At 67.8% G+C, this 56,473-nt stretch carries 53 protein-coding genes and 2 riboswitches (2 of these 55 cut by a window edge); of the genes, 36 read left to right on the forward strand and 17 right to left on the reverse strand.

Translation table 11 applies throughout. The features are described 5' to 3' along the window. From CXQ96_RS08420 to CXQ96_RS08435, 4 genes are all read left to right on the forward strand, one after another. A protein-coding gene (locus CXQ96_RS08420) for a DUF3151 domain-containing protein (RefSeq protein WP_104117600.1) crosses the window boundary here: on the forward strand, positions 1 to 205 show its 3' portion. It extends 215 nt beyond the left edge of the window; the window shows 205 of its 420 coding nt (coding positions 216–420); its start codon lies off the left edge, out of view; the stop codon is at positions 203 to 205. A 147-nt stretch (positions 206 to 352) separates the two neighbouring features. Then, the gene (locus tag CXQ96_RS08425) at positions 353 to 850 is read left to right on the forward strand and encodes a DUF2975 domain-containing protein (RefSeq protein WP_104117601.1); all 498 of its coding nucleotides are present in this window, start codon (positions 353 to 355) and stop codon (positions 848 to 850) included. After that, a complete protein-coding gene (locus CXQ96_RS08430; RefSeq protein ID WP_104117602.1) occupies positions 850 to 1,116 on the forward strand; it encodes a helix-turn-helix transcriptional regulator in 267 nt (88 codons plus the stop codon). Before CXQ96_RS08425 ends, CXQ96_RS08430 begins: the two co-directional genes overlap by 1 nt. Continuing rightward, a complete protein-coding gene (locus tag CXQ96_RS08435) occupies positions 1,113 to 1,988 on the forward strand; it encodes an oxygenase MpaB family protein (RefSeq protein ID WP_181036402.1) in 876 nt (291 codons plus the stop codon). The genes CXQ96_RS08430 and CXQ96_RS08435 overlap by 4 nt, the downstream gene beginning before the upstream one ends. A gap of 50 nt (positions 1,989 to 2,038) precedes the next feature. On the opposite strand, the gene CXQ96_RS08440 is transcribed toward CXQ96_RS08435, so the two are convergent. After that, positions 2,039 to 2,638 carry a hypothetical protein gene (locus CXQ96_RS08440; protein WP_104117604.1) on the reverse strand — a complete coding sequence of 200 codons (600 nt, stop codon included), beginning with the start codon at positions 2,636 to 2,638 and terminating at the stop codon, positions 2,039 to 2,041. Positions 2,639 to 2,850: 212 nt separating this feature from the next. On the opposite strand from CXQ96_RS08440, the gene CXQ96_RS08445 reads away from it, so the two are divergent. Further along, on the forward strand, positions 2,851 to 4,140 hold the full coding sequence (locus tag CXQ96_RS08445; protein ID WP_104117605.1) for an adenylosuccinate synthase: 1,290 nt from the start codon (positions 2,851 to 2,853) through the stop codon (positions 4,138 to 4,140). A gap of 101 nt (positions 4,141 to 4,241) precedes the next feature. On the opposite strand, the gene CXQ96_RS08450 is transcribed toward CXQ96_RS08445, so the two are convergent. Together CXQ96_RS08450 and CXQ96_RS08455 are read right to left on the reverse strand one after the other, a co-directional pair. Next, positions 4,242 to 5,015 (reverse strand): SurA N-terminal domain-containing protein, encoded by a 774-nt coding sequence (locus CXQ96_RS08450; RefSeq protein ID WP_181036403.1) that lies wholly within the window; start codon positions 5,013 to 5,015, stop codon positions 4,242 to 4,244. Between the two features lie 111 nt (positions 5,016 to 5,126). Then, complete coding sequence (locus CXQ96_RS08455) at positions 5,127 to 5,633, reverse strand: DUF427 domain-containing protein (RefSeq protein ID WP_104117607.1); 507 nt, start codon at positions 5,631 to 5,633, stop codon at positions 5,127 to 5,129. Between the two features lie 80 nt (positions 5,634 to 5,713). Between CXQ96_RS08455 and CXQ96_RS08460 the strand changes: the two genes are divergently transcribed. The 10 genes from CXQ96_RS08460 to CXQ96_RS08505 all read left to right on the forward strand — a co-directional run bounded on the left by CXQ96_RS08460 (position 5,714) and on the right by CXQ96_RS08505 (position 17,875). Then, positions 5,714 to 6,520 (forward strand): carbon-nitrogen hydrolase family protein, encoded by an 807-nt coding sequence (locus tag CXQ96_RS08460; protein WP_104117608.1) that lies wholly within the window; start codon positions 5,714 to 5,716, stop codon positions 6,518 to 6,520. Positions 6,521 to 6,614: 94 nt separating this feature from the next. Beyond that, on the forward strand, positions 6,615 to 7,646 hold the full coding sequence (locus CXQ96_RS08465) for a LacI family DNA-binding transcriptional regulator (protein ID WP_104117750.1): 1,032 nt from the start codon (positions 6,615 to 6,617) through the stop codon (positions 7,644 to 7,646). A 239-nt stretch (positions 7,647 to 7,885) separates the two neighbouring features. Next, positions 7,886 to 9,637, forward strand: coding sequence for a ribulokinase (gene araB / locus CXQ96_RS08470; RefSeq protein WP_104117609.1), 1,752 nt, complete (start codon positions 7,886 to 7,888; stop codon positions 9,635 to 9,637). Beyond that, the gene (locus tag CXQ96_RS08475; protein WP_104117610.1) at positions 9,634 to 10,347 is read left to right on the forward strand and encodes an L-ribulose-5-phosphate 4-epimerase; all 714 of its coding nucleotides are present in this window, start codon (positions 9,634 to 9,636) and stop codon (positions 10,345 to 10,347) included. Before araB ends, CXQ96_RS08475 begins: the two co-directional genes overlap by 4 nt. Beyond that, entirely contained in the window at positions 10,344 to 11,858 is a 1,515-nt protein-coding gene (araA, locus tag CXQ96_RS08480; RefSeq protein ID WP_104117611.1) for an L-arabinose isomerase, read from the forward strand. The genes CXQ96_RS08475 and araA overlap by 4 nt, the downstream gene beginning before the upstream one ends. A gap of 59 nt (positions 11,859 to 11,917) precedes the next feature. Continuing rightward, positions 11,918 to 13,036, forward strand: coding sequence for a multiple monosaccharide ABC transporter substrate-binding protein (gene chvE / locus CXQ96_RS08485; RefSeq protein WP_104117612.1), 1,119 nt, complete (start codon positions 11,918 to 11,920; stop codon positions 13,034 to 13,036). Positions 13,037 to 13,152: 116 nt separating this feature from the next. Then, entirely contained in the window at positions 13,153 to 14,682 is a 1,530-nt protein-coding gene (gene mmsA, locus CXQ96_RS08490; protein WP_104117613.1) for a multiple monosaccharide ABC transporter ATP-binding protein, read from the forward strand. A 4-nt stretch (positions 14,683 to 14,686) separates the two neighbouring features. Then, complete coding sequence (gene mmsB / locus CXQ96_RS08495) at positions 14,687 to 15,922, forward strand: multiple monosaccharide ABC transporter permease (RefSeq protein ID WP_104117614.1); 1,236 nt, start codon at positions 14,687 to 14,689, stop codon at positions 15,920 to 15,922. Positions 15,923 to 16,130: 208 nt separating this feature from the next. Further along, positions 16,131 to 16,685 carry an RNA polymerase sigma factor gene (locus CXQ96_RS08500; protein ID WP_104117615.1) on the forward strand — a complete coding sequence of 185 codons (555 nt, stop codon included), beginning with the start codon at positions 16,131 to 16,133 and terminating at the stop codon, positions 16,683 to 16,685. Further along, a complete protein-coding gene (locus tag CXQ96_RS08505) occupies positions 16,682 to 17,875 on the forward strand; it encodes a hypothetical protein (protein WP_104117616.1) in 1,194 nt (397 codons plus the stop codon). Before CXQ96_RS08500 ends, CXQ96_RS08505 begins: the two co-directional genes overlap by 4 nt. A gap of 22 nt (positions 17,876 to 17,897) precedes the next feature. Here CXQ96_RS08505 and CXQ96_RS08510 read toward each other — a convergent pair whose 3' ends face one another. The 3 genes from CXQ96_RS08510 to sfnG all read right to left on the reverse strand — a co-directional run bounded on the left by CXQ96_RS08510 (position 17,898) and on the right by sfnG (position 20,949). After that, positions 17,898 to 18,398: a CoA-binding protein gene (locus tag CXQ96_RS08510; protein WP_104117617.1), complete on the reverse strand. Its 501-nt coding sequence runs from the start codon at positions 18,396 to 18,398 to the stop codon at positions 17,898 to 17,900. Beyond that, on the reverse strand, positions 18,395 to 19,771 hold the full coding sequence (locus CXQ96_RS08515) for an O-acetylhomoserine aminocarboxypropyltransferase/cysteine synthase family protein (RefSeq protein WP_104117618.1): 1,377 nt from the start codon (positions 19,769 to 19,771) through the stop codon (positions 18,395 to 18,397). The genes CXQ96_RS08510 and CXQ96_RS08515 overlap by 4 nt, the downstream gene beginning before the upstream one ends. Next, positions 19,771 to 20,949 (reverse strand): dimethylsulfone monooxygenase SfnG, encoded by a 1,179-nt coding sequence (gene sfnG, locus CXQ96_RS08520; RefSeq protein WP_104117619.1) that lies wholly within the window; start codon positions 20,947 to 20,949, stop codon positions 19,771 to 19,773. The genes CXQ96_RS08515 and sfnG overlap by 1 nt, the downstream gene beginning before the upstream one ends. Then, a riboswitch (SAM riboswitch) is annotated at positions 20,943 to 21,047 on the reverse strand. It overlaps the preceding gene by 7 nt. Positions 21,048 to 21,299: 252 nt before the next feature. On the opposite strand from sfnG, the gene CXQ96_RS08525 reads away from it, so the two are divergent. The 3 genes from CXQ96_RS08525 (at position 21,300) to CXQ96_RS08535 (ending at position 24,094) form a co-directional block, all read left to right on the forward strand. Beyond that, a complete protein-coding gene (locus CXQ96_RS08525) occupies positions 21,300 to 22,556 on the forward strand; it encodes a glycoside hydrolase family 6 protein (protein ID WP_104117620.1) in 1,257 nt (418 codons plus the stop codon). A gap of 61 nt (positions 22,557 to 22,617) precedes the next feature. Then, positions 22,618 to 22,854 (forward strand): hypothetical protein, encoded by a 237-nt coding sequence (locus CXQ96_RS08530; RefSeq protein ID WP_104117621.1) that lies wholly within the window; start codon positions 22,618 to 22,620, stop codon positions 22,852 to 22,854. Positions 22,855 to 22,937: 83 nt separating this feature from the next. Then, positions 22,938 to 23,147, forward strand: a riboswitch (cyclic di-AMP (ydaO/yuaA leader). A gap of 5 nt (positions 23,148 to 23,152) precedes the next feature. Then, the gene (locus CXQ96_RS08535; RefSeq protein WP_104117622.1) at positions 23,153 to 24,094 is read left to right on the forward strand and encodes a LysM peptidoglycan-binding domain-containing protein; all 942 of its coding nucleotides are present in this window, start codon (positions 23,153 to 23,155) and stop codon (positions 24,092 to 24,094) included. Between the two features lie 91 nt (positions 24,095 to 24,185). Here CXQ96_RS08535 and acs read toward each other — a convergent pair whose 3' ends face one another. The 4 genes from acs to CXQ96_RS08555 all read right to left on the reverse strand — a co-directional run bounded on the left by acs (position 24,186) and on the right by CXQ96_RS08555 (position 28,936). Continuing rightward, the gene (acs, locus tag CXQ96_RS08540) at positions 24,186 to 26,120 is read right to left on the reverse strand and encodes an acetate--CoA ligase (protein WP_104117623.1); all 1,935 of its coding nucleotides are present in this window, start codon (positions 26,118 to 26,120) and stop codon (positions 24,186 to 24,188) included. Then, positions 26,111 to 26,989: an ABC transporter permease gene (locus CXQ96_RS08545; RefSeq protein WP_104117624.1), complete on the reverse strand. Its 879-nt coding sequence runs from the start codon at positions 26,987 to 26,989 to the stop codon at positions 26,111 to 26,113. The genes acs and CXQ96_RS08545 overlap by 10 nt, the downstream gene beginning before the upstream one ends. Continuing rightward, the gene (locus CXQ96_RS08550; RefSeq protein WP_104117625.1) at positions 26,986 to 28,035 is read right to left on the reverse strand and encodes an aliphatic sulfonate ABC transporter substrate-binding protein; all 1,050 of its coding nucleotides are present in this window, start codon (positions 28,033 to 28,035) and stop codon (positions 26,986 to 26,988) included. Before CXQ96_RS08550 ends, CXQ96_RS08545 begins: the two co-directional genes overlap by 4 nt. Positions 28,036 to 28,123: 88 nt before the next feature. Then, positions 28,124 to 28,936 carry an ABC transporter ATP-binding protein gene (locus CXQ96_RS08555; RefSeq protein WP_104117626.1) on the reverse strand — a complete coding sequence of 271 codons (813 nt, stop codon included), beginning with the start codon at positions 28,934 to 28,936 and terminating at the stop codon, positions 28,124 to 28,126. Between the two features lie 247 nt (positions 28,937 to 29,183). Here CXQ96_RS08555 and CXQ96_RS08560 point away from each other — a divergent pair, with 247 nt between their 5' ends. Beyond that, complete coding sequence (locus CXQ96_RS08560) at positions 29,184 to 29,600, forward strand: CoA-binding protein (RefSeq protein ID WP_104117627.1); 417 nt, start codon at positions 29,184 to 29,186, stop codon at positions 29,598 to 29,600. A gap of 4 nt (positions 29,601 to 29,604) precedes the next feature. On the opposite strand, the gene CXQ96_RS08565 is transcribed toward CXQ96_RS08560, so the two are convergent. Continuing rightward, positions 29,605 to 30,501, reverse strand: a complete 897-nt coding sequence (locus tag CXQ96_RS08565; protein WP_258058972.1) for a DUF1206 domain-containing protein — start codon at positions 30,499 to 30,501, stop codon at positions 29,605 to 29,607. 141 nt (positions 30,502 to 30,642) lie between these two features. Between CXQ96_RS08565 and CXQ96_RS08570 the strand changes: the two genes are divergently transcribed. From CXQ96_RS08570 to CXQ96_RS08640, 15 genes are all read left to right on the forward strand, one after another. After that, positions 30,643 to 31,209 carry a DUF1990 family protein gene (locus CXQ96_RS08570; RefSeq protein ID WP_104117628.1) on the forward strand — a complete coding sequence of 189 codons (567 nt, stop codon included), beginning with the start codon at positions 30,643 to 30,645 and terminating at the stop codon, positions 31,207 to 31,209. A 235-nt stretch (positions 31,210 to 31,444) separates the two neighbouring features. After that, positions 31,445 to 31,771, forward strand: coding sequence for an L-rhamnose mutarotase (locus CXQ96_RS08575; protein WP_104117629.1), 327 nt, complete (start codon positions 31,445 to 31,447; stop codon positions 31,769 to 31,771). After that, positions 31,768 to 32,688, forward strand: coding sequence for an amidohydrolase (locus CXQ96_RS08580; protein ID WP_104117630.1), 921 nt, complete (start codon positions 31,768 to 31,770; stop codon positions 32,686 to 32,688). The genes CXQ96_RS08575 and CXQ96_RS08580 overlap by 4 nt, the downstream gene beginning before the upstream one ends. A gap of 369 nt (positions 32,689 to 33,057) precedes the next feature. Continuing rightward, positions 33,058 to 34,410 (forward strand): ABC transporter substrate-binding protein, encoded by a 1,353-nt coding sequence (locus CXQ96_RS08585; protein ID WP_104117631.1) that lies wholly within the window; start codon positions 33,058 to 33,060, stop codon positions 34,408 to 34,410. Between the two features lie 89 nt (positions 34,411 to 34,499). Continuing rightward, positions 34,500 to 35,480 (forward strand): carbohydrate ABC transporter permease, encoded by a 981-nt coding sequence (locus CXQ96_RS08590; protein WP_258058973.1) that lies wholly within the window; start codon positions 34,500 to 34,502, stop codon positions 35,478 to 35,480. A gap of 1 nt (position 35,481) precedes the next feature. Beyond that, complete coding sequence (locus tag CXQ96_RS08595; protein WP_258058974.1) at positions 35,482 to 36,429, forward strand: carbohydrate ABC transporter permease; 948 nt, start codon at positions 35,482 to 35,484, stop codon at positions 36,427 to 36,429. Between the two features lie 7 nt (positions 36,430 to 36,436). After that, entirely contained in the window at positions 36,437 to 37,525 is a 1,089-nt protein-coding gene (locus CXQ96_RS08600; protein ID WP_104117634.1) for a Gfo/Idh/MocA family protein, read from the forward strand. A gap of 123 nt (positions 37,526 to 37,648) precedes the next feature. Beyond that, positions 37,649 to 38,851, forward strand: a complete 1,203-nt coding sequence (locus tag CXQ96_RS08605) for a CaiB/BaiF CoA-transferase family protein (protein WP_104117635.1) — start codon at positions 37,649 to 37,651, stop codon at positions 38,849 to 38,851. Then, complete coding sequence (locus tag CXQ96_RS08610; protein WP_104117636.1) at positions 38,848 to 39,978, forward strand: extracellular solute-binding protein; 1,131 nt, start codon at positions 38,848 to 38,850, stop codon at positions 39,976 to 39,978. The genes CXQ96_RS08605 and CXQ96_RS08610 overlap by 4 nt, the downstream gene beginning before the upstream one ends. Next, on the forward strand, positions 39,978 to 40,430 hold the full coding sequence (locus tag CXQ96_RS08615; RefSeq protein WP_104117637.1) for a MaoC/PaaZ C-terminal domain-containing protein: 453 nt from the start codon (positions 39,978 to 39,980) through the stop codon (positions 40,428 to 40,430). The genes CXQ96_RS08610 and CXQ96_RS08615 overlap by 1 nt, the downstream gene beginning before the upstream one ends. 18 nt (positions 40,431 to 40,448) lie before the next feature. Continuing rightward, on the forward strand, positions 40,449 to 41,549 hold the full coding sequence (locus CXQ96_RS08620; protein ID WP_104117638.1) for a LacI family DNA-binding transcriptional regulator: 1,101 nt from the start codon (positions 40,449 to 40,451) through the stop codon (positions 41,547 to 41,549). Positions 41,550 to 41,581: 32 nt separating this feature from the next. Continuing rightward, positions 41,582 to 42,553, forward strand: a complete 972-nt coding sequence (locus CXQ96_RS08625) for an aldo/keto reductase (RefSeq protein WP_104117639.1) — start codon at positions 41,582 to 41,584, stop codon at positions 42,551 to 42,553. Positions 42,554 to 42,590: 37 nt separating this feature from the next. Next, positions 42,591 to 43,892 carry an L-fuconate dehydratase gene (locus CXQ96_RS08630; protein ID WP_104117640.1) on the forward strand — a complete coding sequence of 434 codons (1,302 nt, stop codon included), beginning with the start codon at positions 42,591 to 42,593 and terminating at the stop codon, positions 43,890 to 43,892. Positions 43,893 to 44,019: 127 nt separating this feature from the next. Next, positions 44,020 to 44,880, forward strand: coding sequence for a fumarylacetoacetate hydrolase family protein (locus tag CXQ96_RS08635; RefSeq protein ID WP_104117641.1), 861 nt, complete (start codon positions 44,020 to 44,022; stop codon positions 44,878 to 44,880). Between the two features lie 9 nt (positions 44,881 to 44,889). After that, entirely contained in the window at positions 44,890 to 45,657 is a 768-nt protein-coding gene (locus CXQ96_RS08640) for an SDR family NAD(P)-dependent oxidoreductase (protein ID WP_219816114.1), read from the forward strand. Positions 45,658 to 45,722: 65 nt separating this feature from the next. On the opposite strand, the gene purL is transcribed toward CXQ96_RS08640, so the two are convergent. The 5 genes from purL to CXQ96_RS08665 form a co-directional block, all read right to left on the reverse strand. Further along, positions 45,723 to 48,011: a phosphoribosylformylglycinamidine synthase subunit PurL gene (purL, locus tag CXQ96_RS08645; protein ID WP_104117642.1), complete on the reverse strand. Its 2,289-nt coding sequence runs from the start codon at positions 48,009 to 48,011 to the stop codon at positions 45,723 to 45,725. Continuing rightward, the gene (purQ, locus tag CXQ96_RS08650; RefSeq protein ID WP_104117753.1) at positions 48,012 to 48,779 is read right to left on the reverse strand and encodes a phosphoribosylformylglycinamidine synthase subunit PurQ; all 768 of its coding nucleotides are present in this window, start codon (positions 48,777 to 48,779) and stop codon (positions 48,012 to 48,014) included. 26 nt (positions 48,780 to 48,805) lie between these two features. Next, positions 48,806 to 49,066, reverse strand: a complete 261-nt coding sequence (gene purS / locus CXQ96_RS08655; protein WP_104117643.1) for a phosphoribosylformylglycinamidine synthase subunit PurS — start codon at positions 49,064 to 49,066, stop codon at positions 48,806 to 48,808. Positions 49,067 to 49,240: 174 nt separating this feature from the next. Further along, the gene (locus CXQ96_RS18380) at positions 49,241 to 49,849 is read right to left on the reverse strand and encodes an SSI family serine proteinase inhibitor (RefSeq protein ID WP_181036404.1); all 609 of its coding nucleotides are present in this window, start codon (positions 49,847 to 49,849) and stop codon (positions 49,241 to 49,243) included. 97 nt (positions 49,850 to 49,946) lie between these two features. Next, on the reverse strand, positions 49,947 to 50,831 hold the full coding sequence (locus CXQ96_RS08665) for a 3-methyladenine DNA glycosylase (protein ID WP_104117644.1): 885 nt from the start codon (positions 50,829 to 50,831) through the stop codon (positions 49,947 to 49,949). A gap of 219 nt (positions 50,832 to 51,050) precedes the next feature. Between CXQ96_RS08665 and CXQ96_RS08670 the strand changes: the two genes are divergently transcribed. Next, complete coding sequence (locus tag CXQ96_RS08670) at positions 51,051 to 54,209, forward strand: S8 family peptidase (protein WP_104117645.1); 3,159 nt, start codon at positions 51,051 to 51,053, stop codon at positions 54,207 to 54,209. Positions 54,210 to 54,294: 85 nt separating this feature from the next. Here the strand turns inward: CXQ96_RS08670 and CXQ96_RS08675 are convergent, their stop codons facing one another. Then, positions 54,295 to 55,584: an aspartate kinase gene (locus tag CXQ96_RS08675; RefSeq protein WP_104117646.1), complete on the reverse strand. Its 1,290-nt coding sequence runs from the start codon at positions 55,582 to 55,584 to the stop codon at positions 54,295 to 54,297. A gap of 230 nt (positions 55,585 to 55,814) precedes the next feature. Between CXQ96_RS08675 and CXQ96_RS08680 the strand changes: the two genes are divergently transcribed. Then, a protein-coding gene (locus CXQ96_RS08680) for an ABC transporter ATP-binding protein (protein WP_104117755.1) crosses the window boundary here: on the forward strand, positions 55,815 to 56,473 show its 5' portion. 274 nt of this gene lie beyond the right edge of the window; only the first 659 of its 933 coding nucleotides appear in the window; its start codon is at positions 55,815 to 55,817; its stop codon lies beyond the right edge, outside the window.

Raw genomic sequence — 56,473 nt, forward strand, 5'->3', positions numbered from 1 at the left:
CCGGGGCCTGGATGCCCTTCGCCGCAGCGGCTGGCGGGGCGCCGGTCCCATTCCGTACTCCCACGAACCGAACCGGGGCTTCCTCCGGGCGCTCTACGCGCTCGGCCGTGCCGCCGCGTCGATCGGCGAGATCGAGGAGGCCGAGCGCATCGCGGTCTTCCTGAGGGAGTCCGATCCGGAGGCCAGCGCGCAGCTCGCAGGCTGACGCAGGATCCCGAAGGGCGGGGCGGCTCCGGCCGTCCCGCCCCGAGTGCTTCTGGGGCCGGTCAGAAGTGTCAGCCAGACCCTGACACTGGCATTTCTTATCGATTAACGATAGCTTTGTGCTGACAATCAGCACAAAGGAGCTCCAATGGGAAGAATCACCGTCCTGGCATTGAGGGTCGTGCTCTGCATGATGTTCGTCGGTGCCGTCGTCATCCAGTCGGTCATGGTCCCGCTGCTGGGGATTGACATCGCGGAGGCGGACCCCGACGTCGCGCTCATCCGCACACCCCTCGTCATCCTCACGGTGCTCGCCATCCTCGCCCTCCAGGTCGCGATGGTCTGCGTGTGGGGATTGCTGACGATGGTGCGACATGGCACCGTCTTCTCCACGGACGCCTTCCGGCTCGTGAACATCGTCATCGGGGCGTTCGCCGCCGCCAGTGCCCTCACCTTCGGACTCGGCGTGGCACTTGCGCCGGGAGAGGCCGTTGCCCCCGGGGTCGTCCTGCTCATCGGAGGCGCGGCCGTGTCGATCGCGGCAGTCGCGCTGATCGTGCTGGTCCTCAGGGCGCTCCTCGCACAGGCCGTCGACCGCGACACGGAAGCGCGCACCCTGCGCACCGAACTCGACGAGGTGATCTGATGCCCATCATCGTGCGCATCGACGTCGAACTGGCGCGGCGGAAGATGAGTGTAGGGGAGTTCGCGGACCGCATCGGCCTGACCCCGGCCAACGTCGCCGTGCTCAAGAACGGGCGTGCGAAGGCCGTCCGGTTCAGCACGCTGGAGGCGATGTGCAGGGTACTCGGCTGCCAGCCCGGGGACCTGCTCGAATGGGTCGACGACGACGACGAACGACGGCCCGAGCGCGGCGCCGCAGCCGCTGCGGTCCCGGGGGACGGCGCGTGAGCAGTTCCGGTCGGTTCTTCCCCCCGGCTCCTGCGCCGGGGATCGCCGGTGATCCCGGCATCTTCGGGCCGGATTCGGCAGCGTGGCGGGTCGCGCGCGAGCGGGTCATCCTGGCGGGCGGTCCGGCGGCTCTCCTGCTACAGGTGGCGCATCCCCTCGTAGCAGAAGGGGTGCGGGCACACAGCGGGTTCGCCACCGACCCGCTGCAGCGCCTGCGCGGAACGCTCGACGCGGTGCTCACCGTCTCGTTCGGGGACCAGGCGCAGGTCCGGGGCACAGCGGGCCTCGTCGCCCGGAAGCATCGTCCGGTGCAGGGCACCCTGCCGGCGCCCGTCGGCTCTCTGCCCGCCGGCACCCCCTATCGGGCGAACGATCCCGGGCTCTCCCTCTGGGTGTTCGCCACCCTGGTCTGGAGCGCCGTCGAGGTCACGGAGGGCTTCCTCCGTCATGTGCCGCCGGAGGAGCGGGACGCCTACTACCGCGACATGACCCGGATGGCCCACCTGTTCAACGTGCCTGCGGCCCTCCTGCCCGAGGACTACGCGGGGCTCGAGGGCTATGTCACCCAGCAGATCAGGTCCACGCTCGACGTCGGTCCCGCTGCGGCCGTGATCGCGCGGCAGGTCCTCGACCCCGATCCGCCGATCGTCGTCCGGCCGGCACGGCGGCTGCCCGCTGTGCTGGCCGCGGGGGTCCTGCCGCCCGCCCTGCGGGAGGCGTACGGGCTCCGATGGCGCCGTCGTGAGCGGGTGTGCTTTGCCGTCGTCCGTTGTGCCTCGCAGCTCGCAGTGCCGCTCTTGCCGACGCGAGTCCGCTACTGGCCGCACTACCTGGTGGCCCGGCGCCGCGTCCGCGCCACCCCGACGGGATAGCGCCGCAACGACGTCGCTGCATGGCGGACACTCGAATCGCGGTGCGGAGTTCAGCGCTGCGGTCGGCGGATCGTCGTCGTCACGGACACCAGCTGCGGCCGGGGTGGTGCGGAGCTGAAGCCGAACCGGACGGGCGGGCTCACGGAAGCGAGCGGGCCCAGATCCGATCCGCGCCAGGTCGCGGTCACTCCGGTGAGGGCGCGGGCGGAGGTCACACCGTAGTACTCGGTGCGTCCGTGCCCCGCCGAACCGGCCGTCGCAACGCCCTTCACCAGCAGCGACGCGACCGGATTGATCAGCGAGAGCCACCGCGGGTGGGTGGCCAGGCGGGCGGGAACGACGCCGAGGAGCCGACCGAGCAGGGTGGTGCCTCCGATCGAGGCGGAGACCTGCAGGTCCCCGGCCTCCACGACCAGCCGGTCCGCAAGTGTCGAGGCGATCGGTACGATCACGACGTCGTCGAACGTGTAGGTCGCGGCCACGTACTCCGCCACCTCCTGCCTCGGAGCGAGCAGGGTGCGGCGGCCGGCGCCGTCCTCCACCATGACGTCGGTGAAGGCACCGAACGGGGACGAGTCCCAGCGGCCGATCACGAGCCGCGTCCCCGAGGTGGTCCCGATACCGGCGATGTGTCCTTCGAAGCGGTCCATCGCCCCATTGTCCGCCGGTCGCCGAGCGGCGACCGGGGGGCCGCGCCCGTCACGCCCGGACCTTTTTCGACGCCCTCGGAACCCCTCCGCTAAACTCGGACGGTAAGAGCCCCAGTGGTCGCGCACTCGTGCGGCCGGTTGGGGCGTTCTGATGCACGGCGTACTTTCCGCGGTCGCGCGTGAAGGGCCCGTACCGAATGGGGGAGGATCCCATGCCAGCAATCGTCATTGTCGGAGCCCAGTGGGGCGACGAGGGTAAGGGCAAGGCCACTGACCTGCTGGGCGGGCGCGTGGACTACGTCGTGAAGCCGAACGGTGGCAACAACGCCGGCCACACCGTCGTCGTCGGCGGTGAGAAGTACGAGCTCAAGCTCCTTCCCGCCGGGATCCTCAGCCCCAACGCCATCCCGATCATCGGCAACGGCTGCGTCATCAACCTCGAGGCGCTCTTCCAGGAGATCGACGGCCTCGAGGCCCGCGGCGCGGACACCTCGAAACTGCGCGTCTCCGCCAACGCGCACCTCGTGGCGCCCTACCACCAGGTGCTGGACAAGGTCACCGAACGCTTCCTGGGCAAGCGTGCCATCGGCACGACCGGGCGCGGCATCGGCCCGGCCTACATGGACAAGGTCGCACGCCTCGGGCTGCGGGTGCAGGACGTCTTCGACGAGTCGATCCTGCGCCAGAAGGTCGAGGGTTCGCTCAAGCAGAAGAACGAGCTGCTGGTGAAGGTGTACAACCGCCGCAACGTCGAGGTCGAGGAGGTCGTGGAGTACTTCCTGTCCTTCGCCGAGCGGCTCAAGCCCCTCGTCATCGACTCCACCTTCGTCCTCAACGAGGCGCTCGACGCCGGCAAGGTGGTCCTCATGGAGGGCGGGCAGGCCACGTTCCTGGACGTGGACCACGGCACCTACCCGTTCGTGACGTCGTCGAACCCGACCGCAGGCGGCGCGTCCGTCGGATCGGGCATCGGTCCCACCCGGATCAGCCGTGCCGTCGGCATCATCAAGGCGTACACCACGCGCGTCGGTGCAGGGCCGTTCCCCACCGAGCTGTTCGACGACATGGGCATGTACCTCCAGACCAAGGGCGGTGAGTTCGGCGTCAACACCGGGCGTCCGCGCCGCTGCGGCTGGTACGACGCCGTGCTGGCCCGCCACGCCTCGCGCGTCAACGGCTTCACCGACTACTTCGTCACCAAGCTCGACGTCCTCACGGGCATCGAGAGCATCCCGGTCTGCGTCGCGTACGACGTGGACGGGGTGCGGCACGACGAGATGCCCATGACGCAGACCGAGTTCCACCACGCGAAGCCGATCTTCGAGTACTTCGACGGCTGGACCGAAGACATCACGGGAGCCCGCACCATCGAGGACCTGCCCGAGAACGCGCAGACCTACGTCCGGGCTCTCGAGAAGATGTCCGGCACCCGGTTCTCGGCGATCGGGGTCGGCCCGGACCGCGACCAGACCATCGTGGTCAACGACCTGATCGGGGCCTGAACCGCGGGGGAGCCCGGAGCAGCCTGCGATCCGACGCCGGCGGTTGACGCTAGCTGTCGGCGCGTGCGGTCGACACCGGAGGTCGACCGCGGCGGTCGACGCTAGAGGTTGACGGTGATGTCGGCGCTCTCGCGCAGTCGCACGATGAGCGCCTGCGTGGCCTCGGAGGTCTTGCCGCCCGCCAGCTGCTGAACGATCTGTTCGCGGACGTCCTCGAGCGGCGGGATCGGCGTTGTGGTGTCGCCCCCCGCCTCCTGCTGCGCCTTCGCGGCGTCGTACGCCTCCTGGACCTCCTGCTCTGTCGGCGTCGTGTCGCCGGCTTCCTCCGCCAGGAGCGTGTCGAGCGCGACCTGGTCCGCCAGCTGCTCGTCGAATTCGGCGTCGTCGATCCCCTGTTCGGCGAGAGCGGCCCTGAGCTCCTCCTCCGATGCGAGCCCGCTCGCCTGCAACAGCTCGTCGATCGCGGCTGCCCGTCCTTCCGCGCTCGCCGTGATGCCGCGCCGCGCAGCCTCCTGTCGCAGCAGCTCCGAGCTGACCAGGTTGTCCGCGACGGTCGTCTTCAGCAGGTCCTGATCGACCTCCTGTCCCGCGGCCTGTGCCTGGGCGGCGGCCTGCGCGAACTGGCCCTCGTACGTCTCGGCGAAGAGATCCCGGCTGATCTCCGTGCCATTGACGACCGCGACGACCTCGGGGATGCCCTCGAGGTCCGGTTCGGGCTGTGCTTCGCCCGGCGTTGCCGAGGCGGATGCCGAGCCAGATGCGCTTCCGCCATCTGGCTCACCCCCCGAGCCGCTGCAGCCTCCGAGCACCAGGATCGAGCCGATGAACGCGGTGGCCAGCAGTCGCCTGGCTGCGCTTGTTCTCCGGGTGGTCATCATCGCCGTCCTTCTCGTGCCGCGTCTCCATGATCAGCATGCGGCTCCGGCCGCACGGACTTCCACTGACGGTGCGTATCCTTCACGAGCTGCCGTCACCGGTTCCCGGGACTACCATCCCCTGGTTCCCTCGCCGCCCTTGAACGGCCCTACGATGGCGGCGGTGATCCACCCGCCGTAGAAGTCGCCGTCCTGTGCCTGCACCCGCTCGCCGTCGACCGTGCACTCGTCCATCTGTGATGGGTAGACCGCCGCGCGCGTCGCCAGGTCCTCGTACCCGCGGACGGGATCGGGGTAGGTCCAGGCGCCACGAAGGCTGCGGGCCGTTCCGGTCACGACGTCGAAATAGCGCGCCGCGCCCTTGAACTCGCAGTGCGTGGTGCCCTCGACCGGGACCAGGACCCCAGGGGCGAAGTCCGGGATCGGAAGATAGTAGACCGGCGGGTGGCTCGTCTCGAGCACGCGGACTGCGTCCGAGGTCCGAACGATCGGCCGGCCCCCGAACCGCACCTCGATCACGGCCTGCACGCGCTCGGCCCTCGGCGGTCTCGGGTAATCCCAGACGGACTCCTGCCCCAGGCCGGGCATTTCACGCTCGCGTCGCGTCGGGTTCCTCATGCCGCTAGGGTACTCCGGCGTCCTGGGCGGAAGTCTGTACGCTGGATGGAAGGGACGGGCACATAGACGAGGGTGGCACCATGAAGGTCAGCGTTGGTCAGTTCAGGCCGGGTGGGGACGTCGCGGCGAACCTCGCCGTCATCCGGGAGCTCGCTGCAGAAGCCGCAGGTGCCGGCTCGGAGCTGGTCGTCCTCCCCGAGGAATCGATGCTCGCCATCGGCAGGGTGGAGGGCTCGCTCCGGCAGGTCGTCGAGGGCGCCTGGACCTCGTTCGTGCAGCAGCTCTCCTTCGTCGCCGCCGAGCACGGCATCGCCGTCGTCGCCGGCGGCTACGAGCCGAGCGGCGAGGACCGGCCCTTCAACACGCTGGTCCTGATCGACGCTACCGGCCGCATCGTGGACACGTACCGCAAGCTGCATCTCTATGACGCCTTCAGCTACCAAGAATCGAAGCGCATCAGACCGGGCGACGGCGGGATCAAGGTCGCGCACCTGGGCGATATGCGGGTGGGCCTCATGACGTGCTACGACATCCGTTTCCCGGAGCAGGCGCGCGCTCTCGCCGACGCCGGAGCGGACCTCATCTGCGTCCCCGCCTCGTGGTTCAAGGGTGAGTACAAAATCGAACACTGGGAGACACTGCTGAAGGCCCGGGCCATCGAGAACACGCTGTGGGTGGCCGCGGCCGGCACCTCGAGCGGCCACACGATCGGGCACTCCGCCATCATCGATCCCATGGGAGTTCCGCAGGTGCACCTCGAGGACGAGGAGCGCGGCGTCGTCACGACGGACGTCACGCGTCGCAGGGTCGACGACGTCCGCGAGTTCCTGCCCGTGCTCCGTAACCGGCGCTTCGCCCGGAACGACTCCATTGTCGACTCCCACTGACGCAGGGTCCGCCCGTGCCATCGGCACCGGGCCGCCCGGATCCGATCCCTCCAGTGCGGCCGAGCCCGGACCTGGGCTTACACCACGGGAGCGGCTGACGGAGCCGGGCCGGGCCCCCAACATCCGCGATGTAGCGCGAAGGGCCGGTGTCTCGCACCAGACGGTGTCCCGGGTGCTCAACGGTCACCCGAGCCTGCGTGCCGAGACGCGAGACCGTGTGCTGGCCGCGATGAACGACCTCAGCTTCCGGCCCAACCGTGCAGCCAGGGCACTGGTCACGAGTCGGTCCACCACGATCGGCGTCCTGGTCAGCAAGGGCTTCGAGTACGGACCGGCGGCCAGCCTCCAGGCCATCGACAGTGCCGCACGCGAGGCCGGCTACGCCGTCGACGTGGCGCACCTCGATGACGTCGAGGGCGGCTCGATCCGCTCCGCCCTCGACCGGCTGCTCGCCCACGGCGTGGACGGTCTCATCATCCTGGCGCCGCAGACGCAGACTCTCGGCGAGATCGAACGGCTGTCCATCACGCTGCCGTTCGTCACGGTCCATTCGGCGAGGGCACGGGACGATCACCGCCTGTCCGTCGACCAGTCCGGGGGAGCCGCGCTCGCGACGCGGCATCTGCTCGAGCTCGGGCACCGGCGGATCGTGCACGTCGCCGGTCCGGAGGGGTGGTTCGAGACGGAAGCCCGCGTCCGGGGGTACCGCGGCGAGATGGAGGCCTGGGGGTGCATTCCCGAGGGGCTCATGTCGGGGGACTGGACGGCGGAGTCGGGCTACCGGGCAGGGCTCACGATGGCGCGTGACACGGGGATCACCGCTGTGTTCTCCTCGAACGACCAGATGGCGCTCGGGCTCCTCCACGCGTTCCGGGAGACCGGGCGCCGGGTGCCGGAGGACATCAGCGTCGTCGGCTTCGACGATGTCCCGGAAGCGCCGCACTACTGGCCGCCGCTGACCACGGTGCGCCAGGACTTCCCGGAGCTCGGCAGGCGCTGTGTCGGGAGGCTGCTCGGACTCATCGACGACGGCGGAGCGGGAGGAATTGCGGGCGTAGCGGGTGGGACCCCAGACGTCGTTCCCGAACTCATCGTCCGCGCATCCACGGCCGTATTCGAAGGGTGACCCGTCTTCATGCTCGGGCGGGAGTCGGCGGGCCGTCGGGAACACGCCGCGTCCTCTGGGCCGACACGCCGTCCGTGTGATCCGACGCACGGTCGTTATCTTCCAGCCGTTGACATGCACCACCGCACCGCCCCTACACTGGTACTCAAATGTGAACGGTCACATGGCTGGTCACATACTCGCTTCGATCCACCAGAGCACTGCATTGCGGTCTCGAGAAGAACAAAGAGGTCCTTCCCTTGAGTGACTCCACCACGGGCACATCCGGCACGACCGATGAGGCCGCGAGCAGGCCCACCTACGTCATCGGCGTCGACTACGGCACGCTGTCTGGGCGCGCGGTCGTCGTCCGCGTCTCCGACGGTGCCGAGCTCGGCGCCTCGACGCTGGAATACCCGCACGCCGTCATGGACTCCACGCTGGCGGCCTCCGGTGACCGGCTTCCGCCGGAGTGGGCTCTGCAGGTGCCGTCCGACTACGTCGACGTGCTTCGCACCGCGGTTCCGGCAGCCGTGAAGGAAGCCGGTATCGACCCGCAGGACGTCATCGGCATCGCGACGGACTTCACCGCCTGCACGATGGTTCCCACCCTCGCCGACGGAACACCGCTCAACGAGGTGCCCGGCTACGAGAACCGCCCGCACGCATACGTCAAGCTTTGGAAGCACCACGCCGCCCAGGGCCAGGCCAACCGTATCAACGAGCTCGCTGCGGAGCGGGGCGAGGCGTGGCTGCCCCGCTACGGAGGACTGATCTCCAGCGAGTGGGAGTTCGCGAAGGGCCTCCAGCTCCTCGAGGAGGACCGCGAGCTGTACGACCTGATGGACCACTGGGTCGAGGCAGCTGACTGGATCGTCTGGCAGCTCACGGGTGAGTACGTACGCAACGCCTGCACCGCCGGGTACAAGGGCATCTACCAGGACGGCGCCTACCCGTCCGAGGAATTCCTCGCCGCGCTCAACCCCGACTTCGCCGGGTTCGTGCGCGAGAAGGTGGAGCACACCATCGGCGCGCTCGCCTCCAAGGCAGGCTCGTTGTCCGAGGAAGCTGCAGGCTGGACCGGACTGCCCGTGGGGATCGCGGTGGCCGTCGGCAACGTCGACGCCCACGTCACGGCCCCTGCGGCCCAGGCCACCGAGCCCGGCCAGATGGTCGCCATCATGGGAACCTCGACCTGCCACGTCATGAACTCGGACCGCCTCAGCGAGGTGCCGGGGATGTGCGGTGTCGTGGACGGCGGGATCGTGGAGGGCTTCTACGGCTACGAGGCCGGGCAATCAGGGGTCGGCGACATCTTCGCGTGGTTCGTCGCCAACCAGGTGCCCGGCGAGATCCAGGAGGCCGCTACGGCCCAGGGCCTCAGCGTGCACGAGTACCTCACCGAGCAGGCGCAGGCCGAGCCCGTCGGGGCGCACGGTCTCGTTGCCCTCGACTGGCACTCGGGCAACCGCTCCGTCCTCGTTGACCACGAGTTGTCCGGCACCATCGTGGGACTGACGCTCGCCACCAAGCCGCACGAGGTCTACCGAGCGCTGCTGGAGTCGACGGCGTTCGGCACCCGGAAGATCGTCGAGACGTTCAACGCGTCCGGCATCCCCGTCACCGAATTCGTCGCCGCAGGCGGGCTCATCCGCAACCCGTTCCTCATGCAGGTCTACGCGGACGTCCTCAACATGCCCCTCTCGGTGATCGGCAGTTCGCAGGGACCGGCCCTCGGGTCCGCCATCCACGCCGCCGTCGCTGCCGGGGCCTACGAGGACATCCACGCCGCAGCCGCGGCGATGGGGCGTCTCGACCGCGGGGCCTACACCCCCGACCCCGAGCGGGCTGCGGCATACGACGCCCTCTACCGCGAGTACACCGAACTGCACGACTACTTCGGCCGCGGCACAAATGACGTCATGCACCGGCTCAAGGCGCTGCGTCGCTCTGCTCGCGAGGTGCACAGCGGTCAAGCCGGGCAGCCTCTGCAGCAGGCGGTGACGGTATGAGCACGTTCGGCCCCGAGATCGACGCAGCCATCCTGGCCGTCCGCCAGGACGTGGCCGCCCTGCACGCCGAGCTCGTGCGCTACGGACTCGTCGTCTGGACCGGGGGCAACGTCTCCGGGCGGGTTCCCGGAGCGAACCTGTTCGTCATCAAGCCCTCCGGCGTCAGTTACGACGAGCTGACGCCGGAGAACCAGATCCTGTGCGACCTCGACGGAAACGTCATCGAGGGCACGCCCGGGTCCGAGCGGTCGCCGTCGAGCGACACCGCGGCGCACGCCTACGTGTACCGCAACATGCCCGACGTCGGCGGTGTGGTGCACACGCACTCCACCTACGCCGTCGCCTGGGCCGCGCGTGGGGAACCGATTCCCTGCGTCATCACGGCCATGGCCGACGAGTTCGGCGGGGAGATCCCCGTCGGCCCCTTCGCCATCATCGGCGACGACTCGATCGGCCGCGGCATCGTGGAGACGCTCACCAACCACCGCTCACGCGGTGTGCTCATGAAGAGCCACGGTCCCTTCACCATCGGCAAGGATGCGAAAGACGCCGTCAAGGCCGCCGTCATGCTCGAGGACGTCGCCAGGACCGTCCACATCTCGCGCCAGCTAGGTGCTCCGGCAGGCATCCAGCCCGAGCACATCGACTCACTCTTCGACCGCTACCAGAACGTGTACGGTCAGCCCTCGACCCCAGGAGCCTCCGTATGAGCCCCCTCAGCACGACCCTCGACACCTACGAAGTCTGGTTCCTCACCGGCAGCCAGGACCTCTACGGCGAGGAAACCCTGCAGCAGGTCGCGGAGCAGTCCCAGGAGATCGTCCGGATGCTCACGGACTCGGGCCTGCCCGTGAAAGTGGTCTGGAAGCCGACGCTGAAGGACTCCGCCTCGATCCGCCGGATGGCCCTGGAGGTCAATGCCGCGGACAACGCGATCGGCGTGATCGCCTGGATGCACACGTTCAGCCCCGCGAAGATGTGGATCGCCGGCCTCGACGCACTCCGGAAGCCCCTGCTGCACCTGCACACGCAGATCAACGTCGCCCTCCCGTGGGGCGAGATCGACTTCGACTTCATGAACCTGAACCAGGCCGCGCACGGCGACCGCGAGTTCGGCTACATCCAGTCGCGCCTCGGCGTGCCGCGCAAGACCGTCGTCGGGCACGTCTCCAGCCCCGACGTGTGCGCCAAGGTGGCCTCCTGGCAGCGCGCCTCCGCGGGCTGGGCCGCCGTGCACGAGCTCAAGGTCGCCCGCTTCGGTGACAACATGCGCAACGTCGCCGTCACCGAGGGTGACAAGACGGAGGCGGAGCTGCGCTTCGGCGTCTCGATCAACACCTGGGGCGTCAACGACCTCGTCGCCGCCGTCGAAGCCCAGTCCGACTCCGACGTCGACGCCCTCGTGGCCGAGTACGAGGAGACCTACGACGTCGTTCCGGAACTCCGCCGCGGCGGGGAGCGCCACGAGTCGCTGCGCTACGGCGCCCGCCAGGAGCTGGGGCTGCTGTCCTTCCTCGAGGAGGGCGGCTTCGGCGCCTTCACGACCAACTTCGAGGACCTCGGCGCGCTGCGGCAGCTCCCCGGGCTCGCCGTCCAGCGGCTGATGGCCCGCGGCTACGGCTTCGGCGCGGAGGGCGACTGGAAGACGGCCGTGCTCGTGCGGGCCGCGAAGGTCATGGGTGCCGGACTGCCCGGCGGTGCCTCCCTCATGGAGGACTACACGTACCACCTGGTGCCGGGGGAGGAGAAGATCCTCGGGGCGCACATGCTCGAGATCTGCCCGACCCTGACCACGTCCAAGCCCTCCCTGGAGGTGCACCCGCTCGGAATCGGCGGCAAGGAAGACCCCGTACGCCTCGTGTTCGACACGGATGCCGGTGCCGGCGTCGTCGTCGCGATGTCGGACATGCGGGATCGGTTCCGCCTCACGGCCAACGCCGTCGAGATCGTTCCGCCCGATGCCCCGCTCCCCAACCTGCCGGTCGCGCGCGCAGTGTGGAAGCCGGAGCCGAGCCTCGAAACGTCCGCAGCGGCATGGCTCAGTGCCGGCGCCGCACACCACACCGTCCTCACCACCGCGGTGGGCCTCGACGTCTTCGAGGACTTCGCGGATATCGCCGAGGTCGAACTGCTGCGGATCGACGCCGACACGAAGCTGCGGGAATTCCAGCGCGAACTGCGCTGGAACGCTGCCTACTACCGGCTGGCGCAAAAGCTGTAGGACCGTTCCACCAGAAAGCCGGCAACGTTGCCGGAAACCACTCACAAGAAAGTCCCACCATGAATCGGAAATACCTGGCCGGCATCGCGGCCGCCAGCATCCTGACCCTCAGCCTCACCGCCTGCGGTGGGAGCAGGGGCGGCGGCGGGGACGCTGCTGCCGAGGGCGGATCCAATGAGGGTGCAAAGATCGGCGTGGCCATGCCGACGCAGCAGTCCGAGCGCTGGATCGCCGACGGCGAGAACGTCAAGAGCCAGCTCGAAGAGCTCGGCTACGACGTCGACCTCCAGTATGCGAACGACGACATCCCGACGCAGATCTCGCAGATCGAGAACATGATCAACGGCGGCGTGAAGGCCCTCGTGGTCGCCTCGATCGACGGCACGACCCTCACGAGCGTCCTCGACCAGGCCGAGGCCCAGGACATCCCGGTCATCGCCTACGACCGCCTGATCAACGAGTCGGACACCGTGGACTACTACACGACCTTCGACAACGAGGAGGTCGGCGTCCAGCAGGCGACCTCCCTGCTGACCGGGCTCGGCATCCTCGACGCCGAGGGCAAGGAGACCGGCGAGATGGGTCCGTTCGACGTCGAGCTCTTCGCGGGGAGCCCCGACGACAACAACGCCACCTTCTTCTGGGACGGGGCGATGAAGACCCTCCAGCCGTACCTCGACAGCGGCGTGCTCCGCGTGCCCAGCGGCCAGACGGAGTTCGAGCAGGCAGCGATCCTCCGCTGGCTGCCCGACACCGCACAGGACCGAATGGAGGACCTGCTCACCGTCGGTGGCGGCGAGCGGCTCGAGGGTGTCCTCTCGCCCTACGACGGCCTCTCCATCGGCATCATCTCGGCGTTGACCTCCGGCGGCTACTCCGCGGACGACCTCCCGGTCGTGACCGGCCAGGACGCCGAGGTCGGCTCGGTGAAGTCCATCATCGAGGGCGAGCAGTACTCGACGATCTTCAAGGACGTCCGCGAACTCGGCAAGCAGGCGGTCACCATGGTCGACGCCCTCATGAAGGGCGAGGAGCCCGAGGTCAACGACACCGAGACGTACGACAACGGCGTGAAGGTCGTTCCGGCGTACCTGCTCGAGTCCGAGATCGTCACGGTCGACAACTACGAGGCAGCCCTCGTCGAGACCGGCTACTACACCGAGGACGACCTCAAGTAGTCGTTCCACAGCACTCCTGATACCTGTGGCTCCGAACCTCCCCGGTCCGGAGCCACAGGTGCTGTACCTCGCCCGGCCACTCCCGGGACTTCCACTCAAGTAAGCGAGGCTCGACCATGGCGGAAAACATCCTTCGGATGCGCCGCATCACCAAGACCTTCCCAGGCGTGAAGGCACTGCAGGACGTCAACCTCGACGTCGAGCGTGGCGAAGTCCACGCGATCTGCGGGGAGAACGGGGCCGGGAAATCGACCCTCATGAAAGTGCTGTCCGGTGTGTACCCGCACGGCACGTACGACGGCGACATCGAGTTCGAGGGCAAGGTCGCGGAGTTCAAGGACATCCGCGACAGCGAGCGTGACGGCATCGTCATCATCCACCAGGAGCTCGCCCTCTCACCCTTCCTGTCGGTCGCCGAGAACATCTTCCTCGGGAACGAGCGGGAGAAGCGCGGCTTCATCAACTGGAACGAGACCAACGTGGAGGCGGGCAAGCTGCTCCGTCGCGTGGGCCTGGACCTCAACCCGGTGGTGCGTGCAGGCGACATCGGCGTCGGCAAGCAGCAGCTCGTCGAGATCGCCAAGGCGCTGTCCAAGAACGTGAAGCTGCTCATCCTCGACGAACCCACCGCAGCCCTTAACGACGAGGACTCCGCGCACCTCCTCGGGCTCGTCAAGGGACTCCGCACGGAGGGCATCACCTGCATCATCATCAGCCACAAGCTCAACGAGATCCGGGAGATCGCCGACTCGGTGACCATCCTTCGCGACGGCCGCACCATCGAGACGCTGAGCCTCCACGACGGGTCCGTCACCGAGGAGCGCATCATCAAGGGCATGGTCGGCCGGGACATGGGTAGCCGCTACCCGGACCGCACTCCCGTGATCGGCGAGGAAGTGCTCCGGGTCGAGGACTGGACGGTCCACCACCCGCAGGAAAGCGGCCGCGTGATCGTCGATTCCGCCAACCTCACCGTCCGTGCCGGCGAGGTGGTTGGTATCGCAGGGCTGATGGGCGCCGGACGCACCGAGCTCGCCATGAGCATCTTCGGGCGGAGCTACGGCTCGAACATCACGGGCACCCTCTACAAGAACGGGACGCCGATCACCGCACGTACCGTGGGGGAGGCAATCCGGCACGGCATCGCGTATGCCACGGAGGACCGCAAGCGGTACGGCCTGAACCTGATCGACGACATCAAGCGCAACGTCTCCGGCGCCGCCCTCGGCAAGCTGGCGAAGCGCGGCTGGGTGGACAGCGGACGGGAGGCCGTCGTCGCCGGTGACTACCGCCGGTCGATGAACATCAAAGCACCCACCGTCACCGCCATCACCGGGAAGCTCTCCGGTGGCAACCAGCAGAAGGTGGTGCTCTCCAAGTGGATGTTCTCGGACCCCGACGTCCTCATCCTCGACGAGCCCACACGCGGGATCGACGTCGGTGCCAAGTACGAGATCTACACGATCATCAACCGCCTCGCCGCCGAGGGGAAGGCCGTCATCGTGATCTCTTCGGAGCTCCCCGAGCTCCTCGGCATCTGCGACCGCATCTACACCCTCGCCGAAGGCCGCATCACAGCCGAAGTGCCCATCGGGCAGGCGACCCCGGAACTCCTCATGCAGTACATGACCAAGGAAAAGGACTGACTCCATGGCAACCACCGTCAGGGACCCTGAGATCGCGACGCCACCTCCCACTGTGAAGGGCGGGCTCTCCTTCCTCACGAGCAGGCTTCGCCAGATCGGTATCTTCGTAGCACTCCTCGTGATCGTCACCCTGTTCCAGGTGCTGACCGGCGGCGCGCTCCTGCAGCCGGACAACGTCTCGAACATCATCGTGCAGAACAGCTACATCCTGCTCCTGGCCATCGGCATGGTCATGATCATCGTGGCCGGGCACATCGACCTGTCGGTCGGTTCGGTGGCGGCCTTCGTCGGAGCCATGTCCGGCATCATGGTGCAGGACTGGAACTTCCCCTGGTGGGTCGCCTTCCTCGCCTCGCTGATCATCGGCGGGCTCGTCGGGGCCTGGCAGGGCTTTTGGGTGGCCTACGTGGGCATCCCGGCCTTCATCGTCACGCTTGCGGGCATGCTCGTGTTCCGCGGGTTGACGCAGATCGTTCTCGAGAACCAGCGCATCACCGGCTTCCCCGAGGAATACCGCCAGCTCGGCGGCGGCTTCCTGTTCCCCGGGCTGTTCCCGGCGGAGACGAACATCCTGGACTGGACCACGGTCGGCCTCGGCGTTCTCGCCGTCGTCCTGCTGGTCATCACCCAGCTCCGCGGACGGGCCACACGGGCCCGGCTGAACCTCGAGGACGAGCCTGCCGCCTGGTTCTTCACCAAGCTCGCCTTCATCGCGTTCATCATCCTCGGCCTGACCTACCTGCTCGCCGGCTCGCGCAGCGGGACGCCGATCGTCCTCGTGGTCCTCGGCATCCTGATCGTGGCCTACAGCACCGTGATGAGCAACAGCGTCTTCGGTCGCCACATCTATGCGCGGGGCGGCAATCTCCAGGCAGCCCAGCTGTCCGGCGTCAACACCAAGCGCATCGATTTCATGCTCTTCGTCAACATGGGTGTGCTGGCGGCGCTCGCCGGTCTCATCTTCACCGGGCGGCTGAACTCGGCCGGGCCGGGAGCTGGCAACCTCTTCGAGCTCGACGCCATCGCGGCTGCGTTCATCGGCGGGGCCGCCGTGACCGGCGGCGTGGGTACCGTGATCGGGGCCATCACCGGTGGCCTGATCATGGGTGTGCTGAACAACGGGATGTCCCTGCTCGGCGTGGGCATCGACTACCAGCAGTTCATCAAGGGCATGGTGCTCCTGCTCGCCGTCGGCTTCGACGTCTTCAACAAGCGCCGCGCCTCGAGCGCCCTGAAATAGGGATGGCGAGAAGAAGAAAAAAGACCGGACGTGCGTAACTTTCCCGCACGGTCCATCGATTACCACTGTGTAAGCGCCGCACCGAGGCTTATCCCCCAACGGGCCTCGGTGCGGCCTTCTTTTGCCCCGGCCCGGGAGGGCTGGCGCCTTCGGCTGGGAGGCAACGGTTACGATGGTGTCGCCGTCCCGCCCGAACAAGGAAGACACCGTGGTCACACCGCTGCCTGATGATGCGCTCGTTCGCGCACAAGCGGGTGAACCAGAGGCTTTCGCCTTGATCTACGAGGCAATGTGCCCCGCAGTCCTGGGGTATTTCAGGGGCCGCGGGTCGGAGGATCCGGAAGCTCTGACCCAGGAAGTCTTCCTCACGGTCTTCTCGAAACTGGCGACCGTGACCGGGGGGCTGTCGGGACTGCGCACGTTCACGTTCTCGGTCGCGCACGCTCGACACGTGGACGAGGTGCGGAAGAAGATGCGCGCGCCGGTGCTCGTGGGCTACGAAGCCGACGGCGACACCCGGGCTACCGACTCGGCGGAGACAGTGGCGCTGGGGAACCTCGACGCCGGATCGGCCGGCGGGATGCTCGCGCAGCTCAATGCGGAGCAGCGCGACGTGCTCCTGTTGCGCATCGTGGCGGAACTGCCGATCGAGCAGGTGGCCGAAATCCTCGGACGATCGGCGGGATCGGTGAAACAGCTCCAGCGCCGGGGACTGCTCAAGCTGAAGGAACTCGTTGTACCCACAGAATCGGAAGCGCTATGACTGGACGTGACACCTCGTCGCCGGACTCCGTGCGGCAGCTCCTGGACGAGGCGGGCGTCCCGCAGGATGCCGCCGTCGTGCGTGCACTGCTGGACATCAGGGCGCTCGGTGCCGGTCCTGCTCCCGAGGCATCCGCCGAACTGGCCCAGTTGATGGCCGACGGCGGGCGGGCCCCCCAGGGCCGCAGGTTCAAGCGGCGCGTCACGTTCATCGGAGGTGCTCTCGCCGTGTCGATGGGCGTCGGCATATCCGGCGTGGCAGCGGGGACCCTGCACCTCCCTGTAGGACTGGGGGATGCGGTCGGCTCGATCACGCGCTTCACCGCAGGTGCCGGTGCCGCTCCCGAGGACCGTTCCCCGTCTCCGCTCGTCGTCGGCGATGAGGACGTCGTGGCGCCCCGGGCTTCCTCCGACGGCTTCGGCACAGTTCCGGCTCCCGTTCCGGCACCGACAGTCGCGGCGGCCGGCGGAACGGCGGCCGTGGTGCCTCCCGCAGCAGGGGATGCAGCGGAATTGCCGCCCTATGCCGCACCCCGGGAGAGTGATGCGCGTCCCGAGGGAGCGGCGGGCGCTTACCGTGAGCGGGCGCTTCCACCCGCGCCGCCGTCGCCGGCCCGTCCCTTCGTGCCTGCCGCTCCGGCGTCCCCGTCCGGTCCCACCGGTGTAACTCCGCCGGCCGGTCCCTCCGGCGCGCATCCGCCGGTACGCGGGCTTCGTGGTGCTCCGGACCCCGGGCATGCGACACCTGCGGACAAGCAGAAGGGCCGTGGGGAGGACCCCTCGGGGACGAGCGAAGCACCCCAGCAGACCCAGCAGACCAAGCAACCCCAGCAAACCCAGCAGACGGAGCTTGCCGACCCGGGCCGGAAGGACAGCAGGACAGCCGATCCCGTCAGGCCCGGCAGGAGCCTCGCCGACGCAGGGACGACGCGCGCGGAGCAGGACTTCGCGCGGATCGTGATGGACAGCCCTCCGCCCGCGGATCTGCTGGTCCTTCCGGCTCCGGTGGCGCTCGCGGACGATCCCTGGGCGCTCTTCCCGGCCGATGTCCTCGTCGCGGATGGTCCGGCGGTGGCCGGTGATGCCGAACCATCGGAGCAGACCGCGCCGAGTGCTGTCGACGCGCTTCCGGTGACCTCCGCACCCGCGGAGCCCGAGCCCGCACCGAAGGCTGTTCCGGCCGCCGACTGAGCAGCCGGAACAGCGGGCGGCCCTACGAGGTGATCTGCCTCTTCGACGAGATGATGCCGGTGTTGAATCCGGCCAGGTTGAGACCGCCGTGGAACCGCGCGTGCTCGATCTTGATGCAGCGGTCCATCACCACGTTCAGGCCGGCTGCCTCAGCGTCCCGTGCAACGTCCTCGTGCCACGAGCCCAGCTGCAGCCAGAGTGTCTTCGCGCCCACGGCAAGCGTCTCCTCGAGGACCGAGGGCAGGTCGCCGTGCCTGCGGAAGACGTCGACGACGTCGGGCACCTCGGGCAGGTCCTTCAGCGACGCGTAGGCGGGCTGGCCGAGGATCTCCTTGGCCACCGGGTTCACGAAGTACAGACGGTAGGGCGACGACGACTGCAGGTAGGTCGCGACGAAGTAGGACGCGCGCGACGGCTTGTCGGAGGCGCCGACGATGGCGACCGACCGCGCGTTCCTCAGGAGGTTCAGGCGTTCAGGGGCCGACGGGCCTTCCCACGTCCGTTCCGATGCAGTGCTGCTCATGCTCCCACTCCTACTGCGCGCGTCGTCGACACGTCGTCGTTCTGGCCGGCCGCCGTCTGTGGGAGCTCGTCGAATCCTTCGTCCGCGCCGTTGACGGCGAGGTCGAGCGCCTGGTCCAGGTCCCACAGGATGTCGTCGAGGTCCTCCAAGCCCACCGAGATGCGGACCAGGTCCTCCGGGACGCCCGCCGCGACGAGCTGCTCCGCGGACAGCTGCTGGTGCGTCGTCGAACCCGGGTGGATCACGAGGGTCCGGGAGTCGCCGACGTTGGCGAGGTGGGAGGCCAGCTGCAGCGACTCGATGAACTTCTGCCCGGCCTTGCGGCCACCCTTGATGCCGAAGCTGAAAACCGATCCGGGGCCCTGCGGCAGGTAGGTCTTCGCGCGTTCGTGGTGCGCGTGCGTGGGCAGTCCAGCGTAGTTGACGTACTCCACGCGGGGGTCCGCCTGCAGCCATTCGGCGACGGCCTGCGCGTTCTCGAGGTGTTCGTCGAGGCGCTGTGCGAGGGTCTCGACGCCCTGCAGCAGCTGGAAGGCCGACGACGGCGACAGCGACGGCCCGATGTCGCGGAGCTGCTCCGTGCGCAGCTTGGTGAGGAAGCCGTACTCGCCGAAGTTCGCCCACCACTGGATGTTGCCGTAGGAGGGGACGGGCTCGGTCATCATGGGGAACTTGCCGTTGCCCCAGTCGAACCGTCCGCTCTCGACGATGACTCCGCCGAGCGTGGTGCCGTGCCCGCCGATGAACTTCGTGGCGGAGTGGATGACGATGTCCGCGCCGTGCTCGATCGGCCGCACGAGGTAGGGCGTGCTGAGCGTCGAGTCCACGATGAACGGGATACCCGCGTCCTGAGCCACTTTCGCCAAACCTGCGAGGTCCGCGATCTCACCCGAGGGGTTCGCGATCACCTCGGCGTAGACGGCCTTGGTGTTCTCGCGGATCGCCGCTGCGTAGTCCGCCGGATCGGTTCCGGGGACGAAGGTGGTCTCGATACCGAAGCGGCGCAGCGTGACGTCGAGCTGCGTGACGGTCCCGCCGTACAGCTGGGAAGCGGCGACGATGTGGTCGCCGGCCTGGCACAGGGCGGCGAAGGTAATGAACTCCGCGCTCATGCCCGACGCCGTCGCCACCGCTCCGATGCCGCCCTCGAGGGAAGCGATGCGCTCCTCGAAGGCCGCGACGGTGGGGTTGCCGATGCGCGAGTAGATGTTGCCGTACTTCTGCAACGCGAAGAGGTTGGCGGCGTCGTTGGTGTCCTTGAACACGAACGACGTCGTCTGGTAGATCGGCACCGCCCGGGCACCGTGGGTTGCGTCGGGCGTGCCGCCGGCGTGGAGTGCACGCGTGCGGAAACCGAAGGAACGTTCTGCCATCAGACACCTGCCTTGCTGGGTTCGTGAAGTGCGAGGGTGGATTTGGGGTCGAAGTCGACGCCGGCCTTGCGGGCGGCGTCGGCCTCCAGTTCGCGCACGATCGGGAGGATGTCGGTACCGAAGGCGGCGACCTCCTCCTGGAAGTGCAGGTAGCAGGTGAGGAAGAGGTTGACGCCGATCTTCTTGTACTCGACGATCCGCTCGGCGATCTGCTCGGGCGTACCGATGAGCTGGGTCTTGAAGCCGTCGTTGTACTGCACGAGGTCCTCGAAGGTGGAATCGGCCCACATGCCCTTGCCGTCCTTCGTCGAGGCGCCTGCCTCCTGGACGGCGGCACGGAAGCCCTCGACGGCGGGCCGGTGGGCCTTCTCGACGATCTCGCGCAGGGTGTCGCGTGCCTCCTTCTCGGAGTCACGCGCGATCACGAAGCCGTTCAGCCCGTACCGGGGGCGCCGTCCGGCCTGGGCTGCGGCGGCCTGGACTCCTGCGATGTTCTCCTTGAAGCCCTCGAGGTCCTTGCCGTTGGAGAAGTACCAGTCCGCGACGCGGCCCGCAGTCGCCTGGGCCGCCGTCGAGTTCCCGCCGAAGAAGATCTCGGGGTGCGGGCGTCCTGGGACGTCCACGGGGGCCGGGCTCAGGGTGAAGTTGTTGATGTCGTAGTACTTCCCCGCCTGGCTGTAGCCCTCCTCGGTCCACAGGCCGCGCAGCACCCGGATGAACTCCTCGGTGCGGACGTAGCGCTCGTCGTGCTCGAGCCACTCGAGGCCGAAGTTGGTGAACTCGTCCTTAAGCCACCCGGAGACGATGTTGACCGCGGCACGGCCGTTGGAGATGTGGTCCGCCGTGATGATGAACTTCGCGAGCACGCCGGGGTGCCACATACCGGGGTGGACCGCGGCGATGACCTTCAGCTTCTCGGTCGCCGCCAGGAGGGCGAGCGAGAACGACGTCGCTTCGTGCTGCTTGTCGGCGCCGTAGGACGCGGCGTAGCGGGTCTGCGAGAGCGCGTACTCGAAGCCGGCGTCCTCCGCGATGCGGGCGAGCTTCTTGTTGTAGTCGAAGTCCCAGCTGGTCCGCTGCTCGATGGTCGAGACCACCAGTCCGCCACTGACATTGGGTACCCAGTAGGCGAATTTCAGGGGTGTGGAAAGGTCGGCAACGCTCATGGTCTCCTCCATCGGCCTGGCAGTAGCACCCTTCTGTCGCCGCATCGATGCAGAGGCCAGGGTTGCTGCGGCGTCAGTGAGCCAGATCTCTCAGCCGCTCGGGATGGTCGGTTCGAGTGTGACACCGGCACGCTGCAGAACCAAACAATGTTTCGCCCCGTGAGCAGCGGTCGGCGCGGCCCGCGTGCGGCGCCGTGGGTCTACGGTCAGTGTGCTGAGGACCTTGACAAAGTTGGCGAGCACAACAAAGACTGACCGTGGGAGCGCTTCCACGGGGGGTGGCAGCGCCTCCTGATCGGGATTCATCGCCGCCAACCCACCTATGAGGAGCAACGATGCTCAGCATTTCCAGGACGTGCGCCATGACCCTTGCACTTGCAGGGGTCCTCGCCTCCACCGCTTTCACCGCCCTTCCGGCCGCGGCCCAGGAGTCCGGGAACGGGCCCGGACCAGCCGTGGATTCGGCCACCGAGTTCTACGTCCCGAAGAAGAGCCATTACCACGAGGCCCAGCGGCAGATCGCTGACCTGCGCTCCTCGGGCGACCGCTCCACGGCGGACAGCCTCAGCGGAATGATCTCGGCCCCGCAGGCAGTGTGGGTCACCGGCAGCGATCCGGCGACCGTGACCCAGGAGGTCCGGAACACCACGCACCGTGCTGCCGGCAAGAAGCAGGTCCCTGTACTCGCCGCCTACAACCTGCCGTTCCGCGACTGTTCGCAGTACTCCGCCGGTGGTGCGACCGACGTCGCCGGCTACAAGGCCTGGGTCGACGCCCTCGCCGCAGGCATCGAGGACAGGGCGGCCCTGGTGGTGCTCGAGCCGGACGGCCTGGGCATCATCCCCTGGAACAAGAGCCTCGACGGCGCCTCCGAGTGGTGCCAGCCGGCGGAGGCGAATCCGCGAACCGCGGCAGCGGAGCGTTACGAGATGCTCAACTATGCGGTGGATCAGCTCAAGGCCCTGCCCAACACCACGGTGTATCTGGACGGGACGCACAGCGCGTGGCTGGGCACCGGGGAGATCTCGAGCCGGCTCGTGAGGGCCGGCGTGCAGAAGGCCGACGGCTTCTTCCTCAACGTCTCCAACTACGAGCTCACAGAGCGGCAGCTGAAGTTCGGCAGCTGGGTATCGAAGTGCATCTACTACGCCACCGAGATCAATCCGGGCGCCTACGGCTCCTGTGGCAGCCAGTACTACCCGGCGTCACCCGCCGACTTCTCCACGTGGGGGCTGACGGACGCCTGGTACGCGCAGAACGTCGACAAAGCCCGGAACGCGCCGTCGAACGATGACCTCGCACACTTCGTCATCGACACGAGCCGCAACGGAAAGGGCCCCTGGGTTCCGACGGCGGCATACCCGGACCCCCAGGTCTGGTGCAACCCGCCGAGCCGCGGGCTGGGCTACCTGCCCACCTCCGATACCGGCAATCCCCTGGCCGATGCCTTCCTGTGGATCAAGGTGCCGGGTGAGTCCGACGGCGAGTGCAGCCGCGGGCTGACGGACAACGGGGGAGTGGATCCCGAGTGGGGCCGCGTGGATCCCGCCGCCGGAGCCTGGTTCCCCGAGCAGGCACTCGACCTCATCAGGAACGCCAGCGCACCGGTTCGATCGTAGTACAACGCGCGTGCGCGGCCCGGTTCGGCCGCGCACGCGCCCCTGCGCCTAGGGTGGAGCAATGGAGAGCTGGAAGTCGGCGCAGCGTGTTCAGGAGCGGAGGCTCTGGAGCACCCTGTCCGCGGTCGGTGCGGTACTGACATTGACCCTCGTCAGCAGCATCCTTCTCGTGGCAACCAGCGGGGGCTCGCACGTGACCGGTTGGTTCTACTTCCAGCAAGCCGCGCTGCTCGCACTCAGTGTGGCGGGCACTGTCGCCGCACTCCGGCGCTGGCTCGCGACCCGCGCGCGTGGGTAGGGTAAGCGCCGTTACACAAATGTGACAAACCGGACGAGCGCTGGCTATCGTCGTCGGGTGCCTCTGTCCATGGGAGGCGCTCCCGGTCGGATTGCCGAGCCCTGCCGCCGACCGGGGTCGTTCGCAATCACGAAGGCGGGGACGGGGGAACCACAGTTCCATCGGGCGCGCAGGTTCACCTGCCGACGTCCTTGGGGTTAAGCCGCAGCACCATCGCCCACGAGGCGGAGGGCGCGGCCGGGTGACTCCCATCCGAACCCGACAGCTCACCCCGTAGGCATGGGAGAGGTATAGATCCATGTCACGAAACACCCCGGCACGCCACCGTGCTGCCACCGACGGCAATCTCGCTCTGCAGGGCCTGTCCCGCGCAGTGAAGGGCCGCGCCACCGCCGTCGGCCGTCCCGTCGCCATCGTCGCCGTCACGTCGGGCCTCGCGCTCACTGCCATCGGCACGGCACACGCGGGTTCCTCCACGGAACAGGGCACGGTGTCGGCATCGGCAGCAGTCGCTGCCCCTGTTGTTTCCGCCCCTGCTGTTCCCGCCCCTGCTGTTCCCACCGCAGTCGCTCCCGCCGCCGCGGCTGTCGCAGCGGCCGGTCTGACGCACACCGTCGTCCCGGGCGACACCCTGGGAGGCATCTCCGCCAGCTACGGCGTGGAACTGGCGGCCGTTCTTTCGGTCAACAGCCTCTCCGTGGCGTCGATCATCTTCCCTGGCGACAGCATCACCATGCCCGCCGGCGATGCAGTCCAGGCCCCCGTCCAGTCCGTGACGATTGCTGCGGTCCCAACCGCCGCCGTCGCTCCCGCTGCCGTGCAGCAGGCACCGACCGTTGCTCCTGCGCCGGCCGCATCCACCACCCCGGGCTCGGGCGTCTACCTCGCCTCGGCGGACATCACCCCGGTGGCGTCGACCAGCGGTGTCGCGGGGACCCTCGTGGCATCCGCGCAGTCGCAGCTCGCGGCCGGTGCCGTCCAGGACTGCACCGTGCTCGTCGAGAAGGCGCTGCGCGCCGCCGGTATCTCCGTCGGAGACCTCGGTCCCTCGCAGTTCTTCCAGTTCGGCGCAACGGTGGCCACCCCCGCTCCTGGCGACCTCGTCATCACGGGCGGCCACGTAGCCATTTACGTCGGCGGTGGCCAGGTCATCAGCAGTGGCATGAACGGAGCGAACCTCACCCTGCAGCACCCCCTCTCGGACCTTTCGGGAGCGTCCTTCGTTCGCGTAGCGGGCTAGCGCGGGAACGAACCACACGCCGGAAGCGGCAGGTGCCTGGACGGGGCGCCTGCCGCTTCCTTCGTTAAAGGCCTGCGTAAAAGGGTGGTACCTACGGCCGTCCGGCCAGGACGTGCTGGATGCCGGGGATGCAGCCCTCGTTCTGCAGCGACGTCGTGTCGCCGAGCGCGGTGCCCTCGTACAGTTGCGTCAGCAGGCGCCGCATGATCTTGCCGGAGCGCGTCTTGGGTACATCGGGAACGACGACGACCGCGGCGGGACGGGCGATCGGCCCGATGGCCTGCGCAACGTGTGCGCGAAGAGTCGTCGCGACGTCCGCCGTCGGATCGGCACCGGCAGCGAGCACCACGAACGCCGCGATGGCGTGGCCCGTCAGCGGATCCGAGATCGGGCACGCGCCGGCTTCGGTCACCAGCGGGTGCTCGACCAGAGCCGATTCGATCTCGATGGTGGACAGGCGGTGCCCCGAGACGTTGATGACGTCGTCCACGCGCCCCAGGATCCAGGTGTCGCCGTCGTCGTCGTAGCGCGCTCCGTCGCCCGCGAGGAACCAGCCCTGCGCGGCGAACTTCCGCCAGTAGGAGTCGAGATAGCGCTGCGGGTTGCCCCACACGGTCCGGGCCATGGCGGGTCCGTGGCGGTCGACGACGATCAGCCCCTGCACTCCGGGGGGAACGCGGCGGCCCTCCTCGTCCACGATGCGGGTGCTGACACCGGGCAGCGCCCGGGCGGCACAGCCCGGCTTGAAGACGGTGTCCGTCGGGCTGGGGGAGAGCACGGTAGCTCCCGTCTCGGACTGCCACCACGTGTCGACGACGGGAACCTCGTCGCGGCCGAGGTTCTTCCGGAACCACCGCCACGCCTCGGGGTTCACGGCCTCGCCCACCGTCCCGAGCACGCGGATGCTCGAGAGGTCGTACTCCGACGGGACGCCGTCGGGGAACCAGCCCATGAGCGAGCGGACCAGCGTGGGAGCCGTGTAGTAGCTCGTGACGCCATAGCGTTCGATGATCTCGAGGTGGCGGCCGGGGTGCGGCGTGTTCGGGGTGCCCTCGAAGATGACCTGGGTCGCGCCGTTCGACAGCGGTCCGTAGAGCTCGTAGGTGTGCGCAGTGACCCAGGCGAGGTCCGCGGTGCACCAGTGGACGTCGCTCCCGCGCAGCGCGGGGTCCGGATGGCTGAAGAGGTGCTCGAAGCTCCACGACGCCTGCGTCAGGTAGCCGCCGGAGGTGTGGACGAGCCCTTTGGGCTTACCCGTCGTCCCCGAGGTGTACATGATGAACAGGGGTGTCTCGGCGTCGAACGCCTCCGGCTCGTGGTGGGAGGAGGCGGAGTCGACGACGTCGTGCCACCAGACGTCACGGCCGTCGGTCCAGCTGACATCGGAGCCGGTGCGGCGCACCACGAGCACGTGCTCGATGCTGTTGTCGCCCGACACCGCGGCGTCCGCGTTGTCCTTGACCGGCACGGCGACGCCGCGCCGGAACTGCCCGTCGGTGGTGACGAGCAGCTTGGCTCCGGTGTCCTCGACCCGGAACCGGAGAGCCTCCGCCGAGAACCCGCCGAAGACCAGGGAGTGCACCGCCCCGATCCGGGCGCAGGCGAGGGTGACCACCACGGTCTCCACGAGGACCGGCAGGTAGATGACCACGCGGTCGCCCTTGCCGATGCCGAGTGCGAGGAGCGCGTTGGCTGCCCGGGAGACCTCGTCCTGCAGGTCCGCGTAGGTCACGGTACGGCGGTCGCCGGGTTCGCCCTCGAAGTGCAGGGCCACCCGGTCCCCGTTCCCCGCTGCCACGTGCCGGTCCACGCAGTTCGCAGCCACATTCAGCGTGCCACCCGCGAACCACTCGATGACCGGAACGCGCAGCGAACCGTCGTCCTGGGGCGTCGCCTTCTTGAACGTGTGGAGGGTGTGCCACCGCGTGCTCCAGTCGAGCCTGCCGGCCTGCTCCTCCCAGAACGCGAGCCGGTCTGCCTCGTCCTGCAGCGCGGCCGCGCCCGTCGTCGTCGTGCCTATGCCCATCGACGCACAGCCCAACGCTCCGCGATGCCCAAGAGTGCATCCGTAGTCTTGCCGATGACGGCCAGCAGGATGATCGCGAGGATGATGCGGTCCACGCGACCGTTCTGCTGGGAATCGATGAGCAGGAAGCCGAGCCCCATCGACGAGGCGATGAGCTCGGCCGCGACGAGGAACAGCCAGGACTGCGCGAGGGCGAGCCGGAGCCCGGAGAACAGCGCCGGCACGACGGCGGGCAACTGCACCGTGGTCAGCAGGCGGACGCCGTTGAGCCCGAAGGCGCGCGCGGCCTCGACGAGGTTGCGGTCGACGTGCCGCAGGCCGAGGTACAGCGTCGTGAAGACCGGGAAGAATGCGCCGATGGTGATCAGGGTTACCTTCGAGTCCTCATTGATGCCGATCCAGAGAACCAGCAGCGGAACCCAGGCGAGGGATGGAACGGCCCGCAGTGCGCTGACCGTCGGGGTCAGCAGGATGTCCGCGATGCGGGACAGACCCAGCAGGGCGCCGGCCACCACACCGAGGAGGGAGCCGATGAGGAATCCGAGGAGGACGCGCTGGGTCGAGATCAGGACGTGGGTGGCGAGTTGCCCGCGCTCGATGAGGTCGACGGCCGCGGCGAACACCGAAACGGGGGAGGGCAGCTGCGACGGCCGGAAGAACCCCGAGGCCGTGCTGAGGTGCCAGGCGAGCAGGATCAAGGTCGGGACGATCAGTCCGAGCAGGAGGACGCTCGCGCGCTTGCCCGCCCGGCCCCCCACGGGACCGCGTTCCCGCGTGTCGCCGTCGCCGGTCACCGGCGAGCCGGTCGCGGCGAGGCCCTGCGTGCTGGAAGGAACCGCGCTGCGCCCGGTCAGGTGGTCCGCACTCATGAGTCGGCACCGATCGAGGCCGGGTCGGCCTTCTCGACGAGGGATGCGTCCAGCAGGGTGTCCAGGGCTTCGTCGATCTGTTCCTGGCTCTGCACGTCCCCGGTCTCGACGAAGACGGGGCCGATCTTCTCGAGGACGCTGCGCTGGGCGTCACCCGGAGCGGGATCGACGTCGAGGTTGGTGCGGTCGATGATCACCGCGGTGGCGACGGCGGCATCGATTCCCGCCACCTCGGCGAGGATGGCTGCCGTCTCCTCCGGGTTCTCCTTGGCCCACTCCCGAGCCTTCTCGTACGCGTTCACGACCGTCTGGGCGACGTCGGGCTTCTCGGCGAGGAAGTCCTCCGTCGCGTTGAGGAAGCCGTAGGTGTTGAAGTCGATGTCCCGGAAGAACAGCTGGGCGCCGTCCTGCTCCGCAGCCGCCATGATCGGATCGAGACCGGACCAGGCATCCACGGCGCCGCTCGCCAGCGCCGCGCGGCCGTCCGCGTGCTGCAGGTTCTCGATCGTGACCTCCGACTGCGCGACGCCTGCGGATTCGAGCGCCTGCAGCAGGAAGAAGTACGGGTCCGTTCCGCGGGTCGCCGCCACGGACTTGCCGCGCAGGTCCTCGACGCTCGTGATCCCCGACTCCGGGAGGGTCACGAGGGCGGCCCATTCGGGCTGCGAGTAGATGTCGATGGCCTTGATGGGCGAGCCGTTCGAGCGGGCGAGCAGCGCGGCCGAACCGGCGGTCGAACCGACATCGATCGCCCCCGCCCGCAGCGCTTCGTTGGCCTTGTTGGAGCCGGCCGACTGCACCCAGTTGACGGTGATCTCCTGGTCCGCGAGCTCCTCCTCCAACCAGCCCTGCTCCTTGATGATGAGGCTCAGCGGGTTGTAGGTGGCGAAGTCGATGTTGAGCGTTCCGCCCTGCGTGACGGTCTCCGATCCACCTTCCGCCGCGGGCTGCGTGTCGGCGGCGTTCTCACCCGCGAGGCAGCCGCTGAGGCTGAGCGAGAGGGCAGTGGCGAGTGCGAGCGTGGGCAGGAAGGCGCGGCGATTCATGATGGTCCTTTGGTGGAGGGTGCGGCAGGGAAAAGGCAGGGTGGCGCAGGCCGAACGACGACGGCGCGCGCGGGTTCGAGGAGCCGGGCTAGTGTCCGGTGACGCCGAGGCGGGACAACAGGGAGCTGCGCAGCATCCCGAGATCCGCGGCATTGCGGGACCGCGGGCGGGTGCCTGGAACAGGAACGAGTTCCGCCACCGTGGAGCCGGGATCATCGTCGTCGCGACGCCCGAGGACGAGGATGCGGTCGGCGAGCTGCAGCGCTTCATCGACGTCGTGCGTCACGAGCAGCACCGTCGTGGGCTGCGCGCGGTGGATGTCGAGGAGGAGGTCCTGCATCTTGATGCGCGTGAGGGCATCGAGCGCACCGAACGGTTCATCGAGCAGCAGCACTCCGGGATTCCGGGCGAGAGCACGGGCGAGCGAGGTGCGCTGCGCCATGCCGCCGGACACCTCCCGCGGCCGATGCTTCGCGAACGCGTCGAGGCCCACCAGCTTGAGCAGCTCGAGGACCTTCGCCTTGCCGGCGCTCGCACTGGAAGACTTGGGCAACCCGATCGCCACGTTGGCCTGCAGCGTGTGCCACGGCAACAGGCGTGGCTCCTGGAAGGCGACGGCACAGCGCTCGTCGATGCCCCTGACGGGAGTCCCGTCGATCAGCACCTCGCCGCTGTCCGGTACGTCCAGCCCCGCGGCGGCGCGCAGCAGGGTGGACTTGCCGCATCCGCTGGTGCCGAGGATGGCGAGAATCTCGCCAGGCTTCACGTCGACGGTCACGTCCCTGAGGACGACGCGGCGATCGGTCGAGGACCCGAAGCTGCGCCCGAGGCCTGAGAAGCGCACGCCGAGGGCCTGCTTGTGGTGGGGCTGGGTACTGCCGGGTGCCAGGACTGCGGTCATGATCTCTCCATCGGTCCTGGCGGTAGCACCCTACGGAGCGAGCCTTGTCCACCGGATGCGGTGGATCCCGTGGCTCGGGCCTCGATATCGCCCGGCATCAGGGGGATGCGGGCAACCAGGGTTGCTGCGGCTTCATCGATCCAGGTCTCTCGGCCGCTCGGGATGGTCACCTCAATGAAACGCCCGGGCTCCCGCAGGAGCAAAATGGACCGTGTAACAAACGCTGTAACAAAACCCGGGAGGCTCGGTGGCACACCAGAACGATCCGCAGGTCGTCAGGAGGCTCCTGACGGAGCACGGCCGCTGGGCGGTCGTCGGCCTGTCCAACAATCCGCGCCGCGCTGCCGTCGGCGTCTCACGCTTCCTCCTGGACCGCCTGGGGATGGATATCGTCCCGGTGAGCCTCAAGGGCGACGACGTCCACGGGCAGAAGGGCTACACGAGGCTCGCCGATATTCCCGGCAGGATCGACGTCGTCGACTGCTTCGTGAATTCGTCGCGTGTGGGCGCGGTGGTGGATCAGGCGATCGCGGTGGGTGCACGCGCGGTGTGGCTCCAGCTGGGCGTGATCGACGAGGATGCCGCGCGTCGAGCCGCAGAGGCCGGGCTCGACGTCGTCATGGATACGTGCCCGGTCATGGAGGCGCCGGCGCTCGGGCTCTAGCCGGTCACATGCGCTGGTACTTCGAGCGCACCACCATGAACATGCCGTACGCCATGAGGCCGAGAGCCACCGCGCCGAGCAGCCACACTCCGAAGGGCTGGTCGCGCAGTGCCTTCAGGGCGCCGTCGAGCCCGGTGGACTGTTCCGGGTTGTTCGTGACGGAAGCGACCACGACGAGGACTCCCAGGACCCCGAGGGCGAATCCCTTGGCGATGTACCCCACGGTGCCCAGCATCATGACGGCGCTGCCGAGCGCACCGGCCGGAAGGTGCGAGATCTTCTCTCGGAAGCGCCGGGTGGCGCCGCTGACGATGAAGTAGCCTCCGACGACGAGGATCCCCACACCGATGGCGATGAGGAGGACCTTGCCCGCGGGGCTGCCCATGAGGGACGCGCTCAACGAACTCGTACTGCTGCTGCTGTCGCTCGAACCGCCGAGCGCGAACCGTCCGAACGTCACGCCGATGGCGGCGTAGACGACGGCCTGGCCGCCGCTCTTCAGGCGGGCGGTCAGCTTGTCCTTGCCCCTGAGGCCCCGTGATCCGAAGAAGACGTCGCCGAGGTTGAACAGGGCGAGGGCGACGCACCCGATGAAACAGAACCACAGCAGGAAGGTCCCGCCGGGACTCGCCGCGAGCTGGCCGATCGCTCCGCTCTGGTCGGCGCTTCCGGAGCCGCCGTTCGCCAGTCCGAGCGCTATGAGCCCGATGAGGAAGTGCAGGATGCCGGCGGCGACGTAGCCCGCACGCGCCACCAGTTCGAACTGCTTGGAGTTGACCGCTTCCTCTGCGGCGTCGGACGCCCCTTCAGCGGCACCCTTACCCGATGTGCCCATCCCTCGTGCCATGATGCTCCCGCTTCCCTGACGGATCGGCGGGTCGGACACCACAGGTGCGTCCATGCCGGTCTGGACCTCCATCCTGCCACTGCCCGGCCTTCGGCGCCCGTCCCGGTCCCTCCCGTTCCAGTAGGTTGAGTCGAGGATCACCACCGCGGCCGATGGTGGGCGTCCTTGGAGTGCAGGTCGACGGAAGAGGCACGCATGGAGCAGTTCACGTATGACGAACGGGGCGCGACCGACAGACCCTTCCCGGAGTCGCTGGAGGGAGGCTGGCCCGCCGGGTACACCGTGATGGTGGAGTCGCACGACATCGGGACCGAGGACCCGTCGGCCGGTTTTCTCGCCCTCGCGGAAGGGATTCTCGCATGGGGGCTTCACCGGCGGGCAGGCCTCTCGATGACGTCCGACGCCGAGCGCGCGGCACCGGGGGTCGAAGTCGTCTCCGGGTTCGGCGTCGGCCCCGCCAGGATCAAGGCGCCGTGCCAGGTGATCTGGTCGAGGGCGCCGCGGCTCGACGGAACGGGCCGGGCCGTCCCTGGCCAGCGCAGTGGCTTCGGCTACGGGACACTGCCCGGCCACCCCGTGCGCGGTGAGGAGGGTTTCTACGCCGAGCTGACCGCTGACAACCGCGTGCGGTTCATCTGCTCCGCCTACAGCGTGCCCGCCAACGTCGTGTACCGGCTCGCCGCACCCGTGACCAGGCTGACGCAGGGGTACGTGCTGTCGCGCTACATGAAGGCGGCGCGGGAACTGGCGGGGGAGGCCTGACCGGCTACCGGCAGCCGGGCTCCGTCCCGGGGCTCGCACGCCACCGGTCGGATGTCTCCGCCCGCCAGTCCTCACCCGCCTGTCCTGACGTGGCCCTTGCCCCGGGCCCCGATCACCACGACACTGAACGCACCCGTACCTGTAGCGGCACCCCGGCCGGACGCGGCGTATCAGGGTCGACAACGCCACATTCGTGTCCGGAAAGCTGCGCACTCCGTCCGACGAAGGAACATCTATGGAAACCATCGCATTGCACACCAGACTGGTGCCGGGCCGGGAGTCGGACTACGACCGGATCCACGCGGTCATCCCGGCTCCCCTGGACACGGCCCTGCGGGAGGCGGGAGTGCGCAGCTGGCGTATCTGGCGGTCGGGCAGGGAGATCTTCCACCTCGTCGAATGCGAGGACTACGCAGCCATGCGGGCGCACCTGAGGGAGCACCCGGCGAATGTGCCCTGGCAGGAGCTCATGGGTGAGCTGCTCGAAGTGCACGACGACTATTCGGGTCGCGATACAGGTGTACCCCTGGTCTGGCACCTGCCGCAGGAGACTGCGGAATGATCATCGACGCCCACCAGCACGTCTGGAACCTCGACCGGGCGGAGTATCCCTGGCTGACGGACGAACTCGGCCCGATCAATCGCTCCATCGAGTTCGAGGAACTACGGCCACACCTCCGCCGGGCCGGTATCGGGGCTACCGTCCTCGTCCAGTCCGCGGACAATTCCGACGACACCGACTACATGCTCGACGTGGCCGCCGGCCATGACGAGGTGGTGGCGGTCGTCGCGTATGTTCCCCTCGACCGTCCCGAAGAGGCCGCGGAGCAGCTCGACCGGCTACGGGAATCCAACCACGTCGTCGGGATCCGGAACCTGATCCACGACCAACCTGATCCTGACTGGCTGCTCCGCCCCGACGTCGATGAGGGCCTGGGGCTCCTTGAGGAAGCCGGAATGACCTTCGACCTCGTCTCGGTCCTGCCCCGGCACCTGGAGCACGTCGCCACCCTGGGCGAGCGGCACCCCGGGCTGGGGATCGTCATCGATCACCTCTCGAAACCTCCGATCGGCGAAGCGGACCCCGAGCCCTGGTGGAGCCTGATCGAACGGGCTTCGGAGAATCCACGGGTGCATGCCAAGGTGTCGGGACTCTATCCCTCCCGAGGACCGATGACCGAGTGGTCCACGGCAGCGATCAGGCCGTTTTTCGACCACGCCCTGGAGGTGTTCGGTCCGGAACGCCTGATGTACGGCGGGGACTGGCCGATCTCCGTGCTCGCGGGCGGCTACGACAGGGTATGGAGTGGCTTGGTCCCGCTGTTCGACGGCCTCACCGCCACCGAGCGATCAGCGCTGACGAGCGGCACCGCGACCAGCTTCTACGGGATCGACGAAGCCCTCCTTGCCAGGGCCCGGGTGATGTCTCCCGAACCGCCGGCGGACGCACACCGACACGACCGCTTCGGAGGGCGGTAGGCCGAACCGCCCTTGACCACGGGACCGGTAAGCCGTCGGTACGGGTAGCATCGCCAGGCTCGGCTTGCCGGGCAGGAACGCGTCCGCGACGAGCAGGTACCTCCACTTCTGGTGGATCGTCGACATGCTCGCCCAGGTCAGGAGAACGCCCAGCGGGAACATGGTTACATCAGGAGGAGGTTCACCTCCTGATGTAACCATGGGCGTCGATCCGCCCGACGCCGTCGGAACGGTTGCCGGCGTAATGTCGCCCCGAGGAAATTGGCTCAAACGATTGACCAACGGAATTCTCAGGTCTAACGTTTGAGCAGTAGTCGCGCTGGGCGCTCCATTCCCGCTTCGGCCGGCACCCACAACCAAGGAGAGTCAATGAAGACACCTCAGTTCCGGCGTCGCGCACTATCGTTCAAGCCCGTCGCAGGGGCGGCCGCTGCCGTCCTGCTGCTGTCCGCCTGCGGTGGCAGCGGCGGGGCCACGGAGACGGAAGCCGAGCGCACCGATTCGGGCGGCGCCATCACCGTCTGGGTGGATCCGCCCCGGGTCCCCGCCGCCGAGGCCTTCGTGAAGGCGCACCCGGAGATCGAGACCGAGGTGGTGCAGATCGACGGGACAGTCGGCGGCAAGACCCTGCAGCAACAGTTCTCCCAGTTCAGCCAGGCAGGCGAGGGATTCCCGGACGCGATCTTCTTCCCGTCCAATGACGACATCGCCTGGGCGACCGGCGCCCAGATCAACTACGCGGCAGACCTCAGTGAGGTCATGCCGGACGTCATCGAGGGCTACGACGAAGCGGTCATCAGTCCGTGCGCCATCGACGACGCCATCCGCTGCCTCCGCAACGACGCCGCCCCCGATGTCTTCTGGTACAACAAGACCTTCTTCGACGCGAACGGCTACACGCTCCCCACCACCTGGGAGGAGTACGGCGATCTCGCCGTGACCATAGCGCAGGAGCACCCCGGCAAGATCAGCGCGTTCCTCGGGGACTCCTACGCCCCGGACCGCTACCTCTGGGCGAGCGGATGTCCCACCAACAACCGGATCAGCGAGACAGAGGTACAGATCAACCTCGACGACGAGCGGTGCCAGCGGGCGAAGAGCCTCATCAGCACCCTGGTCGAGGGCGATGCCGCAACCTCGTTGGGCATCTTCGACGCCGACGCGGCAGGCATCGGCGCGGATCTCGTCATGAGCCCGGGGGCCGCCTGGTGGGGCGACTACCTCTTCAACCAGACCTGGGCGATCGAGGCGGGCACGATGAGCGCCGTCGCCCCCCTCTCCTGGGAAGGCGAGACCGAGCCCTCGACGGGCAATGAGGGAGGAGGCCTGTGGGGGCTGTCGAACTTCATCGAGGGCAAGCAGCTCGAGAACGCCAAGACCTTCATGGAGTTCGTCGCGACCGACCCCGCCTGGCAGGTGGAACTGAGCACGGGCCTGCCGGGATACGGCCCGGTGCAGGACGACTGGATCGAGAAGCAGTCGGCCTCGCAGTACTTCGCGGACACGGAGACGACCTTCCAGGCGATCAAGGAAGCCACGCCCCACGTCGTCGAGGGCCACGCCTACATGCTCTACAACACCGGCGGCGTCTGGGCCGAGACCATGACGCCGGCACTCGTCTCGGGCAATGGTGTGGAGGCAGGGTGGTCCGCCTTCGAGGAACGGCTGCTCAATGAGGCGAAGGCGCAGGGGTACACCGTCGTCACCGACGCGCCCCAGTAGTCCTTCACACGGTGAGGGCGCAGTCGGCCTAGGCTGCGCCCTCACGTCTGAGCACTCCCGAAGGTCGTCGATCCAGAAGGGCGCAGTCCATGAATTCCAAGATGATCACCCTGCCGAAGGACACGGAGGTGAAGCCGCGACGGCGCCCCCAGGCACCGGCCGGCCGCCGGTCCTCCAGCCTGCACGGACGCGAGGCGCGGGGAGCGTGGATCCTCATGTCGCCCTACATGGTCCTGTTGCTGGTCGCCGGCGTTATCCCCATCGCGTACGCCTTCGTCATCGCCTTCCAGACACCCCCGACCCCGCTGAACCCGGAGGTGTCCTTCGGCGGTCTGGAGAGCTTCACCACGGTGGTCACCGACTACCGCTTTCTCGACACGTTCGCCAACATCTTCAGCGTCCTCGTCGTCTGGCTGCCGATCATGCTCGTCGGAATCATCGGTCTGGCCCTGCTGATCCACGCGAGCCCCGGCCGGTTCGGCAGCTCCATGCGCTTCATCTACTACATACCGGGGGCGCTTGCCGGCGTCGCGAACTTCGTGCTCTGGGTCTACCTCCTCAACCCGGCGCAATCTCCCATCCAGGGTTTCTGGCACGCGCTCGGCTTCACCACGATCAAGGCCGTCCTCGTATCGCCGTCCAACCTGCCGATGATCCTCACCGCCATGCTGCTCTTCCAGGGGCTCGGCACGTGGATCCTCGTCGTCAACGGCGGACTGAACAACATCCCGGACGAGGTGCTCGAGGCCGCCGAGATCGACGGGGCGAATGCCTGGCACCTCGCGTGGCACATCAAGCTCCCCATGATCCGCGCGTGGATCGGCTATGCGGCTCTCATGAACCTCGCCTACGGATTCCAGCTGTTTCTCGAACCGTACCTGTTGGACCAGGTGGCATCGAACGCGCTGCCCGATCAGTGGACGCCGACACAGCTCGGATACGCCTTCGCGTTCTCGAACTACAACTTCCCGGCCGCCGCCGCGATGTCCATCATCCTGCTGATCATCACGCTCGGCATCGGACTGCTCGTGGTGTTCCGCAGCGGTCTGTTCGGAAAGGAAGAACACTGACGTGGCAACGAGTGTGAGCACAGAGATGGCGGCAGCCGAAAGACCACGGCGCGGACAATGGAGCGCGGGCCGGATAGCCCGTGTCGCCACCATGCTGTTCGTCGCCACGATCATCATCTTCCCGATCGTCGGTTTCATCGCCATGGCGTTCCGGGACAACGCGAACGTCCAGGCGGGCACCGACGGGTTCCTCGGTCTGGGCGGCGTCTCCTGGGACAACGTCGTCTACAGCTGGTCCCAGGTCAACGGATTCGGTCCGGGCGAGGGCGGGTTGTTCACGCGGTGGATGATGAATTCACTGTTCGTGGGAATCGGTGGGGCCGTTCTCGCCGTACTGGCCGCAATTCCGGCAGGGTATGCCATGGCCAGGCTGCGGTTCCGGTTCCGTCGTGCCGTCCTTTTCGTGACCCTGGTGACGATGGTCATCCCCAATACGGTGCTGGTCATCCCCATCTTCCTCGAGGTCAACGCGGTCGACGCCGTCGGAGAGCTCTGGCCGGTTCTGGTCATCATGGGTTTCTTCCCCTTCGGCGCCTACCTCTCCTACATCCACTTCATGACGACGATGCCGATCGAACTGGTCGAGGCGGCACGCATCGACGGACTGGGGGAACTGGCGATCTTCTTCCAGGTCGCGACGCCGATATCGAAGCAGGCGATAGCCCTGGTCGCCTTCTTCTCCTTCGTGGCGAACTGGACGAACTTCTTCCTTCCCCTGGCCCTGCTGAGCTCCAACCAGCAGAACAAGACCATCTCCATCGGCCTGCAGGAACTCATCGGTGCCAGCCCGCTCTTCAATCCGACGGTGGCCGCAGGTCTGGACGTGAAGCTCTACATGCCCCAGCTCGCGCTCGCGACGTCCATCAGCATGATCCCGTTGCTGGTCCTGTTCATCTGCGCCCAGCGGTATCTCATGCGGGGCCAGACCGTCGGCGCAGTGAAAGGGTGAGGACACCGTGACCCGAGCGGAGTTCTCCCCGTCACAGGCGTACACGCCCGACCTCCCACAGCGTCCCCTCCCTATCGTGATCCTCGGGGCGGGTGGGATCGTCAAGGATGCGCATCTCCCCGCGTACCGGAAGGCCGGGTTCCCGGTGGCTGCCATCTACAACCGCACGGCCGGCCGCGCGCAGGCACTCGCCGACGAGTACGGGATCCCCCTGGTCTTCGATCAGGTAGCCGACGCCGTCGCGGCCGCCCCGGATGGAGCCGTCTTCGATATAGCGCTCATGCCGGAGCAGTACGAGGACACGCTCCAAGCACTGCCCGACGGCTGCGGTGTGCTCATCCAGAAGCCACTGGGCAACTACCTGGCCGATACGGAACGGATACTCTCGATCTGCCGGAGGAAGAACCTGACGGCGGCCGTCAACACCCAGTTGCGCTTCAGCCCCTACATCTCCGTTGCACGGGCCGCGATAGCGGAAGGCGCCATCGGCGAACTGTTCGATCTCGAGGTCCGCGTCGAGGTGAACACCCCCTGGGAGCTCTTCCCCCACGTCCTGACGATGGAGCGCCTCGAGATCAACATGCACAGCGTGCATTACATCGACCTCATCCGGTCCTTCCTCGGCGATCCGGACAGGGTGTCGGCCGTCACCGTGGAACACCCTCGCAAGAGCCATGCCAACAGCCGGTCGGACATCATCATGCACTACGAGGACAGGCCCTTGCGGGCCATCATCTCCACGAACCATGACCACCACTACGGCCGGAAGTACGAGGAGAGCTTCGTGAAGTGGGAGGGGACCGACGGCGCGCTCCGGGCCCAGATGGGTCTTCTGATGGACTATCCCTCGGGCGGTGAGGACCGGCTCGAGATCTTCCGCAACTCCGAGCCGGAGAAGGGCTGGCAGCCCCTCCACTTCTCCGGATCCTGGTTCCCGGACGCCTTCATCGGCTCGATGGGTGCCCTGCAGAGGTACCTGGAGGGTTCGGTTCCCGACCTCCCCACGAGCGTCACGGATGTGTACCGCACGATGGCGGTCGTGGAGGCGGCGTACGAAGCATCGCGCTCCGCCGGCGTCCGGCCCGCCTACCGGTGACGCGCACACGCCGAGGATCGTATTGCTGGTGACCCAGCTCGTGACTACACTTGCACAAACGATTGAGCAACGACGCCGACGTAGGCCGGGGTCCGATGCTCACCCACCGGAATTGGAGGAGCGATGAGCTCCGAAGTAATCAAGCCCCTGAGCGGAATCACAGTCCTCGACTTCAGCCAGTTCCTGGCAGGGCCTGTCGCGGCGATGCGCCTGGCCGACCTCGGCGCCAGGGTCATCAAGATCGAGCGCCCCCAGGGAGGCGACATCGGCCGTACGCTGGCCTTCGCCGGCCGCTCGGCGGATGGCGAGACCATTTCCTTCCACGCCATGAACCGGAACAAGGACGGCATCACCGCCGACCTGAAGAACAGCGAGGACCTCGCCAGGGTCAAGGAACTCGTCAGGAAAGCCGACGTCATCATCCAGAATTTCCGCCCGGGAGTCATGGAACGCATCGGTCTGGACTACGAATCCGCCCGCGAGCTCAACCCCCGCATCGTCTACGGCAGCGCCAGCGGATACGGCGACACCGGCCCCTGGAAGGACCGACCGGGCCAGGACCTGCTCGCGCAGTCCCTCTCCGGCCTGCCCTGGCTCAGCGGCTCGCGCTCCGACGGCCCCGTCCCGGTCGGCGTCTCGATCGCCGACCACCTCACCAGTTGCCACATCGCACAGGGCGTGACAGCGCTCCTCCTCCGCCGTGAACGCACGGGGCTGGGCGGCCACGCCCAGACGAGCCTGCTGGAGTCGATGCTCGACCTGCAGTTCGAGTTGCTGAGCACACGCCTGAACGATCCGACCATTCAGGTGACGCGCGGCGGGGCCCATTCCGCCCACGCCTTCCTGGCCGCTCCCTACGGGACGTATCCCACCAGTGACGGCTATATCGCGCTCGCCATGAACCCTCTCGCGAAGCTCGGAGCGCTGCTGGAGATCCCGGCCCTGACCGAGATCGACGACCCGCAGGATGCGTGGGACCGACAGGAGGAGATCGAGGCATTGCTGGCAGCCCACCTCGCCATAGCCGACACCCAGCACTGGCTGGACATCCTCGACACCGCGGATGTGTGGTGTGCGCCGGTGCTCACGCTCGAGGAACTGGTCGGCCATGAAGGCTTCGCTGCCATCGACATGATGCAGCAGGTGGTGCGGAAGAGTGCACACACCGGTGACGGCGAACCCCTGACCCTGGCCACGACGCGCAGCCCGATCAGGGTGGACGGGCATATACTCTCGAGCGACAAGCCCGCCCCGAAGCTCGGCCAGCACAACGCCGCAGTGGACATCGAATTCGCGCTGAGGTCCACGACCGGCGGTGCGGCATGAACGCCGTCCTGCGCGGCATCACCTGGGAGCACTCCCGCGGCTACGAATGCATGGTCCGGTCGGCGGAGCGCTACCGCGCCGAGACCGGCGTCGACGTGCGCTGGGAGTACCGGTCCCTCCAGGCTTTCGCGGATGCGCCGGTCGGGCACCTTGCCGCGGACTTCGACCTGCTCGTGATCGACCACCCGCACGTCCCGCTCGCCGCTGAGCAGGGCTTCCTGGCGCGCCTCGATGGAGCCGGGTTCGACGACGAGCTGGCACGGCTCTCCCAGCAGTCGGTCGGACGGTCCCACCAGAGCTACGCGCACGAGGGGCACCAGTATGGTCTCGCCAGCGATGCGGCGGCCCAGGTCTCCGCCTGCCGACCCGACCTCATCGGTGAGGCGCCCGAGAGCTGGGACGCGGTACTGGACCTGGCGCGGGAGGGCCGGGTGCTCTGGCCCGCGAAGCCCATCGACGCCTTCTCCTCCCTGGTCACTATCGCCGGCGGCAACGGTGCGGACATCAACCCGGCGCCGGGCCGATTCCTGGCGGAGGAGGATGCGCTCGCGGCTCTGGACTACATGCACAGGCTCGCCGCCCTCGTACCCGAGAGCTGCTTCACCGCCAACCCCATCGACGTGGCCGAACTGCTCTCGACGAGCGACGAGTGGTGCTACAGCCCGCTCCTTTTCGGCTACACGAACTACTCCAGGGCGGGATTCCGGCCGGGACGGATCAAGTACACCGACATCCCCACCGGTCCGGGCGGGATCAGGCGCTCGTTGCTGGGGGGCGCAGGGGTCGCGGTATCAGCCACTGCCACGGACCTCGGGGCGGCTCGCGCCTTCGCGTTCTGGGTCGCCTCCGCCGAGGTGCAGGCCGGTGTCTATTACGACGCCGGCGGACAGCCGGGCAACGCCGTCGCCTGGGACGACGAAAGGCTGAACACCGAGACGCTGGCCTTCTTCTCCGGGACCCGCGCAACCCTCGACAGCGCGTACGTCAGACCCCGGACCGCGGGGTACATCGAGTTCCAGGACACTGCCGCGCCCTGGGTCACGCAGACCCTGACCGGCGAGATCACCGATTCCGAACTGATCACGCGGCTCGACACCGCAGCCGCCCAACTCCTCGTGGAGCCCTGATGCAGACGATTTCCAGGTGGTTCGAGGACTACGAGATCGGCGAGACCCGCGACAGCACCGGGCGCACGATCACCGAGGCGGACATCGTCCTGCACGCAGGCCAGACCGGCGACTTCTTCCCGCATCACATGGACGCCCGGTGGTGTTCAACGCAGCCCTTCGGCCAGCGCATCGCCCACGGGACCCTCATCCTGTCGATCGCCGTCGGCATGACCGCCGGTGACATCAATCCACAGGCGATGAGCTACGGGTACGACAGGATCCGCTTCATCGAGCCCGTGTTCATCGGAGACACCATCACGGTGACGGCGGAGATCATCGAGAAGACCGACCACCGCAAGAACCCGGACAGCTTCGGCTACGTCCACGAACTGGTGACCGTCAGGAACCAGGACGGCAGGACAGTCCTGGTCCTCACGCATCTGTACCTGGTCGGTCGACGTGGACAGTAGCCGGGATCGGAAGCACCCATGAGCGCTGGAACGAACCCCGGGCCCGAGCGGACGCGTCCCGTCGGCAATCGCCCGGCCACTCTCAGTGATGTCGCCGCCCTCGCAGGCGTCTCGGTGTCGGCCGTCTCGCGCGTGCTGACCGACGCGCCCTCCTCCCGCGTCAGCGCCGCCACCCGCGACCGCATCAAGGCAGCCGCCAGCGACCTCGACTACCGGCCGAATTTCGCCGGACGGGCGTTGCGGTCGTCACGCTCGAACATCATCCTGCTGATCGTCCCGGACCTGACGAATGCCCTGTTCACCGATCTGATGCAGGGCGTCGAGGACGCCGCTCTGGAGCGCAACTACATGGTGATGCTCGCGCGCGCGGAAGCTCTCCAGGAGGGTGATGACACCATCAGGAAGCTGGTGGGGGAGGGCCGTGTGGACGGGATGCTCGTGCAACTGGGAGACACGTCGTCGCGGGAGGACCTCGCGGCGTTCGCCGAGGTGAAGGTGCCGCTGGTCTTCATCAACTCCATCGAGGCGGGTCATACCGGTGCGGTTGTACTCGAGAACGAGCGCGCCGCCAGGATCGCGACCGAACACCTGATCGGTCTGGGGCACCGACGGATCGGACTGGTGACGGGAGACAGCAAGACCTTCACCGCCGTCGAACGTTCGCGCGGGTTCCAGGAGACGATGCGTGCCGCGGACCTGCCCGTCGACCCGGCCCACATCAGGACGCTGGGGTACGAGCCACGCATGGGCCGGCAGGCTTTCCGCGAGATCATGGGCCAGAGCGACCCGCCCACTGCGCTCCTCATCGCCAACATCAACGCGGCGATAGGGGCGCTGGCCGAGGCCCGCACGATGGGCCTGCGGATACCCGAGGACGTCTCGGTCGTCGCGGTCCACGATGCGTGGAGTGCCGAGAACACCTGGCCTCCGCTGACGACCGTGAAACTGCCCCTGTACGAGATGGGCAGGCGCGCCGTGCAGTCGTTCTGGGACTGCCTCGACACCGGTGCAGCCGAGAACCTCGTGGTCTCCCACCCCGCCCCGGCGCTGGTGGTCCGCGAATCCACAGGACCGGCACCGGGGCAGGACGAACGGCAGACGGCAGGGCCCGACCGATGAGCGGGCGTCCAGGGGAGCGAAGGGGAAGCACCATGCAGACACGCACATTGTCCAACGGCCTGGCACTCACCGAACTGGGTCTGGGCACGGCGCAGTTCGGCAATCTCTACCGGGAGACCACCGACGCCGAGGCGGAGGGTGCCTTCGCGACGGCATGGCAGGCCGGGATCCGCTCTTTCGACACCGCGCCCCACTACGGACTGGGCTTGTCCGAACGGCGCCTCGGGGCGCTGCTCCGCACGAAGAACCGCGACGACTTCGTCCTCTCGACGAAAGCAGGGCGCCTGCTCGTGCCCAACCCCGGCGGCGAGGGCCACCGCGACACCGACAGCGGTTACGACGTCCCTGCCACCCTGCGGCGCCAGTGGGATTTCAGCGCCGACGGGATCAAGCGCTCGATCGACGAGAGCCTGGAACGCCTGGGGCTCGACCGCATCGACATCGTCTACCTCCACGACCCCGACGACCACGGCGGTCCGGCCATGGAGGAGGCGCTCCCGGCACTGCTCCGCCTCCGCGACGCGGGCGTCGTCACCGCCATCGGGGCGGGGATGAACCAGTCCGCGATGCCGGCGGAATTCATCCGGAGGTACGACATCGACGTCGTCATGCTCGCCGGACGCTACACCCTGCTCGAGCAGGGGGCCCTCGCCGACCTGATGCCGCTCGCGGTCGACCGCGGCGTCGGAGTGGTCATTGCGGGCGTCTACAACTCGGGGCTCCTTTCCAGGGACCGGCCACGGAGCGATGCGAAGTACAACTACGAGACGGCCCCGGCGGAACTCGTCGCACGCGCGCATCGGATCGCGGACATCTGCGAACGACACGGGGTCTCACTTCCGGATGCGGCCGTCGCCTTTCCCCTGCGCCACCCCGCCACCGTCTCGGTCGTCGTCGGAGGACGCACCGACGAGCAGGTCCGAGGGAGCGTCGAGCGCTACCTGAGGCCGATCCCGGACGCGCTCTGGGACGACCTCCGTCACGAGGGACTGATTCCCCAGTGAACCACCGTGAAGCTGTCACACTACCGAAGGAGCACGAATGACCATCATCACCTCGGCCGAGGTCGTGGATGTGCGGTTTCCGACATCGTTGACGGCCGCCGGCTCGGATGCCATGAACAAGGACGGCGACTACTCGGCGGCCTATGTCACGCTCCGGACGGACGATCCGGCACTGTCCGGGTACGGATTCACCTTCACCATCGGTCGCGGGAACGACATCTGCGTCCTGGCAGCGGCGCAGCGCGCCAAGCCGCTGGTCGGACGCAACGTCGAGGAGCTCCTGGCCGACCTCGGCAGGACCTACCGCGAGCTGAAGTCGGATTCCCAGCTACGGTGGCTGGGCCCCGAGAAAGGGGTCGAGCACCTGGCCCTGGCCGCTGTGATGAATGCGGTGTGGGACATGGCGGCCCGCGCCGCGGGCAAGCCCCTGTGGAGGCTCCTGAGTGAGATGACCCCGGAGGAACTCGTCGACGTCGCCGACCTCCAGTACCTGTCCGACGCACTCACCCGGGAGGAAGCCCTCGACCTCCTGCGGGAGATGGCTCCGACGCGCTCGCAGAGAGTCGCCGAACTGGAGGCGAGCGGCTACCCCTGCTACACGACGAGCGCGGGCTGGCTGGGCTACTCGGACGAGAAGCTGCGCAGGCTCTGCCAAGAAGCGGTGGACGAGGGCTACCGGCACATCAAGCTGAAAGTAGGAGCCGACAGGGACGACGACATCCGGCGTCTGGGGATCGTGCGGGAGGTCATCGGCGAGGACGCCCACCTGATGATCGACGCGAACCAGGTGTGGGATGTCCCTGAAGCAATAGAGTGGGTGCGCTCCCTCGCCCGGTTCAACCCGCTGTGGATCGAGGAACCGACAAGCCCGGACGACGTCCTCGGGCACGCCGCCATCCGGCGGGCAGTCTCGCCGATCGGGGTCGCGACAGGGGAACACGGGATGAACCGGGTGCTCTTCAAGCAGATGTTCCAGGCGGAGGCGATCGACTTCTGTCAGCTGGACTCGGCCCGACTCGCAAGCATCAACGAGATCCTCCCGGTCTTCCTCATGGCGAAGAAGTTCAACGTACCCGTCTGTCCGCACGCCGGTGGGGTCGGGCTGTGCGAGCTTGTCCAGCACCTGTCGATCTTCGACTACATCGCCATCTCCGGATCGCTGGACAACAGGGTCACGGAGTACGTGGATCATCTGCACGAGCATTTCGTGGACCCCTGCATCGTCGAGAACGCGGCCTACAGGGTGCCCGCCAGGCCCGGTTACAGCGCCGAGATGCATGAGGGATCGATCAAGGAATTCGCCTTCCCGCATGGTGCGTACTGGTCCGGGCAGCAGTGAGGCGCATTCATCCGATGCCTGCACGGTTGATCGGAAGCGCACGTAATCAGGGCATCACGCTGATGCTGCAACGGTGGTCCGGGCTCCAGCAGCCGGGCGGCCGGGCATCGAGGACCGAAGGAGCACGATGAAACTACTACGCTACGGACCGATCGGATCAGAGCGGCCGGCGGTTCTGGCCGTCGACAGGGACGGGAACGAGCAAGCCTACGATCTCTCGTCGCTGACGCCCGACATCACGGGTGAATTCCTCGCTGCGGACGGAATAGCTGCTGTGCGGAAAGGGCTCGAGACGGGGTCCCTGCCTCGAGCCGACATCGGCGGCGAACGCATCGGCGCGCCGATCGCGCGTCCTTCGGCCATCATCTGCGTGGGCATGAACTACGCCGCGCACGCGGCCGAGTCCGGCTCCACGCCGCCCGACACTCCCATCATCTTCCTCAAGACCCCGAATACACTCGCCGGGCCGGACGACGATGCCTTCATACCCCGGGGCAGCACCCGGACGGACTGGGAGGTCGAACTCGGTGTCGTCATCGGCAAGCGGGCCGGCTATCTCGACTCGGTCGAGCAGGCGGCCGAGCATATCGCCGGTTACCTCGCGGCGAACGATCTCTCGGAACGAACCTTCCAGCTGGATGATTCAGGCGGTCAGTGGTCGAAGGGGAAGTGCGCGCCGGGGTTCTCCCCGCTCGGACCATGGCTGGTTCCTGCCGCCGAGGTGGAGGCCGAGAACCTCCGCCTGCGCAGCTGGGTGAACGGTGAGGCCCGGCAGGACTCGAGTACGGCGGACATGATCTTCACGCCGGCGTTCCTCGTGCACCACCTCAGCCAGTACCTCACCCTCGAAGCCGGCGACCTCGTCCTGACCGGAACACCCCAGGGCGTCGCCCTGTCCGGCAGGTACCCGTACCTGACTGCCGGTGACGTCGTCGAGATCGAGATCGAGGGACTTGGCCGCCAGCGCCAGGTCTTCAGCCAGGCCTAGGAGCAGATGATGACCGAACCACAGCAGGAGATGCACGGACTCGTGGCACTGGTGACCGGCGGCGCCTCGGGCATCGGGGCCGCCGTGGCACGGCGGCTCGCAGACCTGGGCGCCCGGGTCGCCGTACTGGACGTGATGCCGGAGGCAGCTGCGGAGCAGCACTTCACCGTGCGGTGCGACGTGTCCGACGACCTGTCCGTGCGATCGGCGGTGGACGCCGTCGTGGACCACTACGGAAGGCTGGACATCATCATCAACAACGCCGGCATCGGTGCGCAGGGAACCATCGCGGACAACGACGATTCCGAGTGGCAGCGCGTGTTCGACATCAACGTGATCGGTATGGTGCGGGTCAGCAGGGCGGGCCTGCCGTACCTGCGCGAATCACCTGCCGCAGCCATCGTGAACGTCTCCTCCATCGCGGCGACCGCAGGCCTTCCGGCCCGGGCCCTCTACTCCGCGTCCAAGGGGGCTGTGCAGTCGCTCACCTTCGGCATGGCGGCTGATCACCTGCCCGAGGGAATTCGCGTCAACTGCGTCAATCCCGGCACGGCAGATACGCCGTGGGTCAAGCGCCTCCTCGAGAAGGCGGAGGACCCGCTAGCCGAACGCGCCGCGTTGGAGGCCCGGCAGCCCCACGGCAGGCTCGTGACCGCGGAGGAGATCGCGGCCGCGGTCTCCTACCTCGCGTCACCGCTCGCGGGATCGACCACCGGGGTCGCACTGGCCGTCGACGGCGGTATGCAGAACCTCCGGCTCAGGCCCCGGTCCGCCTGAGGCAGGCGGACCGGGGTTCCATCAGGTCCTGGCGCTGGTTGTCCGGTTCCCCAGCCTCCGGTTCCCTAGCCGAAGTGCTTCGGCAGCGTTCCCTCGTGAGCTTCGCGGAGCTGGTCGAGCGGCAGCGTGAAGTAGCCCTGCACATCGAGCGCCTGGTTCTCCGTGTCCACGACGCCGATGCGCAGGGTGGGGAAGTTCCTCGCCGTGCACATGTCGTTGAAGCGCACTTCCTCGGACCGTGGGACGCTGACGACGGCCCGGGCCTGGCTCTCGCTGAACAGCGCCGTGAACGCGTCGATCCCGTCGCGCTCGCACAGTTCGTCCAAGCCGATGCGCGCACCGACGCCGAAGCGCAGCGCCATCTCGCTCAGGCCGGCCGCGAGGCCGCCCTCGGAGAGGTCGTGGGCGGCGTCGATCATGCCGTCCCGCGAGCAGTTCACCAGGATCGCCGCGAGGGTCTTCTCCGCGGCGAGGTCCAGTGCGGGAGGCTGTCCACCGAGGTGGCCGCGCAGGTTGGCCCACTCCGAGCCTTCCAGCTCGTTCGCCGTCGTGCCCAGCAGGTAGACGGCCTGGCCGTCTTCACGCCAGCCCGACGGCGTGCGGCGCGCGACGTCGTCGAACACGCCGAGGACGCCGACCACCGGAGTCGGGTGGATGGCGACGCCGCCGGTCTGGTTGTACAGCGAGACGTTCCCTCCGGTCACGGGAACGCCGAGCTCCTGGCAGGCATCGGCGAGGCCACGCACGCTCTCGGCGAACTGCCACATCACCTCGGGGTCCTCCGGGGACCCGAAGTTCAGGCAGTCGGTGACGGCGAGCGGCTCGGCCCCCGACGTCGCGACGTTGCGGTACGCCTCGGCGAGGGCCAGGCGCGCTCCCTCGTAGGGGTTGAGGTAGGAGTAGCGGCCGTTGGCGTCCGTCGAGATGGCGACACCGAGGCCGGTCTCCTCGTCGACGCGGATCACTCCGGCGTCGTCCGGCATGGCGAGGGCCGTGTTGCCCTGCACGTAGCGGTCGTACTGGTCCGTGACCCAGTTCTTCGCGCACATGTTGGGCGAGGCCATGAGTTCGAGCACGGCTTCGCGAAGGTCCGCGGGCCGCTCGTGCGCGAAGGTGTCGGCCTGCACGCCGTCGAGCCACTCCGGGCGGTGGTAGGGACGCTCGTAGACGGGGCCCTCGTGGGCGACGGTGCGCGGATCGACGTCGACGATCTTCTCGCCGTCCCACTCGATGATGAGGCGCCCGGTGTCGGTGACCTCACCCAGCCAGGAGTACTCCACGGCCCACTTGTCCATGATCGCCTCGAACGCGGAGACATTCTCGGGCGTCACGACCGCCATCATGCGCTCCTGCGACTCCGACATGAGGATCTCGCCGGGGGTGAGGGACGGGTCGCGCAGCAGGACGTTGGTCAGTTCCACGTGCATGCCGCCATCGCCGTTGGATGCGAGTTCCGACGTCGCACAGGAGATCCCGGCGGCGCCGAGGTCCTGGATCCCCTCGACCACGGAGGCCTTGAACAGCTCGAGGCAGCACTCGATCAGCACCTTCTCGGCGAAAGGATCGCCGACCTGGACGGCGGGGCGCTTGGAGGGCTTGGCGTCGTCGAAGGACTCGGAGGCCAGTACCGAGGCGCCACCGATGCCGTCGCCACCCGTACGGGCGCCGAAGAGGACCACCTTGTTGCCCGCGCCGGACGCGTTGGCAAGGCGGATGTCCTCGTGGCGCAGGACGCCGACCGCGAGCGCGTTGACCAGCGGATTGCCCTGGTAGACGGAGTCGAAGACCACCTCGCCGCCGATGTTCGGCAGGCCGAGGGAGTTGCCGTAGCCGCCGATGCCCGCGACGATGCCGTGCACGAGTCGCGCTGTGTCCGGATGGTCGATCGCGCCGAAGCGCAGGGGATCCATGACGGCGACAGGGCGTGCGCCCATCGAGATGATGTCGCGGACGATGCCGCCGACGCCGGTGGCCGCACCCTGGTAGGGCTCCACGAAGGATGGGTGGTTGTGGCTCTCCACCTTGAAGGTCACGGCCCAGCCGTCACCGATGTCGACGACGCCGGCATTCTCGCCGATGCCTACGAGGAGGTGCTCCTTCATGGCGTCGGTGACCTTCTCGCCGAACTGGCGCAGGTGCACCTTGGAGGACTTGTAGGAGCAGTGCTCGCTCCACATCACCGAGTACATGGCGAGTTCGGCGCCGGTGGGGCGGCGGCCGAGGATCTCCTCGACGCGCTGGAACTCGTTCTCCTTGAGGCCGAGTTCGGCCCAGGGGAGCGCCTGGCCGGGCGTGGCCTCAGCGTTCGCGACCGTGTCGATATTGAACTTCTTGGACGTTGTCTCCGCAGTCACTTAGCCCACCAGCTTCTTGAGTACCGACGTGAAGATGCCGAGTCCGTCCGTGCCACCGCGGACCTCTACCTCGCCGCGCGCCGAGGAATCAGGGCCGAAGCCGGCCTCCACCGCGTGCTCGGGGTGCGGCATGAGCCCGACGACGTTGCCTGCCGCGTTCGAGATGCCGGCGATGTCGCGGCGCGACCCGTTGGGATTGCCGTCGACGTACCGGAAGACCACGCGGCCCTCGCCCTCGAGTTCGTCGAGCGTGCGGTTGTCGGCCACGAACTGGCCGTCCTGGTTCTTGAGCGGGATGACGAGCTCCTCGCCGTCCGCGTACTCGGAGGTCCAGAAAGTGCCGTTGTTCTCGACGCGCAGGCGCTGGTCACGGCAGATGAAGTGGAGGTGGTTGTTCTTGATCATCGAGCCGGGCAGCAGGTGCGCCTCGGTGAGGACCTGGAACCCGTTGCAGATACCGAGGACGGGCAGGGCGTCCGCGCCACCGGAGGCCGCTGCGGTGATCTGCTCCATGAGCGGGGCGAAGCGTGAGATGGCACCGGCTCGGAGGTAGTCGCCGTAGGAGAAGCCGCCGGGAATGATCACGGCGTCGACGTCCTGCAGGCTGTGGTCGCCGTGCCACAGGTGGACTGCGGACCCGCCGGCGAGGCGGACGGCGCGGACGGCATCGCGATCGTCGAGCGAGCCGGGGAATGTGACGACGCCGACCTTCACGCCGTTCAGGGGGCTGTCCTCGTTGTTCGAGGCCAAGGGCTGCGGGCCGCCGATGAGGGGCGTTTCGATGTTCGAGGTGGTCACTGGGCGTCCTCCTCGAGAACCTCCACGCGCGTGACGTCCTCGATGACCGGGTTGGACAGCAGCGTGGTGGCGGCGTGGCGGGCCTGTTCGAGCACCTCGTCGGTGACGACGCCGTCCACCGTCAGTTCGAACCGCTTGCCCTGCCGGACACTGGCGAAACCGGTGAGACCGATCCGGGGGAGGGCTCCGGCGATCGCCTTACCCTGCGGGTCGAGGATCTCGGGCTTGGGCATGACGTCGACAACAATCCGGGGCATCCGGCAACTCCTGTGCGTGAGCGGCAAGTGCTGGGCATTCCAGCATTAAATGCAGTAGCCCGGGAGTGCCGTCTCACGCCGCATCTGGGTTGACACTGGCGCTCCGCGAGCTTGCCCTTCAAGTCTACCGGGGATTACCGGCAGCTTCGTCCGGCGCTGACGGCCCTTCGAGTCCTACTGGCCGCCCGGCGAGCCCAGGATGTCCCGCACCTTGTCCCACCGGGAGATCTCGCAGCCATCGGTGAGCGCGAAGGAGGCGAGGACCGATGTGCCGTCGAGCTCCCCCGTGATGCTGGCGGTCTGCGGGCCACCGTATTGCTGGGTGCAGATCGCGTCCTTGGAAGGGCGCGCCGTGAAGAACTTCGTGCCGAGCCGGGCGAGCGCGGCGCAGGCGGCCTCCGCATTCGGAAGGGTCGACGCCGGTCCTGGTGCGCCGTCGACGCACTCGAGGACGTACTGCACGGGCTCAGCGGTCGAATCCTGGCTGATCGAGATGGTCAGCATGGCGGTGGTACCGGAGGCAGCCGGCGGCACCTCCGCCGTCGGCGACGGCTCCGTGGACGCCGTCGGAGACACCCTCGGCGTGCCTTCCGCCCTCGGGAGCGGGGTGGTCGAAGGCTCGGGGGCTGAGGACTGCACGGCGGTCTCCTGGTCGATCGGTTCGGCTGCCGGACCGCCCTGGGCGCATGCCGACAGGACGAGTGACAGGGCGGCGAGCGGAAGCAGGAACCGGGCCATCGCGGGCCCTCGCCGGGCCGGCGACAGCGGTTCGCTGATGGTCATGGTGGTCCCCCTTCGAGTGGCTCCCCAGCCTAACCGCTGGTGGAAGTTCAACGAAGGAGGACGGCGGAGCGTCCCGCAGGAAGGCGCCGCGCCGTCGTCACGGTGTTCCGAGTGCCCGCTCGATGTGCTCGAGGAGCCGTACCCGGAGTACCTGCGACTCCTCGGCGAAACCGCGCTGGAGGCGGACGTACTCCGCCTTGCCCTCACTCGACTCGATCGCGATCGGCGTGTAACCCCAGCCGGACAGGTCGTAGGGGGAGGCCCGCATGTCCATGGTCCGGATGCGCCAGGACAACTCGAAGCAGTCCATGACGATCTCGCTCGGCAGCAGGGGAGTGAGCTTGTAGGCCCACTTGTACAGGTCCATGTTGGCGTGCAGGCACCCCGGCTGCTCGAGGTCCCGCTGTGTCTCCCGCGTCGGTGCGTGCTCGTTGAGGGGCACGGCCTGCGGAGTGTAGAAGCGGAAGGCGTCGAAGTGTGTGCAGCGGATGCGGGAGGCCTCGACGACGTCGTCCGTTCCGGCTGCGCCCAGGCGCAGCTCGAGGTACTCGTGACGCACGCCGTTGACCGCGGACCGGTAGGCCATCGCCCACTCGTGGAGGCCGAAGCAGCCGAACTGCGCCGGTCGTGCGGCCGTCCGCGCGAGGATGATCCGCGCGAAATCGACCGACTCGTGGCGTTCCTCGGCGAAACGGCGGGCGTCCACGCGGACGCCGTCGTCGTGGGCTGCGTAGTACTTCCAATCGGAGCGGCCTGCCGCCGCCTGCCCCTGAAGCACCACGCCGGCCCCGGGGTGCCAGCGGAGGAGTTGTCCGGGCTTCTGGTTGTAGTAGGTGAAGAGGAAGTCCTCCACGGGATGCACTGCACCGCGGGACCGGCGGTCCAGGTAGGGCTGGGCGAAGCGCGCCACGCGTGTCCGGTGCTGCCGCTCGCGGTCCTGCCACTCCGTCTCGGGGAGGCTGGCCAGGAGAGGTGCATGCATCGTCCCATTATCACCCCGACCCCTTTTGGTAAATACTCGGTGCGAATTGTGAAGGGAGCGGCCGCGTCGGGCAGTTGGCAGAGTGTTGCCCCGGGTAAGTTTGTGCTCGCCGCGGCGTCTGTGAGCGTTCTCACAGGTGGGGGGTCCTATCCAGGAGACCGCGGCATCGGGGGAACGGCCTTGGCCGGCCCGTACTTTCACGAGAGGCACTATCTTCCTATGACACAACGGAGACATGCCGGGCAGGGGCGTAGCACCCTACGCGCCGCCGCGGCGATCGTTCTCGGTCTGCCGCTGCTGGTCACATCGACGGCCGTGGCACCCGCTGCCTTCGCAGCGCCCGGTCCCGCTTCGGTCGCACCCATCAAGGCGCCGACCAAGGAACTGGGCCCCGCTCAGTACCCGGACGGCAAGTACATCGTCGTACTGGCCGACAAGCCGCTGGCGACCTACGACGGCGGCGTCGACGGCATCGCGCCCACGAAGCCCGAAGTGGGGGAGAAGCTCGATGCGGACGCCGAGAACGTGCAGCAGTATTCGGAGTTCCTCGAGACGAAGCAGCAGGAGATCGCGGCCGAGGAGGACGTCGAGATCAAGCGGACCTACACGGCCGCGATCAACGGTTTCGCCGCCGACCTCAGCGCCGACCAGGCCGTCGAGCTCGCCAAGAGCGACGACGTCCTGCTCGTCTCGCCGGACGTCGAGAACGCCCCCGACTACTCGAGCATCGATTTCCTGGGGCTGAACGGCGGCAAGGGTGCCTGGAAGACACAGTTCGGCGGCGAGAAGAACGCCGGCAGAGGGACCGTCGTCGGGGTCATCGACACCGGCTATGCGCCGGACAACCCCTTCTTCGCAGGCAAGCCCGTCAAGCCGCTCAAGGGCAACGCGAAGCCGAAGGTGGGCGAGCCCTACCTCGATGCCGATGGCAGGATCGCCATGCTCAAGGCCGACGGCAGCACCTTCACGGGCGAGTGCCAGGTGGGCGAGGACTTCGACGGCTCCCTGTGCAACTCGAAGGTACTCTCTGCCCAGTACTTCGCCGATGCCTTCCTCGAGACGGTCCCGGAGGCCGACCGCGCACCGCACGAGGTCATCTCCCCCGTCGACATCGACAACCACGGCACACACACCGCGAGCACCGCAGCCGGCAACTCGGGCGTGACCCAGACCGTGGACGGCCGGAACTTCGGCGTCTCCTCCGGTGTTGCTCCCGAAGCGAAGATCTCCGTGTACAAGACGTGCTGGGAGGACAACGATCCGCAGACGGGTGGCTGCTACTCGTCCGCAGCCGTCGATGCCATCAACAAGGCCATCCTCGACGGCGTCGACGTCCTCAACTACTCGATCTCGGGCAGCACGACGACGACGACCGATGCCGTGTCCCTCGCCTTCCTCTCGGCGACCTCCGCCGGAATCTTCGTTGCAGCCTCTGCGGGCAATTCCGGACCCACGCCCAGCACCGTGAACCACGGCGGCCCCTGGATGACGACGGTGGCCGCAAGCACCTTCAGCTACGAGCTGCAGGGCACGGCTGAATTCTCCGACGGCACCAAGTACCGCGGCGCGTCGATCATGCGCGCCGGCGTCGCAGCCAGCCCGGTCGTACTCGCCGTGGACGCTGCTGCTGCCAGTGCCGCGAGCCCCAACCTCTGCGGTCCCGGCACCCTGGATCCCGCGAAGGTCACCGGCAAGATCGTGGTGTGCGACCGCGGCGTCATCGACCGTACGGCCAAGAGTGCCGAGGTCGCCCGCGGCGGAGGGGTCGGCATGATCCTCGTGAACCTCAACGACTCCTCGTCGGACCCCGACCAGCACGCCGTTCCCACGGTGCACGTCAATGCGCCCGAGGCCCTCGAGCTCAAGGCCAAGGTCGCGGCCAACCCGTCACTCACCGTCGCCCTCAAGGCCACCGACACCACCGGCAAGCCGCTGCCTCCTGCCCCGCAGGTCGCGGGCTTCTCCTCGCGCGGCCCCCTGCTCGCCACCGACTCCGATCTGCTCAAGCCGGACATCACCGCTCCCGGTGTCGCCGTCCTCGCGGGCGTCTCCACGGTGGGCTCGAACGGCGCGCAGTTCGGCTTCCTCTCCGGCACGTCCATGGCGTCACCGCACGTCGCGGGCCTCGGAGCACTCGTGCTCGGCAAGAACCCCCTGTGGTCGCCGGCTACGGTCAAATCCGCGATGATGACCACCGCCTACCCGCTGAAGACGGCGAGCGGCGGCGTCGAGACGGACGTCCTCGCCGTGGGCGCGGGCCACATCAACCCGGCCACGGTCCTCAGCCCCGGACTCGTCTACGACCAGAACGAGGACGACTACCTGCGATTCATCGAGGGCACGGGCGTCGAGCTCGGCATCCCGGGCATCGAACCCGTGGCAGCGAAGGACACCAACGTCCCGTCCTTCGCCCTCGGGAACCTGACCGGACGCACGGAGGTCACCCGCACGGTGACCGCCATGACGCCGGGCCTGTACCGCGCGACCGCGAACGTGCCCGGAGTGAAGGTGACGGTCACGCCGTCGATCCTCAACTTCAGTGCCGCGGGCGAGAACCGCACCTTCAAGGTCTCGTTCGAGAACCAGAGCGCGCCCTTCGGCTCGTTCGCTTCCGGCTCGCTGACCTGGTCCGGCCAGGGCAAGAACGTCACCTCGCCGGTGGCCGTCCGTCCGCAGGCCGTGAATGCCCCGGCGGAGGTCGCCTTCAACTCGGCCGGTCCTGACGGCAGCGGTAGCTTCGACGTCACCTCGGGTACCAACACCCCGATCCAGATGACGCTCGAAGGCCTGTCCAAGGCCGATACCTCGGCACTGAGCCTGATACCCGGCAAATTGGTCAACGGTAACGACGCCTCGAACGCCGTCAAGGACGTCACCGTCCCCGAAGGCGCGCCGGTCGCGAAGTTCTCCGTCCTCTCAGACGACCCGGACGCCGACTTCGACATGTTCATCATCACTCCGGCCGGCACCGTCACCGAGGTGGCTACCGCCGACGCGAGTGAGACGATCACGATCGAGGACCCCCAGCCAGGCGCGTACCGCATCATCGCCAACCTCTATGGAAGCCCTGAAAACAGGCCGACGACGGGATCCATCGACGCCGTCATCCTTGGCGGCAACGAGAACAACGCGACGCTGGCCCCGAACCCGTTGACCCTGGCCAACGGCAGCACGGGCACGGTCACCCTCAGCTGGACCGGGCTCACCCCGGGCTCCTACGTCGGCCGCGTGTCCTACGCAGGATCCTCGACCGTGACCTACGTGAGCGTCGTCGTCGACGGGGAGGGCGAAGCCACGGCCCAGCTTCCTGCCACCGACCCGACGGACAAGCTGATGGCCGATCCGCGCGAATCGACCACGCCGACCGGTAATCAGTAGCACTCGGACTACACATACGAGAAGGCCGGTGGATCATCGATCCACCGGCCTTCTCGCCGTCCTGGGCGTCTTCGGCGCTGACGCGCTAGCGGCCCGTGCCTGCGTAGACCGTCGCGGTGGTGTCGCCGTCGAGCTCGAACGCGGCGTGCACCGCACGCACCGCGGTGTCGAGCAGATCCGCTCCTGTCACCACGGAGATGCGGATCTCCGACGTCGAGATCATGTCGATGTTCACCCCGGCGTCGGACAGGGCACGGAAGAAGCGGTAGGAGACACCGGGGTTCGAGCGCATGCCGGCACCGATGAGCGAGAGCTTGCCGATCTTCTCGTTGTACTCGACCGCCTCGAAGCCCACGCGATCCTGCGCCTCGCGGAGCGCGGAGAGCGCCTCGGCGCCGTCCACGATCGGCAGGGTGAAGGAGATGTCCGTCCGGCCCGATCCGTGCGTCGAGACGTTCTGGACGATCATGTCGATGTTCGTGTTGGCACCCGCGACGATGCCGAAGATCTCCGCCGCCTTGCCGGGGATGTCCGGCACGCCGACGACGGTGACCTTCGCTTCCGAACGGTCGTGCGCGACGCCGGAGATGATGGGCTGTTCCAAGGGTTCTCCCTCTTGAATCTTGATCTGGTCATCGGGGCTGGGCAGTACCCAGGTGCCTTCGTTGTGGCTGAACGAGGAGCGGACGTGCAGGGGGACCCCGAAGCGGCGCGCGTACTCCACGCAGCGCAGGTGCAGGATCTTCGCCCCGGAGGCAGCCATCTCCAGCATCTCCTCGCTCGAGATGGTGTCGATCTTCTGGGCGGACGACACGACGCGCGGATCGGCGGTGTAGACGCCGTCGACATCCGTGTAGATCTCGCAGACGTCGGCATCGAGGGCGGCCGCGAGCGCGACGGCGGTGGTGTCGGAGCCTCCCCGGCCGAGCGTCGTGATGTCGTTGCTCTCGCGGCTCATGCCCTGGAACCCGGCGACGATCGCGATGTCGCCCTTCTCGATGGCAGTCCGGATGCGGTGCGGGGAGACGTCGATGATGCGGGCCTTGCCGTGGATGGCGTCCGTGATCATGCCCGCCTGGCTGCCGGTGAAGGACTGCGCCGACGCACCGATGCCATGGATCGCCATGGCGAGGAGGGCCATCGAGATGCGCTCGCCGGCGCTCAGGAGCATGTCCATCTCGCGGGCGTCCGAGGACGCCGGGCTCACCTGACCGGCGAGGTCGAGCAGCTCGTCCGTGCTGTCACCCATGGCGGAGACGACGACCACCACGTGGTGCCCGGCATCGTGCGTATCGACCACGCGACGCGCTACGCGCTTGATCCCCTCGGCGTCGGCAACCGACGACCCGCCGAATTTCTGGACTATGAGGCTCATGCACTCGCTCACTGGTGAAGGTCGACGGCGACTGGTCCGCCGTGCTGTCAATGTCTTCGAAGGCGGCAGCGTCGGCGCCTGGGGGCGTGGACCGTGATCCTGCGCCCGTGCAAGTGTAGCGGCGGCGCAATCGGCCGCCCAAAGTCTGGGTCCAAATGAGAACGGAACCGGCGGGCGGTGTCGTCGGCCTCCTGCCGCCCGAACGGATCACCGTCGCATACCCTCTTACCATGACCAACGAATTTGGGGGAATCGTTGTCGAGGGGGTAGCGCGTAGCTTCGGCTCCGTGCAGGCGATCCGCGATATCGATTTCGAGGCCCCGCCCGGAGAAGTGACCGCACTGATCGGTCCGAACGGCTCCGGCAAGACGACCCTGATGCTGATCATGGCAAGCCTGTTGGCGCCGGATCTCGGTACGGTACGTGTCGCCGGTTTCGATCCTGCCACGCAACCGGCGGAGGTGAGGAGCAGGGTCGGCTGGATGCCGGACACTCTGGGGGTCTGGGATTCCCTCACGGCACGGGAGGTGCTGCGGACCCTCGGCGCACTTTATGGCCTGAGCCCTGCGGACTGCTCACGAAGGGCCGACGAACTGCTGCTGACGGTACGCCTGACCGAATTCGGACGGCAGCCGGCGCGCGTGCTCTCGAGGGGCCAGCAGCAGCGCCTCAGCCTCGCGCGGGCCCTCATCCACGATCCGCAGGTCCTGCTCCTCGATGAGCCCGCATCAGGCCTCGACCCCGGATCGCGCGTCGAACTGCGGACCCTCCTGCGGTCCCTGGCCGCGCAGGGCAAGACCGTCGTCGTGTCCAGCCATGTCCTGTCCGAGCTCGACGAGATCGCCGACCGCGCGGTGTTCGTGAATCGCGGGCAGTCCGTCAAGACCCA

This window comes from Arthrobacter sp. B1805, from assembly GCF_002929745.1.
Lineage (GTDB): Bacteria > Actinomycetota > Actinomycetes > Actinomycetales > Micrococcaceae > Arthrobacter_D.

Coding starts and splice junctions, on each gene's coding strand:
- chvE (WP_104117612.1), top strand. CDS start 11,918: ATGAATCGGAAATACCTGGCCGGCATCGCGGCCGCCAGCATCCTGACC.
- CXQ96_RS08425 (WP_104117601.1), top strand. CDS start 353: ATGGGAAGAATCACCGTCCTGGCATTGAGGGTCGTGCTCTGCATGATG.
- CXQ96_RS08605 (WP_104117635.1), top strand. CDS start 37,649: ATGAGCTCCGAAGTAATCAAGCCCCTGAGCGGAATCACAGTCCTCGAC.
- CXQ96_RS08505 (WP_104117616.1), top strand. CDS start 16,682: ATGACTGGACGTGACACCTCGTCGCCGGACTCCGTGCGGCAGCTCCTG.
- CXQ96_RS08675 (WP_104117646.1), bottom strand. CDS start 55,584: ATGAGCCTCATAGTCCAGAAATTCGGCGGGTCGTCGGTTGCCGACGCC.
- CXQ96_RS08585 (WP_104117631.1), top strand. CDS start 33,058: ATGAAGACACCTCAGTTCCGGCGTCGCGCACTATCGTTCAAGCCCGTC.
- CXQ96_RS08580 (WP_104117630.1), top strand. CDS start 31,768: ATGATCATCGACGCCCACCAGCACGTCTGGAACCTCGACCGGGCGGAG.
- CXQ96_RS08555 (WP_104117626.1), bottom strand. CDS start 28,936: ATGACCGCAGTCCTGGCACCCGGCAGTACCCAGCCCCACCACAAGCAG.
- CXQ96_RS08625 (WP_104117639.1), top strand. CDS start 41,582: ATGCAGACACGCACATTGTCCAACGGCCTGGCACTCACCGAACTGGGT.
- CXQ96_RS08610 (WP_104117636.1), top strand. CDS start 38,848: ATGAACGCCGTCCTGCGCGGCATCACCTGGGAGCACTCCCGCGGCTAC.
- CXQ96_RS08455 (WP_104117607.1), bottom strand. CDS start 5,633: ATGAGGAACCCGACGCGACGCGAGCGTGAAATGCCCGGCCTGGGGCAG.
- CXQ96_RS08670 (WP_104117645.1), top strand. CDS start 51,051: ATGACACAACGGAGACATGCCGGGCAGGGGCGTAGCACCCTACGCGCC.
- sfnG (WP_104117619.1), bottom strand. CDS start 20,949: ATGGAGGAGACCATGAGCGTTGCCGACCTTTCCACACCCCTGAAATTC.
- CXQ96_RS08430 (WP_104117602.1), top strand. CDS start 850: ATGCCCATCATCGTGCGCATCGACGTCGAACTGGCGCGGCGGAAGATG.
- CXQ96_RS08450 (WP_181036403.1), bottom strand. CDS start 5,015: ATGACCACCCGGAGAACAAGCGCAGCCAGGCGACTGCTGGCCACCGCG.
- CXQ96_RS08515 (WP_104117618.1), bottom strand. CDS start 19,771: ATGGCAGAACGTTCCTTCGGTTTCCGCACGCGTGCACTCCACGCCGGC.
- CXQ96_RS08550 (WP_104117625.1), bottom strand. CDS start 28,035: ATGAATCGCCGCGCCTTCCTGCCCACGCTCGCACTCGCCACTGCCCTC.
- CXQ96_RS08525 (WP_104117620.1), top strand. CDS start 21,300: ATGACCCTTGCACTTGCAGGGGTCCTCGCCTCCACCGCTTTCACCGCC.
- CXQ96_RS08545 (WP_104117624.1), bottom strand. CDS start 26,989: ATGAGTGCGGACCACCTGACCGGGCGCAGCGCGGTTCCTTCCAGCACG.
- acs (WP_104117623.1), bottom strand. CDS start 26,120: ATGGGCATAGGCACGACGACGACGGGCGCGGCCGCGCTGCAGGACGAG.
- purS (WP_104117643.1), bottom strand. CDS start 49,066: ATGCCCCGGATTGTTGTCGACGTCATGCCCAAGCCCGAGATCCTCGAC.
- CXQ96_RS08640 (WP_219816114.1), top strand. CDS start 44,890: ATGACCGAACCACAGCAGGAGATGCACGGACTCGTGGCACTGGTGACC.
- CXQ96_RS08535 (WP_104117622.1), top strand. CDS start 23,153: ATGTCACGAAACACCCCGGCACGCCACCGTGCTGCCACCGACGGCAAT.
- mmsB (WP_104117614.1), top strand. CDS start 14,687: ATGGCAACCACCGTCAGGGACCCTGAGATCGCGACGCCACCTCCCACT.
- mmsA (WP_104117613.1), top strand. CDS start 13,153: ATGGCGGAAAACATCCTTCGGATGCGCCGCATCACCAAGACCTTCCCA.
- CXQ96_RS08620 (WP_104117638.1), top strand. CDS start 40,449: ATGAGCGCTGGAACGAACCCCGGGCCCGAGCGGACGCGTCCCGTCGGC.
- CXQ96_RS08475 (WP_104117610.1), top strand. CDS start 9,634: ATGAGCACGTTCGGCCCCGAGATCGACGCAGCCATCCTGGCCGTCCGC.
- CXQ96_RS08570 (WP_104117628.1), top strand. CDS start 30,643: ATGGAGCAGTTCACGTATGACGAACGGGGCGCGACCGACAGACCCTTC.
- CXQ96_RS08615 (WP_104117637.1), top strand. CDS start 39,978: ATGCAGACGATTTCCAGGTGGTTCGAGGACTACGAGATCGGCGAGACC.
- CXQ96_RS18380 (WP_181036404.1), bottom strand. CDS start 49,849: ATGACCATCAGCGAACCGCTGTCGCCGGCCCGGCGAGGGCCCGCGATG.
- CXQ96_RS08460 (WP_104117608.1), top strand. CDS start 5,714: ATGAAGGTCAGCGTTGGTCAGTTCAGGCCGGGTGGGGACGTCGCGGCG.
- CXQ96_RS08530 (WP_104117621.1), top strand. CDS start 22,618: ATGGAGAGCTGGAAGTCGGCGCAGCGTGTTCAGGAGCGGAGGCTCTGG.
- CXQ96_RS08635 (WP_104117641.1), top strand. CDS start 44,020: ATGAAACTACTACGCTACGGACCGATCGGATCAGAGCGGCCGGCGGTT.
- CXQ96_RS08445 (WP_104117605.1), top strand. CDS start 2,851: ATGCCAGCAATCGTCATTGTCGGAGCCCAGTGGGGCGACGAGGGTAAG.
- CXQ96_RS08440 (WP_104117604.1), bottom strand. CDS start 2,638: ATGGACCGCTTCGAAGGACACATCGCCGGTATCGGGACCACCTCGGGG.
- CXQ96_RS08510 (WP_104117617.1), bottom strand. CDS start 18,398: ATGAGCAGCACTGCATCGGAACGGACGTGGGAAGGCCCGTCGGCCCCT.
- CXQ96_RS08575 (WP_104117629.1), top strand. CDS start 31,445: ATGGAAACCATCGCATTGCACACCAGACTGGTGCCGGGCCGGGAGTCG.
- CXQ96_RS08630 (WP_104117640.1), top strand. CDS start 42,591: ATGACCATCATCACCTCGGCCGAGGTCGTGGATGTGCGGTTTCCGACA.
- CXQ96_RS08665 (WP_104117644.1), bottom strand. CDS start 50,831: ATGCATGCACCTCTCCTGGCCAGCCTCCCCGAGACGGAGTGGCAGGAC.
- CXQ96_RS08565 (WP_258058972.1), bottom strand. CDS start 30,501: ATGGACGCACCTGTGGTGTCCGACCCGCCGATCCGTCAGGGAAGCGGG.
- araA (WP_104117611.1), top strand. CDS start 10,344: ATGAGCCCCCTCAGCACGACCCTCGACACCTACGAAGTCTGGTTCCTC.
- CXQ96_RS08590 (WP_258058973.1), top strand. CDS start 34,500: ATGAATTCCAAGATGATCACCCTGCCGAAGGACACGGAGGTGAAGCCG.